The following is a 57,046-nucleotide window of genomic DNA, read 5'->3' as shown; positions in this document are numbered from 1 at the left end:
TCTCGGTCGTCGGTAAACCGGCGAGGTCGACGTAATGGGCGATGGCCTTGGCGTGATCGCTGTTCATGTGTTCGATCATGCTGCGCTCGGCCTTGCCCGCGAACGGATTGGCCAGGGTCAGTTGATCGACCCAGTGGATCGCGCCAAACCCACCGATATAACGGTGGCGCACCGGTTTGAGCACCCAGAAATCGAAATCGTGGGCCTGGTGGTAATTGGCCGAGTCAGGGAAGTAGCGGTAGTAGCGCTCGGCAGCGGCTTCGATGCTGGCGGCGTCTTCCAGCTTTTCGGCTTGCGCCAGGTAGGTCAGGCGCCCGACGGCCTGCACATCGTCGGCTTCGCGCTCACCGACCAGCAACGAACACTTGGGGTCGTTCTGTAAATTGTGCGTGTGCTGGGCGATGCGACTGATCAGGATCAGCGGCTGGCCGTGCGCGTCGAGGCAGTACGGCACGACCGAACCGAAGGGAAAACCGGGCATGGCTTTGGACAGTGTGGCCAAGGCCCCACGGTATTCCTTGAGCAACAGCTCTCGGGCGTTCCTGGCAACGTGCGCGCTCACTGTATGACTCCTGGGTTGTTCCGCCGCCCATGGCATATGGGAATGGATCTCAACACAAGGTAATCAATATCCATGCAGGTTGCCAGCGTGTCGCTTTACCAGGCCACACCAAAACCTGCGGTGTAGCGGGTCTTGCTCAAGCTGCTGTCGGAGTCGCCGCTGATGACATCGCGTTCAGCCTTGAGATTGAGCGACGCCCACTCGGTGACTTTGTAGCGCAGGCCCATCTCGGCATCCAGGGAATAGTCGGCCGGACCGTCCAGCGGCTTGCCCAGCTCGCCGTTGGTGAAGAACTCAACGGTCTTGCCCACCAGGTAGCGGTTGTAGTTCCACTTCATGGCCAGGGAGTAGAAGTTGTCCTTGCCGCCATCGGCGTATTCGTAATCGGTGCGGTTGACCAGCGAGCCGAGGGAGAACGCGCCGAGTTCATCGTCCCAGAACTGATAGCCAGGGCCCGTACCGACAGTGCGTTGACGTGCCAGGTCTTCGACCTTGTCTCGCTTGTAGGTCAGGCGACCCTGCCAGAACCAATGCTCGGTGATAAAGCGGTCCAGGTCGTATTCCAACGCCCAGTTGTCGGTGGTGGTGATGTCGTCCTGAAACTCGCGGTTGTATTCGCCCTTACCCGTGTGGCGCCACTGGCCGTGACGGGCCGAAGTCTTGAAGTCGATGTCGTAGTCGTTGGTGTCTTTGTCGGCGCGCTTGTAGTCCAGCGCCAGGTCGATGTTGCCCTTCCAGACCAGATCTTCGATCACAGGCTTGGGCTTGAGGATCTGCTGGATGCTGGCCAAGTCCACAGTCTTGGGCGCTTCGCCATTGGCCAGCACGACTTTGCCATCCTCTGCAGGCTTGAGGGACTTGGCCTTTTCGCCGTCGTAGGCGTCCTGCTTGACCAGCAACTCCTGATCGCTCTCCAGGGTTTTCACCTGCTTCCAGTCCACCGGGATCGCCCCGCCGTAGCTGGTCTGGATCAGCAGCTTGCCGCCGTCGAAGACTTTTATCTTGCCGGTCAGGCGGTCACCGTTTTTCAACCAGACGGTATCGGCGAGCAGGGGCGTGGAAGCACTGAGGACAGCGAGGCACAGCAGGGTTCTGGACAACATAAGCGGATACGGGGCTCGGGGTTGGCGAAAGGAAGAGGCTATCGTGTTAGATAGCCTGAACTGACTCAACTATTTATATTGAGTTCCATGCTCGACGCCAAGCTTACAGACGTTTCTCACAAAAACACCGATGTTCTCAACGGACAGCCTCGCAGTGAATGAACCCGCCGACACCCCGCAAAACCCCGCCGAAATGCGCCGCACCGCACTTTACCTGACGTTGGCGCAGGTGCCTGAAGGCTGCGTGGTCAGTTACGGCGAGTTGGCGCACCTGGCAGGCTTGGGGCGCGCCGCGCGCTGGGTCGGACGCACCTTGAGCCAGCTCCCCGCAGATACCCGATTGCCCTGGCACCGTGTGCTGGGTGCCGGTGGTCGGATAAGCCTGCCGCTGGGCAGTGCATCCGGTGACGAGCAACGTGCGCGTTTACGTAGCGAAGGCGTCACTATCCTGAACAATCGTGTTGATATTCAGCGCCATGGCTGGCGTCCGGTAGAGCACAGCGGTTAGAGTGCGCGCTTTGTTTCCGCAAATCTGAGGCAGACTCCAGCCCATGCCCCGTAAAACCTGGCGCGCCGCGCTCGCCGCCTATGCCAGCCCCTCGACGTTAGTGCTGTTGTTGCTCGGTTTCGCTGCCGGCCTGCCTTATATGTTGGTGTTCTCGACGCTTTCCGTGTGGTTGCGCGAAGCAGGCGTTGCCCGCGAGACCATCGGTTATGCAAGCCTGATCGGGCTGGCCTACGCCTTCAAATGGGTCTGGTCGCCGCTGCTCGACCAATGGCGCCTGCCATTGCTCGGAAAACTCGGGCGCCGGCGTTCCTGGCTGGTGCTCTCCCAGTCGCTGGTGATCCTCGGATTGATCGGCATGGGCTTTTGTGACCCGCAAAAACACTTGTCCTGGTTGATCGCCATTGCCGTCGTCGTTGCATTCGCGTCGGCCACCCAGGACATCGCCGTCGATGCCTACCGCCTGGAAATCGCTGACGACAACCGCCAGGCCGCCCTGGCCGCCAGTTATATGTCCGGTTATCGCATCGCCGCCCTGCTGGCCACGGCCGGTGCGCTGTTCTTTGCCGAGGGCTTCGGTTCCACCGGTTTCAACTATAAACATTCGGCCTGGACCGGCACCTATGTGCTGTTCGGCGTGTTGATGGTCCCGGCGCTGCTCACCACCTTGTTCATGCGCGAACCCAACGTGCCGCTGCGCACCCAGTTGCAGGCCGGGCGCTACAGCTTCGCGCATCAGCTGGTGTCGGTGTTCGTGCTGATCGTGCTGCTGGTGTCCGTGCCGGCGATGTTTACCCAGCTGTACAACACTGACTTCGCCAGCGTGCTGTTCGAGGGCGTGAGCCTGTGGGAATTGTTGATGGAAGACCGCGCATTCCTGCGCGCCATCCTCTATATCCTGCTGACTGCGATGTGTCTCTCCGCCATGGGCCGGCGCGGCCTGGCGCCGGTGCTGACGCCGGTCAACGACTTTATCCTGCGCTACCGCTGGCAGGCGTTGCTGCTGCTCGGGTTGATCGCCTCCTATCGCATGTCCGACACCGTCATGGGCGTGATGGCCAACGTGTTCTATATCGACCAGGGTTTCACCAAGGACCAAATTGCCGGGGTCAGCAAGATCTTCGGCCTGATCATGACCCTGATCGGCGCCGGTATGGGTGGCCTGTTGATCGTGCGGTTCGGTATCCTGCCGATCCTGTTCATCGGCGGCGTGGCCTCGGCCGGCACCAATCTGTTGTTCGTGATGCTCGCCGACATGGGCCCCGACCTGCAGATGCTGATTGTCACCATTTCCCTGGATAACTTCAGCTCGGGCCTGGCCACATCGGCATTTGTCGCCTATCTGTCGAGCCTGACCAACCTCAAGTTCTCCGCCACCCAATACGCCCTGCTCAGCTCGATCATGCTGTTGCTGCCGCGCCTGATCGGCGGGTATTCGGGGGTGATGGTGGAGAAGTTCGGCTATCACAACTTCTTCATGATCACCTGCCTGCTGGGGGTGCCGACGCTGTTCCTGATTGCGCTGCACTGGTTCCAGGAAAACCGCCGCGCCCGGTTGAATCCACCTGCAGAAGACTGAAATGTGGGAGGGGGCTTGCCCCCGATTGCGGTGGGACAGCTGAGTATCTCGTCGCTCAAACACCGCTATCGGGGGCAAGCCCCCCTCCCACATTTGGATCTTCTACAGTCAGTCAGATCCCCCGCAATGTCACGCCTGTACTCCAGCAGCAACCGCCCGTACAATCCCAAGTCATTTCAAGTCCAAGCAACCGACAACGGCCTACCATGCGTACCAGTCAATATTTGCTCGCCACACAGAAAGAAACGCCTTCCGACGCGGTTGTGATCAGCCATCAGCTGATGCTGCGCGCCGGCATGATCCGCAAACTGGCCTCGGGGCTGTACACCTGGCTGCCCATGGGTTTGAAGGTGATGCGCAAGGTCGAAGCCATCGTTCGTGAAGAAATGAACGCCGCCGGCTCTCTGGAAGTGTTGATGCCGAGCACCCAACCGGCTGAACTGTGGCAGGAATCCGGACGCTGGGAAGAGTACGGCCCCGAGCTGCTGCGCTTCAAGGACCGTCATGGCCGCGATTTCTGCGCCGGCCCGACCCACGAAGAAGTCATTACCGACCTGATGCGCAATGAGTTGAGCAGCTATAAACAACTGCCGCTGAACCTGTATCAGATCCAGACCAAATTCCGTGATGAGATCCGCCCACGCTTCGGTTTGATGCGCGGCCGTGAATTCATCATGAAGGACGCCTATTCGTTCCATGCCGACCAGACGTCGTTGCAAGCGACCTACGACCGCATGCACCAGGCCTACTGCAACATCTTCACGCGCCTGGGCCTGAAATTCCGCCCGGTTGAAGCGGACAACGGCTCCATCGGCGGTGCCGGCTCCCACGAGTTCCACGTGCTGGCCGAATCCGGCGAAGACGACATTGCGTTCAGCAATGGTTCGGACTACGCGGCGAACGTCGAAAAAGCCGAAGCCGTACCGCGCGAAACCTCGCGCCCGGCGCCGGCTGAAGAGCTGCGCCTGGTCGATACCCCGGACACCAAGACCATCGCGGCCCTGGTGGAAAAATTCAATCTGCCGATTGAAAAGACCATCAAGACCCTGATCGTGCGTGCCGAAGAAGAAGGCAAGCTGATCGCCCTGGTGATCCGTGGCGACCACGAGCTCAACGAAATCAAGGCGGCCCAGCAGCCTGGCGTGGCAAGTCCGCTGGTCATGGCCACCGATGCCGAACTGCGCGACGCCATTGGCGCCGGCGCCGGTTCCCTCGGCCCGCTGAACCTGCCGCTGCCGATCATCATCGACCGTTCCGTCGAGCTGATGAGCGACTTCGGTATCGGCGCCAACATCGACGACAAGCACTACTTCGGCGTGAACTGGGAGCGCGACCTGCCGGTTCCGACGGTGGCTGACCTGCGTAACGTCGTGGCCGGCGACCCGAGCCCGGATGGCAAGGGCACCCTGGAGATCAAGCGCGGCATCGAAGTCGGGCACATCTTCCAGCTGGGCAACAAGTACAGCAAGGCGATGAAGTGCGAAGTACTGGGCGAGAACGGTAAGCCGATCACCCTGGACATGGGCTGCTACGGCATTGGCGTTTCCCGTGTGGTCGCCGCTGCCATCGAGCAGAACAACGACGAGAAAGGCATTATCTGGAGCGACGCGCTGGCGCCGTTCCAGGTTGCGCTGGTGCCGTTGCGCTATGAAACCGAGCAAGTACGCGAAGCCACCGACAAACTGTATGCCGAACTGACGGCCGCCGGTTTTGAAGTGCTGCTCGATGACCGGGACAAGAAAACCAGCCCGGGCATCAAGTTCGCCGACATGGAGCTGATTGGCATCCCGCACCGGATCGTGGTCAGTGACCGCGGCCTGGCCGATGGCAATCTGGAATACAAGAGCCGGACCGAAGCCGAGGCCCAACCGTTGCCGGTGGCTGACGTGCTGTCTTTCCTTCAGGCGCGTATTCGTCGCTGAAAACCAGATCAAGAGAAGTCATGTTCAAGCGAAACACCAGAGCCCTGGGGGGCGCCGCCTTGTGCGGCGCCCTGCTGGTCAGCGGCTGCGCCAACCAGATGTCGCAACGCAGTGAGCACGAGGAGCGGGTCGAGCGCAAGTTGCTCGACCACAGCCTGCAGATCGATGTGGGTGAGCCCAAAGTGCTGGAGCTGCCGCAACGTCGGGTTCGGATTCACGAGCAAAAGACTTTCGAGGTCACCGAATTCGAAGTCACAAGGCGTTACGACCGCTACACGCCCTACCAGCCCTGGCGCAAACTCTATGAGATGCCACTGGGTGCCGTTGCGTTGGTGGCCGGCGCGGGGGCCAATGTGGCGAATATCTTCGCCCTCGGCAACCTGCCTGCCAGCATGACGCACGATTGGCTGAGCTACGGCGTGGACGGCATCAACCCGTTCATGAACGTGCAATCCCACGGTCGTGCGCAGCAGAACCTCGCGGCTATCGATGAAGTGCAGCGTGACAAGCGCCTGGAATATTCGAGCCTGCCCTGGAGCGAACGCCCGGTACAGGTCACCGCCGGCAAACAGACCCATGAACTGACCACTGACCGCGACGGCGTCCTGCGCCTGAACCTGTTGGACAGTCCGTTTGCCGAGCAGGACCTGAACCGCGTCACCACCTTGAAGATCAGCGTGGAAGACGGCCAGGACGATGTGCACACGGATTCGACCCTGGCGATCAGCAACACCCTTCGCGGCAAATTGCTGGAAGCCCATGGCCTGATCTATGACGATTTGGAAGACGACGAAGTCAACCAGTGGGTGCACCGGGTCAAGCGCCTCTCGGAGCTGGGCCTGGAAGAAGAAGCCAGCGAGCTTGAGCAAAGCCTGATTGAACTGACGCGCAACGATCCGGAATTGCAGCAGGAGTTTTTGCAGGCACTGGCCAAGGATGCGGGGCGACTCGTCGCAGATCCTGGCCCACGCTGAGTTTTCAGACCGTTCAAAGATCCAAATGTGGGAGGGGGCTTGCCCCCGATAGCGGGGTGTCAGTGTCAGATGTACTGACTGACACACTGCAATCGGGGGCAAGCCCCCTCCCACATTTGGATCTCTCACATTTTTTAATCCCGGGTTCTACCAGGACAACTCGAGCTGTTCGTTGCCGCTGCTCAAATCCAGCAACCTCACCCCGATCCCCAACAATCGCACTGGTTTCCCACCACGGTTGAACGCCTGGGTCATCAGCTGTTCATAACTCTGCAGATCCCGCCCTGCCCCGGCCTGCTCCAGGGTGGTCTGGGTGAAGTCATGGAACTTGACCTTCACGAACGGCTTGCCTGCCCGGTAGCTGCTGTCGATACGCGCCATGCGCCCGGCCAGGGTTTCCATCAACTCAGGCAGCTTAGCCAGACAGCTGGAAAGATCCGGCAAGTCCACATCGTAGGTATTTTCGACACTGATAGATTGCCGCCGACTGTCGTTCTGCACCACGCGGTCATCGATCCCACGGGCAAGGCTCCAGAGACGCTCCCCGAAACTGCCGAATTCGCGCACCAGCGCCAGCTTGTTCCACTCACGCAATTGCAGGCAATCCTCAATGCCCAGGCGCGCCAGCTTGTCGGCGGTGACCTTGCCCACCCCATGCAATTTACTCACCCGCAACTGCGAGACAAAATCTTCGACCTGGTCCGGGGTAATCACAAACAGGCCGTTGGGTTTCTTCCAATCGCTGGCGATCTTGGCCAGAAACTTGTTGGGCGCCACGCCGGCAGACACGGTGATGTGCAACTGCTTGGACACACGCCGGCGAATGTCCTGGGCGATGCGCGTGGCACTGCCGCCAAAATGCGGACTGTCGGAGACGTCGAGGTAGGCTTCATCCAGCGACAACGGCTCGATCAGGTCGGTGTAGTCGCGAAAGATCGTCTGGATTTCCTTCGACGCTTCTTTATAGGCATCCATACGCGGCTTGACGATCGTCAGGTCCGGGCACAGCTTCAACGCGTGACGCGATGACATCGCCGAGCGCACCCCGTAAGCCCGCGCTTCGTAATTGCACGTAGCGATCACCCCCCGCCGATCTGCCGAGCCACCGACAGCCAAGGGTTTTTGCGCCAGGCTCGGGTCGTCGCGCATCTCGATGGCGGCGTAGAAGCAATCACAGTCGACGTGGATGATTTTGCGCTGCGTCATATAAACGGGGTGTGAATCAACGGGTGGCCAGTATCGCATTCACCCCTGTATATAGCACCAGTAGTTTGAATCTTCCGCCTGAGCGGTAGGAAATATCCAAGATGAATTGGTTTTCTCAATCGAATTCGACCTTCCAATAGAGCTGAAAGCCCTGGCCTGACTGGCCCCGCGCCCTCCGCAAGCCTGCCTTGGAGAGCTAACCAATTGAACCGCAAGCGCTTTTGTTCGATTTTAGGGTTGACACACTCGCGTTCCTCTGTAGAATGCCGACACACAGACGCGGGATGGAGCAGTCTGGTAGCTCGTCGGGCTCATAACCCGAAGGTCGTCGGTTCAAATCCGGCTCCCGCAACCAAACATCAAAAAAGGCTACTCGAAAGAGTGGCCTTTTTTGTGCGTGCCTGTTTTTACCCCCTCCCCTCAATGGGCGGTGCCAAGGCATTGATTTTGAATAAAACCCACTTATTTGAGCCATTGCAGCATTAACGGTTGACACCTCGGCGCTGGACTGTAGAATGCCGCCCACAGACGCGGGATGGAGCAGTCTGGTAGCTCGTCGGGCTCATAACCCGAAGGTCGTCGGTTCAAATCCGGCTCCCGCAACCAAACATCAAAAAAGGCTACTCGAAAGAGTGGCCTTTTTTGTATCCGGTGAAAAAGTTCTTCTGAAACAATGGCATGGCATCTTTCATGAAACCGTAGACGGTTTGCAGAGTCCATCTCATTGCACGCTATGCTCAATGCTCAAGCGCTACCCTCTACGACCAATGGCCGCAGTCGCCGCACTCGGTGATCCGCGTTAATATTTGTAATTATTTTGTCCATAGGGATTGGTAACTTGGCTGGATACCCCCATCCTGTCGCGCACAATCCACGAGGTGATTGATGCGCGCCAACTCGTCTGAACCACAAGACACTGTCACAGCGGAACAACCGATCCCTCCCACCCGATTGCGTTGGTTGGATCTGTTGAGCAAATACCGTCAGCCCATCGGCCTGGCCGTGACCTTGCTGCTGTTTGCCATTGCTCTGATCGCCTGCCGACATCTGTTGTTGGAACTCGATCTCTACGCCCTCCACGACTCGATCCTGGAAGTCCCCAAGCCTGCCTTGCTCGGCGCGTTTGCGGCGGCGGTGGCCGGTTTCATCATTCTGTTGGGCTATGAATTTTCCGGCGCACGTTATGCCGGCGTGAAACTGCCCGCCAAGACCCTGGCACTGGGGGGCTTCACCGCCTTTGCCATCGGCAACGCCATTGGCTTGTCGATGCTCTCGGGCGGCTCGGTGCGCTACCGTCTCTATGCACGCCACGGCATCGGTGCTTCGGAAGTCGCGCACATGACCGTGTTCGCCAGCCTGGCGCTGGGCTGCGCGCTTCCCCCCCTGGCCGCTTTGGCCACAATGAGCAACCTGCCGGCGGCATCGACCTACCTGCATTTATCGCAAAGCCTGCTGGGCGGTGTTGCCGGTGCTGTACTGCTGTTGTCGGCCATGCTGTGCATCGGCATCTATCGCCGTCGCCTGCCGGAACAACCCTACCCGGATAACCTGCTGGTCAAGGCCGGGCGCCGCACCCTGCGCCTGCCTGGCCGGCGCTTGACGTTCCTGCAGTTGATCATCACCGCACTGGATGTCGCCGCCGCCGCCACCGTCCTTTATCTGCTGCTGCCGGAAGCGCCACCCTTCGGCCCGTTCCTGCTGGTGTACCTGCTGGCCCTGGCCGCCGGCGTACTCAGCCACGTACCGGGTGGCGTGGGGGTGTTCGAAGCGATCCTGCTGGCGGCCTTCGCCGACAAACTCGGCGCCGCGCCACTGGCCGCCGCCCTGCTGCTGTACCGGATGATCTACGTGGTATTGCCGCTGCTGATCGCCTGTATCTTCCTGCTGGTCAACGAGGCCCAGCGCCTGTTCCAGACCCAGCAGAGCCTGCGCGTCGCCTCCGGCCTTGCGGCACCGGTGCTGGCCGTACTGGTTTTTTTGTCCGGCGTGGTCCTGCTGTTTTCCGGCGCCACGCCGGAGATCGATTCACGCCTGGAAAACATCGGCTTCCTGATTCCCCACCGCCTGATTGACGCGTCGCACTTCGGTGCCAGCCTGATCGGCGTGCTGTGCCTGCTGCTGGCCCAAGGCTTGCGTCGACGTCTGTCGGCGGCCTGGATGCTGACCATGGTGCTACTGCTGGTAGGCGCCCTGCTCTCGTTGCTCAAGGGCTTCGACTGGGAAGAAGCCAGCCTGATGACCATGACCGCCGTGCTGCTGGCGATCTTCCGACGCTCGTTCTACCGCGCCAGCCGCTTGACCGAACTGCCCTTCTCACCGCTGTACCTGGTGGCCAGCGTGTGCGTGCTGGGCGCGTCGATCTGGCTGCTGCTGTTCGCCTATCAGGACGTGCCCTACAGTCATCAACTGTGGTGGCAGTTCACCCTCGATGCCAACGCCCCACGCGGCCTGCGTTCGTTGCTGGGTGCCGCCGTCCTGCTGGTGATCGTGTCGCTGACCTGGCTGCTGCGTACCGCACGCCCGGTCATCCATCTGCCGACCCCGGACGAACTCGAGCGCGCCTCCAAAATCCTGATGGCCTCCTCGCAACCCGACGGCGGGCTGGCGCTGACCGGCGACAAGGCGTTGCTGTTCCACCCTAATGATGAAGCCTTCCTGATGTATGCCCGTCGAGGGCGCAGCCTGGTGGCCTTGTATGATCCGATCGGGCCGACCCAGCCGCGCGCCGAGATGATCTGGCAGTTCCGCGACCTGTGCGACATTCACCACGCACGGCCGGTGTTCTATCAAGTGCGCGCCGAGAACCTGCCGTACTACATGGATATCGGACTCACCGCGATCAAGCTGGGCGAAGAAGCCCGCGTCGACCTGAAACGCTTTGACCTGGAAGCCAAGGGCAAGGAAATGAAGGATTTGCGCTACACCTGGAACCGTGGCACCCGCGACGGTCTGTCCCTGGAGATCTGCGAGCCGGGCACGGCGCCGATGGATGAATTAAAAGTTATCTCGGACGCCTGGCTAACCGGTAAGAATGTGCGCGAAAAGGGCTTCTCCCTGGGCCGCTTCAGCGACGACTACCTCAAGCACTTCCGTATCGCGATCATTCGCTTCGAAGGGCGCCCGGTGGCCTTCGCCAACCTGCTCGAGACGTACAACCATGACCTGGCCAGTCTCGACCTGATGCGCGCCCACCCGGACGCACCGAAGCTGACCATGGAGTTCATGATGGTCGGTCTGATTCAACATTATAAGAGTCACGGCTACGCCCGCTTCAGCCTCGGCATGGTGCCGTTGTCGGGCCTGCAACCCCGGCGTGGCGCGCCACTGACCCAACGCTTGGGCTCGATGGTGTTCCGCCGTGGCGAGCAACTGTATAACTTCCAAGGTTTGCGCCGCTTCAAAGACAAGTTCCAGCCTGACTGGGAACCCCGTTACATGGCCGTGCCCGCAGGACTTGATCCGCTGGTGGCACTGGCCGATACCGCCGCCCTGATCGCGGGCGGCTTGACTGGATTGGTGAAACGCTGATGATTCGACGCTCCTGGCGGTATGTATTGGCTGTTGTGGTGCTGCTCGCGCTGATCCTGGGCGGCGGTTACTGGTACTGGAACCGCCCTGCTCCACAGCCGACCCTGGAGCAAATGCCCCAGGCCGATGGCTCGGTGATGACCCGCGTCAGCCCTGCCGGCGCGGTGAAGGCCCGCGTGGCAGTGGCCGTGATGGCCGACGAAACCCTCACCGACAGCCAACTGATCGCCCTCAGCCAGGGTGGCTCGGCGCAGCTCGTTCAGGTGATTCTGCCCAAGGATGACTGCAAGCTGCAGGTGCAAGCGCTGCAGAGCGCCCTGGCCCAGCTTAAAGGCCCGGCGACCCTGGTCAGCGGCATTGGCCCTGGCGCAGCGCTCGCCTGGCGCTGGCTGGCCACACAGAACGACGACAAGGCCAACGCCATTTCCGTCGGCTTTGCCCTGAAACAGGAAGGCTGCAACGACCCGCTGCCGAAAACCGCCGCCCATGGCAACTGGCTGGTGGCCTGGAATGACAACCCTGACGATGAAAGCGCCAGCTTCGTACGTGACACACCGCGTGCCACCACCAGCATCAGCGACTACGACATTCATTACCCGCAAGTGCTGAACAACGAGCTGCGCAAGCAGCTGGTAGGTTCGGACAACGGCGGCCTGGCGATTCCAGTGGTGGAAGTGCCGGCCGGTCAGGCCAAGGACACCGTGACCCTGTTCCTCTCCGGTGATGGCGGCTGGCGTGACCTGGACCGCGACGTGGCCGGCGAAATGGCGAAGATCGGCTACCCGGTGGTCGGCATCGACACCCTGCGCTACTACTGGCAGCACAAAACCCCGGAACAAAGCGCCAAGGACCTTACCGAACTGATGCAGCACTACCGGCAGAAATGGGGCACCAAGCGCTTCGTGCTGACCGGTTACTCGTTCGGCGCCGACGTCCTGCCGGCCATCTACAACCGTATGCCGGCAAACGAACAGCAACGCGTCGACGCGATCATTCTGCTGGCCTTCGCCCGCACCGGCAGTTTTGAGATTGAAGTGGAAGGCTGGCTGGGCAACGCCGGCAAAGAAGCCGCGACCGGCCCGGAAATGGCCAAGCTGCCCCCCGAAAAAGTGGTGTGCATCTATGGCGCGGAAGAAGTCGACGAGAGTGGCTGCACCGACAAGACTGCCGTGGGCGAAGCCATGAAGCTGCCGGGCGGGCATCACTTCGATGAGAACTATCCGGCGCTGGCCAAGCGGTTGGTGGATATCATCGTGAAACACCAGGCCAAAGCCGAGTAATCCCAGGCTATACACAAAACCAAATGTGGGAGGGGGCTTGCCCCCGATAGCATGGTGTCAGTCAATGATGTTGTGACTGATCCACCGCTATCGGGGGCAAGCCCCCTCCCACAGTTGTATTGCATTGTCAGCTGGATCTAGCGCGGCTCGATATGCGCAATCATCAACTGCACCGTCTCATTGCCACGAAACTCATTCACATCCAGCTTGTAGGCCAACTCCACCCAGCGCACGGTCGGGTTCGGCCAGACTTCACGGTCTACCCCAAACGCAATGCCATCAAGCTTCACCGACCCGCATTCGCTCTTGAGCACCACCTTCAAGTGCCGCTCGCCGACCACCCGCTGTTCCACCAACTGGAACACACCGTGAAACAACGGCTCGGGAAAGTGTTGCCCCCACGGGCCGGCATGGCGCAGCGCGCGCGCCAGTTCCAGGTGAAACTCTTCCACCGCCAGGGTGCCATCGGAGAGCAGCCGCCCGGTGAGGTCTTCTTCGCGCAGTTGCCGACGCACTTCGGCATCGAAAGCCTCGGCAAACAAGGGGAAGTTCGCTTCGGGCAGGGTCAGGCCCGCCGCCATCGCGTGACCGCCGTATTTGGCGATCAGGTTGGGGTGCTGGCTGGCCACCACCGCCAGCGCGTCACGGATATGAAAGCCCTGTACTGAACGCCCGGAGCCCTTGAGCAGGCCATCACCGGCATCGGCAAACGCGATGGTGGGACGGAAATAACGTTCTTTCATGCGCGAGGCCAGAATCCCGATCACACCCTGGTGCCACTCCGGGTCGAACAGGCACAAGCCGTACGGCATTGACTCCACCGGCAAATCCTTGAGTTGAGCCAGGGCTTCGCGCTGCATGCCTTGCTCGATGGATTTGCGGTCCTGGTTCATGCCGTCCAACTGCGCGGCCATTTCCCGCGCCGCGGCAACATCGGTGGTCAGCAGGCATTCGATGCCCAGGCTCATATCGTCCAGGCGCCCGGCCGCATTGAGCCGTGGGCCGAGAATAAAGCCCAGGTCGGTGGAGGTGATGCGGGCATGGTCACGCTTGGCCACTTCAAGGATCGCCTTGATCCCCGGCCGCGCGCGGCCAGCGCGGATACGCTCCAATCCTTGATGCACCAGGATGCGGTTGTTGGCGTCCAGCGGCACCACGTCGGCGACGCTGCCCAGGGCCACCAGGTCGAGCAGTTCACCAATGTTCGGCTGCGGGCTGCTGTCATACCAGCCCAGGCTGCGCAAACGCGCGCGCAGGGCCATCAGTACGTAGAAGATCACGCCCACACCGGCCAGTGCCTTGCTGGGGAACGCACAGCCTGGCTGGTTCGGATTGACGATCGCGTCCGCCGCCGGCAGTTCGTCGCCCGGCAAGTGGTGATCGGTCACCAGCACCTTCAGCCCCGCCGCCTTCGCCGCCGCCACGCCTTCGACGCTGGAGATACCGTTGTCCACCGTGATCAGCAACTGCGGCTCGCGCTGCAGCGCCACCGCAACGATCTCCGGCGTCAGGCCGTAGCCGTATTCAAAACGGTTGGGCACTAGGTAATCGACATGGGCCGCACCGAGCAAACGCAGGCCCAGTGTACCTACGGTGCTGGCGGTGGCGCCGTCGGCATCGAAGTCACCGACGATCAGGATGCGCTGGCGTTGTTCCAACGCCGTCACCAGCAGGTCGACGGCGGCATCGATGCCCTTGAGCTGCTGATAGGGAATCAACCGCGCCAGGCTCTTGTCCAGCTCGGCTTCCGATTGCACCCCGCGCGCGGCGTAGAGACGGGTCAGCAGCGGGGGCAATTCACCGAGGAATGGCAGGACGGCGGGCAAGGGACGGGGATCGATACGCATGGGACGCTGGGGGGTTCTCTGTAGGGGAATAATAGCTGGCTTCAAGCTTCAAGCTTCAAGCTTCAGGCTTCAGGCTTCAGGCTTCAAGCTTCAAGCTTCAAGCTTGCAGCTAAAAGCTTGCCGCTTGTAGCTGCAACTCTTCAATCGCGCTCTCCAACGAGCCATTGCAGTTGCACTTCATGCTGGCCACGGTCATCGGTGACGAAGATCGTGCCTTCGCTGATCATCACGTCCCACTTGATCACGCGCGGCATGTCCTTGGCCAGAACCTCCAGAATTTCCTGCGGCACGGCAGCGATATGCACGTTCTTCAGGTTATTCGCCACCGGCACCACCTTGCCTTCCCACACCCGCAGGCTGCCGTAGGCCAGCAGGCTGGTGCGTTCGGTGCGACGCGAGCACCAGGTCAGGCGGTCTGCATCCGGCTGGCCGACTTCGATCCAGTGCAACACCCGATCATCCAGGCTCTTTTCCCACAGGGCCGGCTCGTCGACATCCGACAAGCCACGGCCGAACGCCAACTGCTCGTTGTACCAGAGGGCGTAGGCCAGCAGGCGCACGGTCATGCGTTCTTCGGTTTCCGAAGGGTGGCGGGCGATGGTCTGTTTGACGCTCTCGTACACCGAACGGTCAAGGTCGGTGAGGTTGAGTTCGAATTTGTAGGTCGTGGACGGCTGGGCCATGAACGGGCTCTGGAGACAAGGAAAGGCGGCCAGTCTAACCGATGGCGAGGCCAATCAACGAATACTGCGCTGCATCCAGGCTGCCCGCCTATGTTAAAAAGCAGTACGTCACCGTCCCGCGCGCTCAAGGATCCCCATGTCGCTTAATGCCAAACCGCTTGCCGGCCTGAAAGTCATCGAACTCGGCACCCTGATTGCCGGCCCTTTTGCCTCACGTATCTGCGCCGAGTTCGGCGCCGAGGTGATCAAGGTCGAATCCCCGGACGGCGGCGACCCCCTGCGCAAATGGCGCAAATTGTATGAAGGCACCTCGCTGTGGTGGTTCGTGCAGGCGCGTAACAAGCAGTCGCTGACCCTCAACCTCAAGCACCCGGATGGCCTGGCGATCCTCAAGCAATTGTTGGCCGACGCCGACATCCTGATCGAAAACTTCCGCCCCGGCGTGCTGGAAAAACTCGGCCTGGGCTGGGAGACCCTGCACGCACTGAACCCCAGGCTGGTGATGGTGCGCCTTTCCGGCTTTGGCCAGACCGGGCCAATGAAAGACCAACCGGGGTTTGGCGCGGTGGGCGAGTCCATGGGCGGCCTGCGCTACATCACCGGCTTCGAAGACCGCCCGCCCGTGCGCACCGGGATTTCCATCGGTGACTCGATTGCCGCGCTGTGGGCGGTGATCGGTGCGCTGATGGCCCTGCGTCATCGTGAAGTCAACGGTGGCCTGGGCCAGGTGGTGGACGTGGCGCTGTACGAAGCCATCTTCGCCATGATGGAAAGCATGATCCCCGAGTTCGACGTGTTCGGCTTCATTCGCGAACGCACCGGCAATATCATGCCGGGTATTACGCCCTCCTCGATCCACACCAGCGCCGACGGCAAACATGTGCAGATTGGCGCCAATGGCGATGCGATCTTCAAGCGCTTCATGGTCGCCATCGGCCGCGACGACCTGGCGAACGACCCGGCGCTTGCCAGCAATGACGGGCGTGACAGCCGCCGCGATGAGCTGTACGGGGTGATCGATCGCTGGGTCAACGCCTTGCCGCTGGAGCAGGTCATGGCGCAGTTGAATCAGGCCCAGGCGCCCGCCAGCCGCATCTACAGTGCCGAAGACATGCTGGGTGACCCGCAGTTCCTGGCCCGGGAGATGTTCCTCAGCGCGCAACTGCCGGGTGGCAAGGCTTTCAAGATGCCCGGCATCGTGCCCAAGCTGTCGGATACGCCAGGCAGCTGCGAATGGGTAGGACCGCAATTGGGCGAGCACAACACTGTGGTGCTCAACGCGCTGGGCTATGACGCGGCGGCCATCGCCCGCCTGCGTGCCGATGGCGCGATCTGAGCGCGCGCCGTGCCAAATCCCAGGCAAAAAGAAACCCCGAGGAGTGGGGAGACAACTCGGGGTTAAACGTGATCTACAAAGACCAGTACAACAAGCCACAAACACCGGAGCACAATGTTTGCTCTTGCTGTTACAAACTCTGACCGGCCATGCCGTAGGAAGTTTCGAAGGATAAATAATTCTTCATGCGCACACCGGGGTTCGTGTCATGGCGGCGTTTCGCAGGGCTGCGATGACCGAGGGCTCAAGTCGACCTTCGGCAATTTTCAAATCGCGCAGCAGGCAATCCGCCACATCCACCAGCGCGCGCTTGTCGGTCAACTGTGCGCGGTTGAATTCGCGCTCGACCATGATGGCGCCACCGGGGTTCTTCACGGTCACCAGGCATTCGCCCTGCACACCAGAGGTGGTCAGCGTAACCAGATAAGGGCTCAGTGCTTCTTCGAGCAACAGGCTGATACTTTCCATCTCGATCACCACTCAATAGTTCGGGAACAATCGTTTCAACGGGTGCTGCATCTCTCCTAGTGACTGGTTGTGACGTAGGAAAGTTCGCTTTTTCGTCTTTCAAGGGTTGTGCGGGGATGACGTCTCCAGCATGCGCTTGCAACATGACAGGCAAAAAACGGCGACACATAACTGCTTACGCAATGGGTTGCGGTTTTGGGCTACGCCGAGCGCGCAGGCCAGGCGTGAATCCTATACTCGGTGAGCGCTGATCACCCTGCCGTGCAGGCAGAGTGCATGTCATAGGCCCTTATTGCGAAGGATGAAAATGATGTTGGAACAAAATGAACAGCAAGCATCGATGGAGAGGATGCATGCCGATGTAAGGCGCATCTATGCCGAAATATCACGCATGCAGGCTGAGCAAGATAAGCTCAAATCGGAATCACTGAAGATAAATTGCGAAACTTTCTGGTACCCCATGGGCGTAGCGATGGCCGTGGTCGCAACGATTGCCTCAATCACTGGAGTGGCTATTAAACTGCTCCTGTAAACAGCACGTTGTCGGGCCTGCCAGAAACAAAAAACGCCGCTGACCCAGGGAAGGGAAAGCGGCGTTTTTGTCTACGCGGTGCGCCTTACAGCGGCTTGCCCCGATTGCCATGCTGGCTGACAAACGCCTGCACAGTCTTCAGGTCGTTAGCCAGCACCGTGCAACGCTCTTCGCGCTCGAACAGATCCGCCAGATGCTGCGGCAGCTCCAGGGCCTTGCCAACACCGGCCTTTTCCACCGCTTCGGGGAATTTGACCGGGTGCGCAGTGCCAAGGATCACCATGGGGATATCCAGGCTGCGACGGCACTCGCGGGCGGCCTTCACACCGATGGCCGTGTGCGGGTCAAGCAACTCGCCGGTCTGGGCGTAGACCTCGGCGATGGTTTCGCATGTCTGCGCGTCGTCCACCGCCAGGGAGTCGAACAGCTTGCGGGTTTCGGTCCAGCGCTCTTGCTCGACGCTGAAACCGCCACCCTGCTTGAAGCTGTTCATCAGCTCGGCCAACGCCGCGCCATTGCGACCGTGCATGTCGAACAGCAGGCGTTCGAAGTTCGACGACACCATGATGTCCATCGACGGCGACAGCGTGGCGTGCAGGGTTTCCTTGACGTACCCGTTGCCGCTCATGAAGCGGTGCAGGATGTCGTTGCGGTTGGTCGCGACGATCAACTGATTGATCGGCAGGCCCATGTTGCGCGCCAGGTAGCCGGCGAAGATGTCGCCGAAGTTGCCGGTCGGCACCGAGAACGACACCGAACGCGCCGGGCCGCCCAACTGCAGGGAGGCGTGGAAGTAGTAGACGATCTGGGCCATGATCCGCGCCCAGTTGATCGAGTTCACCGCCACCAGGCGCGTGCCCTTGAGGAAACTCTGGTCGGCGAAGCTGTTCTTGACCATTTCCTGGCAGTCATCGAAGTTGCCTTCGATGGCAATGTTATGGATGTTCTCACCGAAAATGGTGGTCATCTGGCGACGCTGCACCTCCGAGACGCGCTTGTGCGGGTGCAGGATGAAGATGTCGACGTTTTCGCAGTGCTTGCACCCTTCGATGGCCGCCGAGCCGGTATCACCGGAAGTGGCGCCGATGATCACCACGCGCTCGCCGCGTTTTTCCAGTACGTAGTCGAGCAGGCGACCCAGCAATTGCAGGGCAAAGTCCTTGAACGCCAGGGTCGGGCCGTGGAACAGCTCAAGCACCCACTCGTTGCCGTTCAACTGGCGCAGGGGCGCAATGGCGCTGTGGGAAAACACGCCGTACGTTTCTTCCAGGATCTTCTTGAAATCCACATCCGGAATGCTGCCGGTGACGAACGGGCGCATCACTCGGAATGCCAGCTCGTGGTACGGCAGGCCGGCCCAGGAAGCGATTTCTTCCTGGGTGAAGCGTGGCAGGTTCTCCGGCACGTACAGGCCGCCGTCGGTGGCAAGGCCTGCCAGCAGAACATCTTCGAAATTCAGGGCCGGTGCCTGGCCGCGGGTGCTGATATAGCGCATAGGGGCAAACCTTCGGTTTGGGCTTCAAGCTTCAAGTTACAAGCGGCAAGTTAGAGCGAATCGGCTTTTACTTGCAGCTTGTAGCTAACCGCTTGCAGCTGAATTAATTCAAATGCTCGACGCGGATACGGACCACCGGTCCAACCACGCCCTGGAGCGCTTCGAGTGCTCGGATGGCATCGTTGATATGCTGCTCGAGCACGCGGTGGGTCAGCAGGATCATCGGCACCTGGCCGTTCTGCTCCTCGACTTCCTTCTGCATGATCGACTCGATGTTGATCCCGCGCTCCGACAGGATACTCGCCACCTGGGCCAGCACGCCCGGATGATCCTGGGCCTGGATGCGCAGGTAGTAGGCGCTTTCGCAGGCTTCGATCGGCAGGATCGGGTGGGCCGACAGCGAGTCCGGCTGGAAGGCGAGGTGCGGTACGCGGTTTTCCGGGTCGCTGGTCATGGCGCGAACCACATCCACCAGGTCGGCGATTACCGAGGAAGCGGTCGGCTCCATGCCGGCACCGGCGCCGTAGAACAGGGTGGAGCCGGCGGCATCACCGTTGACCATCACCGCGTTCATCACGCCATTGACGTTGGCGATCAGGCGGTCGGCCGGGATCAGTGTCGGGTGCACACGCAATTCGATACCGGCCGGGGTGCTGCGCGCCACACCGAGGTGCTTGATGCGGTAGCCCAGGGCTTCGGCGTAGTTCACGTCGGCGGTGGTCAGTTTGGTGATGCCTTCGGTGTAGGCCTTGTCGAACTGCAGCGGGACACCAAAGGCGATGGACGCCAGGATGGTCAGCTTGTGGGCCGCATCGATGCCTTCCACGTCAAAGGTCGGGTCGGCTTCGGCATAACCCAGGGCCTGGGCTTCAGCCAGCACGTCTTCGAACGTGCGACCCTTTTCGCGCATTTCGGTAAGGATGAAGTTACCGGTGCCGTTGATGATGCCGGCGACCCAATTGATGCGGTTGGCGGACAGGCCTTCACGAATCGCCTTGATCACCGGGATGCCGCCGGCCACGGCGGCTTCGAACGCCACGATCACGCCCTTCTCACGGGCCTTGGCGAAGATTTCGTTACCGTGCACGGCGATCAGCGCCTTGTTGGCGGTGACCACGTGCTTGCCGTTCTCGATGGCCTTGAGCACCAGCTCGCGGGCTACGGTATAGCCGCCTACCAGCTCGATGACTATATCGATGTCAGGGTTGGTGGCCACGGCGAACACATCGTTGGTAATCGCAATACCGGTCGTTTCGAACTGAGGCTTCGGCGAACGCGTGGCGATCTGCGCCACTTCAATCTCACGCCCTGCACGGCGGGAAATTTCTTCAGCGTTACGCTGAAGTACGTTGAAGGTGCCGCCACCGACGGTCCCTAACCCACAGATGCCTACTTTGACCGGTTTCACTGAAGAACTCCCCATGAAACGGCCGACGCGAGGTCGGCCGTGGAACACAGCCGCACAACTGCGGCTCTCAATTAATGACCCGCCGACGGTTCGGCGGATCATGCTCGTCGAAGGCTCGACGATTAATGCTTACTTGGCACCCAGTGCCAGTTTGGCAACTTGTGGTGCCGGCTGGTAGCCCGGAATCACCTGGCCGTCGGCCAAGACGATGGCCGGTGTGCCGTTCACGCCGATGGACTGGCCCAGGGCGAACTGCTTGGAAACCGGATTGGCGCATTTGGCCGCCTTGATTTCCTTGCCATCGACCATCTTGTCCATGGCCGCTTTCTTGTCGGCCGAGCACCAGACCGCCTGCAACTGCTCATCACCCGGCGAACCCAGGCCCTGGCGCGGGAATGCGACGTAGCGCACTTCCACACCCAGCTTGTTCAAGGCAGGCACTTCGGCGTGCAGCTTGTGGCAATACGGGCAGGTGGTGTCGGTGAACACGGTGATGTGGGTCTTGGTCTCACCGATGGCCGGGTACACCACGGTTTCAGCCACGGGAATACCGTTGATCAGCTTGGACACGCCGAGGCGTTCGGCTTTCTCGGTCAGGTTGACCGGCTTGCCGTCCTTGAGCTGGAACAGGTAGCCCTGAACGATGTACTGGCCATCGGCACTGGCGTACAGCACGCGGCTGCCCTTGAGCTTGACTTCGTACAGACCGGCCATGGGGCTGGCACTGATGCTTTCGATGGGGGTATCGAGTTGCAGGTTGACCAGGCTCTTGCGAATGGCCTGCTCAGCCGCATCGTCGGCGACGGCAAAGGTGGAAACCAACGCAATGGCTGCGGCGGCAATAATCTGGGTCAAGCGCATGGTAACTCCTGAAGGCAGATGCAGGGACGGGTGCAGCTACGCCGATTGGAAACCGGGGGTGTGGACCGTCGCCTTTGCGAACCGGCAAAGCCTACCACAGTTGGGCCGCAGGGCAGCCCGCAGCCGAACAAATTGGGATTTTTCAGCCGCGTGGATGGTGCTTGGCGTGCATCTCCTGCAAGCGCGCCCGTGCCACATGGGTGTAGATCTGGGTGGTGGACAAGTCGCTGTGGCCGAGCAGCATCTGTACCACACGCAGATCCGCGCCATGATTGAGCAAGTGGGTGGCGAACGCATGACGCAAGGTATGCGGCGACAGGGACTTGCCGATCCCGGCCACTTTGGCCTGGTGCTTGATCCGGTGCCAGAAGGTCTGGCGGGTCATCTGCTCGCCGCGCAGGCTGGGGAACAGCACATCACTGGGACGGCCACCGAGCAGCTCGTGACGCGCATCGCGCAGGTAACGCTCGACCCACACAATCGCCTCCTCCCCCATCGGTACCAGGCGCTCCTTGCTGCCCTTGCCCATCACCCGCAACACGCCCTGGCGCAGGTTGACCTGCTCCAGGGTCAGGCTGATCAGCTCGGTGACCCGCAGCCCGCAAGCGTAGAGCACTTCCAGCATGGCGCGATCACGCTGGCCGATGGCCTCACTGAGATCCGGCGCGGCCAACAGAGCCTCCACGTCAGTTTCCGACAAAGATTTAGGAAGAGGCCTACCTAATTGCGGCATATCGACTTGTAGAGTTGGATCGATTGCGATGAGTTTTTCACGCAACAGATAGCGATAAAAGCCACGCACACCGGAGAGAAATCTCGCGGTGGAACGCGGCTTGTAATGTTGCTCGAGGCGCCAGGCCAAGTGATCGAGGATCAGCTCGCGCCCGGCATTGATCAGCTCCAGGTTTTTCTCCTGCAACCAACCGTTGAACAGGGCCAGGTCGCTGCGGTAAGCCTGGCGAGTGTTGTCCGAGAGGCCTTTTTCCAACCAAAGGGCGTCAAGGAAGCGGTCGATCAGCGGGTGGTCAATGGCGGGCATGGTTACTCAAGCGACGCGGCAAGGGGCTTGGCGCCATTTTATTTAGTGAACTGTGGCAAGGGCCACTAGTCTTTCATAGCCCGCTACTTCTAGGAACAGGAAGCTTTAATGAACGAACAACAGATCTTGTTGGCTTTCGGCGGTATCGGTGTGGCCGCGCTCGGCTGCCAATGGCTGGCCTGGCGCCTGAAATTGCCGGCGATTCTGTTTCTGTTATTGAGCGGAATTCTGGCGGGGCCGGTACTTGGCTGGCTCGACCCGCAGGAAATGTTCGGCCCGTTGCTGATGCCATTGGTGTCGCTGGCCGTCGCATTGATCCTGTTTGAGGGCAGCCTGACGCTGCATCTGTCGGAATGGAAGGAAATCGGCAGCGTGGTGCACCGACTGGTGACCCTTGGTGCGCTGACGACCTGGGCGGTGATCACCCTGGCAACCCACTGGCTGCTGGGTTTCGACTGGATGCTGGCGCTGCTGTTCGGCACCTTGACGCTGGTGACAGGCCCGACCGTCATCGTGCCCATGTTGCGCGTGGTACGCCCCAAGGCGTCCATCGCCAACATCCTGCGCTGGGAAGGCATTGTTATCGACCCTATCGGCGCGCTGCTGGCCGTGGTGGTCTACAGCTTTATCATCGCCAGCGCCTCGGGCGATGGACTGAGTCACAGCCTGCTGACCTTTGGCGGCGTCATCCTGTGCGGCAGTCTGTTCGGGATTGCCGGGGGCTGGGTGCTGGGCCTGGTCATGCGCCGCCAGTGGTTGCCGGAATACCTGCATAACCTGGCCACCCTGGCGGCGGTGCTGGGGGTGTTCATCGCCTCCAATCAGGTGATGCATGAGTCGGGCCTGCTGGCGGTGACGCTGATGGGCATGTGGATGGCCAACATGAAGGGCGTGGACGTGCGTCACATCCTGCACTTCAAGGAGAACCTCAGTGTTCTGTTGATTTCCGGCTTGTTTATCCTGCTGGCAGCGCGCCTGGACCTGAACGCACTGATCGCCCTGGGGCCGTTCGTACTGATTCTGCTGCTGATCATTCAGTTCATTGCGCGCCCGCTGAACGTTGCGGTGTCGACCGTCGGCTCGAAACTGAACTGGCGCGAACGCGCACTGCTGGCCTGGATCGCCCCGCGCGGGATTGTGGCCGCGGCGGTGTCGGCCATTTTTGCGATTCGCCTGGATGAGGCCGGCCACGAAGGTGCGTTGTTGCTGGTGCCGCTGACGTTTGCGGTGATCATCGGCACGGTGGTGCTGCAAAGCGCGACTGCGCGTCCTCTGGCGCGCTTGCTGAAAGTAGCCGAGCCCGCGCCAAGCGGCTTTCTGATCGTCGGCGCGAACGGCCCGGCACGCATTCTCGGCAAAGCCCTGCAACAGCTGGGCAGCCGCGTGCTGCTGACCGATTCGAGCTGGGAGAACATTCGCGCCAGCCGTATGGAAGGGCTGCCGACCTACTTCGGCAACCCGGCCTCACAGCATGCCGAGTCCCATCTGGACCTGGTCGGTCTCGGGCATTTGCTCGCGCTGTCACCTTCCGGCGAATTGAACACCCTGGCCACCATGCGCTTTCGTCACGACTTCGGGCATCGCCTGTTCGCCTTGGCCAACAGCCAGGAAAGCCGTCGCACCGACAAGCACCGGGCCAGCGGCGAGCATCGTGGGCACTTGCTGGGCAGCCAGCCGCTGAGCTACACCAAGCTCGCCAGCCTGCTGGGGCAAGGCGCCGAGCTGTATACCACCCACCTGACCGAAGGGTTTGGCTGGAGCGACTATCAGGCACTGCATGGGGAGCGGGCGACACTGCTGTTTGCCCGCGATAACAGCGGCTGGGTGCATGTGGTCACGCCGCAGAGCGATATGAAACCGCTGGCGGGATGGACATTACTGGCAGTCATTCAGCCTGGTCAGGCCTAGGGGCGCACCGCTTAAATCGCAGGCACAAAAAAGCAGCCCGTAGGCTGCTTTTTTCTGCATCGGGAAGCTGGACTTAAGCCAGTTTTTCCTTGATGCGAGCTGCTTTACCGGACAGGTCACGCAGGTAGTACAGCTTGGCTTTGCGTACGTCACCGCGACGTTTCACAGCCATGCTGTCGATTTGCGGGCTGTAGGTCTGGAAAGTACGCTCTACGCCAACACCGTTGGAGATTTTACGAACAGTGAAAGCACTGTTCACACCACGGTTACGCTTGGCGATTACCACGCCTTCGAACGCTTGCAGACGCGAACGGTCGCCTTCCTTCACTTTCACCTGAACGACAATGGTGTCGCCCGGGGCAAAGGTAGGGATCTCTTTGGTCATCTGCTCTGCTTCGAGTGCAAGGATGATTTTGTTAGTCATGCTGTGCTCCTAAGGTAAGTCAATGGACCTACCATCGATACGTTGTTAACTATCGTCCCGCGCGAGGATGTATTCCTCGAGCAGCTTCTTCTCTTCTCCAGAAAGCGAGCGGCTTTCCAGAAGATCGGCGCGTCGTTCATAGGTCCGACCAAGGGACTGCTGTAAACGCCAACGCCGGATGTGTGCGTGATTGCCACTTAGCAATACGTCGGGAACACGCTGATCCGCATACACCTCCGGACGGGTGTAGTGCGGGCAATCCAGCAAACCATCCGTGAAGGAATCTTCCTCCGCAGAGTCCGCATGCCCTAAAGCTCCAGGCAGCAGTCGTGTAACCGCATCTATCAGGACCATCGCCGGCAGCTCGCCGCCAGACAGGACATAGTCCCCAATCGACCACTCTTCATCGACATGAGCGTCAATAAAACGCTCGTCAATGCCTTCATAGCGACCGGCAATCAGGATCAGTGCCTCCTCATTCGCCAGTTCGCTTACCGCAGCCTGTTTCAGCTGACGGCCTTGAGGGGACAGGTAAATTACCTTCGCCTTCTCCCCGGCCGCTGCCTTGGCCTGGGCCAACGCGTCTTCCAGGGGCTTGATCTTCATCACCATGCCCGGGCCACCGCCAAATGGGCGATCGTCCACAGTGTGATGTCGATCCGTCGTGTAGTCTCGCGGGTTCCAACAGGTAAGCTGCAACAGCCCCTGTTTCACCGCCCGACTGGTGATGCCGTACTCGCTGATGGCGGAGAACATCTCGGGAAACAAACTGATCACTTCAATGCGCAAATTAGCCACGCCTAGAAGTCCGCATCCCATTCCACCTTCATCTCGCCCGCTGCCAGGTCGACGGCCAACACGCACTGCCCGGTATAGGGCAACAGGCGTTCGCGATCATCCAGGCTGCCAGCGCAAGGCTTGACCACCATTACATCGTTGGCGCCGGTTTCCAGAAGATGATCGATTTTCCCGAGCAGTTGCCCGAGTTGATCAATAACCTTCAAACCTTCCAGCTGGTACCAGTAGTACTCGCCGTCGGTCAATTCAGGGAACAGGTTGCGCGGCACGCAGATCTCATAACCAGCCAGAAGCCGAGCTTCTTCACGATCATCAAGACCCTTGAGCTTTGCGACCAGGAACTTGTCGCTCCCGCGTCCACTGACCAGCTCGACCTGTTTCACGCTGCCTTCGCGCTTGAGCGTCCAGGTTTTGTACTGCAACAGGTTTTCAGTCGGATCAGTAAAGGAATACACCTTCACTTCGCCGCGAACGCCATGAACAGAGTAAATCTTGCCGATAACGATCAAATCATCAGCAACAACTGGCGTCGCGTTCATATTGCTCAGGCTGCGGCCTTAGCCGAGTCTTTCAACAGCTTGGCAACGCGCTCGGATGGCTGTGCACCCACGCTCAGCCAGTAGGCTACGCGCTCTTGGTTCACGGACAGACGAACTTCCTGACCGCGAGCGATCGGGTTGAAGAAACCAACTTGTTCCTTGTGAGAGCCGTCACGTGGGTTGCGGCTGTCAGTTACGGTCAAGTGGTAAAACGGGCGCTTTTTGGAGCCGCCAAGGGCAAGACGGATTGTTAGCATGTGAACATCGTTCCTGTAGTCGGTGCTGCAAATCTAAATGCACAGCGGGCATAGGTGCCCGAAAGGCCGCATATTCTAAGGAATATCCGGACTTTTGCAAATGTCTTTTTCCGGCGCCTACCAGCGTGCCATTCAGATCTGCTATAGAGCCGTCGGTTAAAACGGCAGGTCAGCGCCCGCCAATGGCGGGTTTGCTGGAGATCCCGCATCCCTGCGGGTCGGAGCGCAAGCAGGGCTTGCGCTCGAATTCTTTACATCTTGGGCATGCCGCCGCCGGGCAACATACCGCCCATGCCGCGCATCATTTTGGCCATACCGCCCTTGGCGGAGAACTTCTTCATCATCTTCTGCATCTGCTTGTGCTGCTTGATCAAGCGACCGATGTCCTGCACCTGGGTGCCGGAACCCATGGCGATCCGGCGTTTGCGCGAACCGCTGATCAGCTCAGGGTCGCGGCGCTCGGCCGGGGTCATGGAGTTGATGATGGCTTCCATCTGCTTGAACTGCTTCTCTGCCGCGCCCTGGGCGTTGCCCATTTGCGCCAGGTTCACGCCGCCGATGTTCGGCAACTTGTCCATCAGGCCGCCGAGGCCACCCATGTTCTTCATTTGTTGCAACTGATCGCGGAAGTCTTCGAGGTCGAAGCCCTTACCCTTCTTCAGCTTCTTGGCCAGTTTGTCGGCCTTGTCCTTGTCGAGCGTGGCTTCGGCCTGCTCGATCAGGCTGAGCACGTCGCCCATGCCGAGGATGCGCGAGGCGATACGCTCGGGGTGGAACGGCTCGAGCGCTTCGCTCTTCTCGCCCATGCCGATGAACTTGATCGGCTTGCCGGTGATTGCACGTACCGACAGCGCGGCACCGCCACGGGCGTCGCCGTCGACCTTGGTGAGGATCACGCCGGTCAGCGGTAGTGCGTCACCGAAGGCCTTGGCGGTGTTGGCCGCATCCTGGCCGGTCATGGCGTCAACTACGAACAGCGTTTCGACCGGGTTGATCGCGGCATGCAGCGCCTTGATCTCGCCCATCATCTCTTCATCGATGTGCAGGCGACCGGCGGTATCGACGATGACCACGTCGATGAATTTCAGCTTGGCTTCTTTAATGGCCGCGTTGGCAATGTCGACCGGCTTCTGGCTCAGGTCCGACGGGAAGAAGGTCACGCCCACTTCGCCCGCGAGCATTTCCAACTGTTTGATGGCCGCCGGACGATAAACGTCGGCCGACACCACCATCACGGACTTCTTCTTGCGCTCTTTAAGGAAGCGCGCCAGCTTGCCGGCGGTGGTGGTCTTGCCCGCACCTTGCAGGCCGGCCATCAGCACAACGGCCGGAGGCACGGCGCTGAGGTTCAGGTCTTCGTTGGCCGCGCCCATCAGGCTTTCGAGTTCGGCCTGGACGATTTTCACGAACGCCTGGCCCGGCGTCAGGCTGCGCGACACTTCGGTGCCGACCGCGCGTTCCTTGACCGAGTTGACGAAGTCCTTCACCACCGGCAAGGCCACGTCGGCTTCCAGCAACGCCATGCGCACTTCACGCAGGGTGTCTTTAATATTGTCCTCGGTCAGCTTGGCCTTGCCGGTTACATGGCGCAGCGTCTGCGAGAGACGGTCAGTCAGGTTTTCAAACATGCGCGATCCTTTCAGGCCCTATTCAACGAAATGCATTGGTAGACCGAGGTAATGGCGGCCCAGGCTGTGGTAAATCGCTATTAAACATAGCGCTCGGCAAGCCTGCGGCGTGGGCAGGTCGCGGATTATAGCGAAGACTGCGCCCATGCACACCCGCTGTCTGGCGGGGGAGTCTTTCGTGCGGCGCGGGTGTGTGCCAAACTCAGCGCCTTTCGGGCTTGTCTATCAGGATTTATGCTCCCCTTGTCACCCAGTTTGCTACCCAGCCTCGCCGCCGCCATCTTGTATGCCGCTGCGACCCTCTATCAGGGCACTCGTCTGGCCCAAGGCGCCAAAGCGGACAAACGTCTGCTGACAGGCCTTGGCGTCCTCGCCCTGCTGGCTCATGCCGCCAGTCTGTTTACGCACCTGATGACCCCGATCGGCCTGGGCCTGGATTTTTTCAGCGCCGCCAGCCTGATCGCCGCCGCCGTGATCGCACTGACACTGCTGGCGTGCTATCGGATTCCGGTCGAGAACCTGCTCGCGCTGCTGTTCCCGCTGGGCATGCTCACGGTGCTGCTGGCGCAATTCGCGCCCACCGGCACCGTACAGGTGATCGATGAAGAGCCGGGCATTCTCGCGCATATCCTGTTGTCGATCCTTGCCTACGGCATGTTCACCATTGCGGTGTTCCAATCGCTGCTGGTACTGCTGCAAGACCACCAGCTCAAGCACAAGCACCCGTCCGGGCTGATCAAGAACTTCCCGCCGCTGCAAACCATGGAAAGCCTGCTGTTCGGGTTCCTGTGGGCCGGCTGGACCTTGTTGTCGCTGTCGCTGATTTCCGGCTGGCTGTTCGTCGAGAACCTGTTCGCCCAGCATCTGGTGCACAAGACCTTGCTGGCCTGCCTGGCCTGGATCGTGTTCAGCGTGTTGCTGTGGGGCCGCAACCGCCTCGGCTGGCGCGGGCACAAGGCCATCCGCTGGACCCTGGCCGGGTTCTGCCTGCTGATGCTGGCCTATTTCGGCAGCAAGCTGGTTCGCGAATACATCCTGCATATCTGACGAGCGGCGATCATGGACAACTTGCCCCTTGGGCCGATGCTCGCCGTAATTGCCCTGCTGGTTTTATGGGCGGCGCTGTTTACCGCCATCGAGGCCGCACAACAACACCTGCTGGCCCTGCGCCCGGGCACACGCCAGGGTGACAAGGCTGCCGCACGCCTGAGCTTTCCGCGCCACAGCCTGATCCTGTGCAACAGCCTGTGCCGCGCAGCGGTGGTCATTCTCTGCACACTGCTGGCGATCCATGCCTGGGCACAGAACGGGCCATGGCTCGGCGGGCTGATCGCCTGCGCAGTGCTGCTGATCCTCGCCGATTACCTGCCCCGCGCCCTGGCTACCCGCTATCCGCACGCCATACTGGGTTTCGGCAATGCGCTGCTGGGGGTGCCGCTGAAAATCCTTTATCCCGTTGCCTGGCTGCTCAATGCCATCAGCCTGATGTTGCTGCGCCCGTTCTCGCGCAAGACCGGCGTGGTGAGAAACAGCGACGAGCCTTCGTCCGACCCTAACGACGAACCGCAACATGATGCCGATGAAGAGCCTATGCCCGGCATGCCTGGCATCCATGCTCTGGACAACATCACCGTCAATGACATCCTGGTGCCACGCAGCGAAGTGGACGGCATCAACCTGGATGACGCGATCGAGGACATCATCGAGCAACTGCGCACTTCCCAGCGCACGCGGTTGCCGGTGTTCCACAGCGACATCAACCAGGTTGAAGCGGTGCTCAACACACGGCAGATCCGGCACCTGCTGGCCGACGCCAGCCTGACCAAGGAAGCGCTGCTGGCCGCCTGCCACGAACCCTACTTCGTGCCGGAAAGCACGCCGTTGCAGCTGCAACTGCTCAATTTCCACAAGCAGCAGCGCCGCCTGGGCATGGTGGTGGACGAGTACGGCGAAGTGCTGGGCATCGTTACCCTGGAAGACATCCTGGAAGAAATCGTCGGCGAATTCGAAAGCGACCAGACTGTGGATAACCCGCACATCGAAGCCCAGCCGGACGGCCGCTATATCATCGACGGCGCGGCTTCGATCCGTGAACTGAACAAAAGCCTGGGGTGGCACCTGCCCAGCGACGGCCCCAAGACCCTCAACGGCCTGGTGACCGAAGCGCTGGAGACTATCCCGGACTGCGCGGTATGCCTGAAAATTGGCCGTTATCGCCTGGAAATCCTCGAGACCGAGGACAACCGGGTAAGCAAGGTACTGATCTGGCATACCAGCCATGTGCCCGTCGCCGCCTGACGTTCTGATAAACCACAATCCAATGTGGGAGGGGGCTTGCCCCCGATAACAGAATGCCAGTCACTGCATCAGGTGGCTGATACACCGCTATCGGGGGCAAGCCCCCCTCCCACACTGGATCGGTGTTACTCCAACCACTTGTTGTAATTCCACACCCCTTCCTATAATCCCTGCGGCTTACCCAAGCCCCGCCCGACCGCGTGCTACCCGCACTCAGCGCGTCCAGGCAGCGCTTTACCCTGTCTGACCGGTGTTTGCTCCCATCCCGAGCCGCTCCGAGCACACCCCTGATCCATGGGTGTACGACCAATAATAATCCGCGTCCAAACGCGCAATGACCGTCAGGGATTACCGCCATGAGCACCACCTATAACGAGGCGGCAACCGCTGCCCCGACCAACTCGACGGCTCGCGTGGCGACCGCGAGCATCGTCGGCACCGCCATCGAGTTCTACGACTTTTATATCTACGCCACGGCTGCCGCGCTGGTGATCGGCCCGGTGTTCTTCCCGCAGACGTCCGGCACCGCGCAGATGCTGGCGTCGTTCCTGACCTTCGGCATCGCGTTTATTGCCCGCCCGCTGGGCTCGGCGCTGTTCGGCCACTTTGGCGACCGTATCGGACGCAAGTCGACGCTGGTGGCCTCGCTGCTGCTGATGGGCGTGTGTACCACCCTGATCGGTTTGCTGCCCGGCTACGACAGCATTGGCGCCTGGGCACCGATCCTGCTGTGTGTATTGCGCTTCGGCCAGGGCTTGGGCCTGGGCGGGGAATGGGGCGGCGCGGCCTTGCTGGCGACCGAGAACGCGCCCAAAGGCAAACGCGCCTGGTTCGGCATGTTCCCGCAACTGGGCCCGTCGATTGGCTTTTTGGCGGCCAATGGTTTGTTCCTGATTTTGGCCATGAGCCTGAACGACGAGCAGTTCCGCAGCTGGGGCTGGCGCATTCCGTTCATCCTCAGCGCGGCGCTGGTGATGGTGGGCCTGTACGCACGGCTCAAGCTGCACGAGACGCCCGTTTTCGCCAATGCCGTGGCCCATGAAAAACCGGTGAAGGTGCCGTTGGTGGAGCTGTTCAGCCAGCATTGGCTGCCGGTATTGCTGGGCGCCGCGTCGATGGTGGTGTGCTATGCGCTGTTCTACATCACCACGGCGTTTTCCCTGAGTTACGGGGTGTCGACCCTCGGCTACAGTCGTGAAACCTTCCTCGGCCTGTTGTGTTTCGCGGTGCTGTTCATGGGCCTGGCGACGCCATTGGCGGCGCTGGCCAGCGACCGCTACGGGCGCAAGCCGGTGCTGATTGTCGGCGCGATCCTGGCGATTCTGTCGGGTTTTACCATGGAGCCGCTGCTGACCCACGGTTCGACCTGGGCCGTGGCGCTGTTCCTGGCGCTGGAGCTGTTCCTGATGGGCGTAACCTTCGCGCCGATGGGTGCGCTGCTGCCGGAACTGTTCCCGACCCGCGTGCGTTATACCGGCGCTTCGGCGGCATATAACCTGGGGGGAATCGTGGGCGCGTCGGCGGCACCGTTTTTCGCGACCAAGCTGGTGGCGATGGGCGGACTGAGTTACGTCGGGGGGTATGTGTCGGCGGCAGCGTTGCTGAGTTTGATTGCGGTGCTGTGTTTGAAAGAGACGCGGGATAATGATTTGAACAAGGTCGCCTGATAGACCGCTATCGGGGGCAAGCCCCCTCCCACACTTGAATGCGTTCACACATCAACATGTGGGAGGGGGCTTGCCCCCGATGCTTTTAAAGCTCGACCACAACGGCTTGGGAAGCCCGGGTCGCCTTGGCCCGAGCCGCTGCAATCGACTCATCCCGCGCCAGCGCTACGCCCATGCGACGCTGGCCATTGACTTCAGGCTTGCCAAACAGACGCAACGCCGTATCCGGCTCGCTCAACGCGGCGCCCAGGTTGGCGAATGCGGTCTGGGTCGACTGCCCTTCCACCAGAATCACCGCCGAAGCCGAAGGCCCGAACTGGCGGATCAACGGAATCGGCAAGCCGAGGATGGCGCGGGCGTGCAGGGCAAACTGCGACAGGTCCTGGGAAATCAGGGTCACCAGGCCGGTGTCATGGGGGCGCGGCGAGACTTCGCTGAACCACACCTGATCGCCCTTGATGAACAGTTCCACGCCAAACAGACCACGACCGCCCAAGGCTTCGGTCACCGCCTTGGCAACCCGCTCGGACTCGGCCAGGGCAACCGGGCTCATGGCCTGGGGCTGCCAGGATTCCTGGTAGTCGCCCTTCTCCTGACGATGGCCGACCGGCGCGCAGAACGTAGTGCCGCCGATATGGCGCACGGTCAGCAGGGTGATTTCGTAGTCGAAGTCGATAAAGCCTTCGATGATCACCCGGCCCTTGCCGGCCCGCCCGCCTTCCTGCGCGTAGTCCCAGGCTTTCTGCACATCGTCAGCGCTGCGCAACAGGCTCTGGCCCTTGCCCGACGAACTCATCACCGGCTTGACCACACACGGGAAACCCAGGTCCTGCACGGCCTTGCTGTAGTCTTCGAAGGTATCGGCGAAGTGGTACGGCGAGGTCGGCAGGTCCAGCTCTTCGGCGGCCAGGCGACGGATGCCTTCACGGTTCATGGTCAGCGAGGTGGCGCGCGCGGTCGGGATCACGGTGAATCCCTCGGCTTCCAGCTCGACCAGGGTCGCCGTGGCGATCGCTTCGATTTCCGGCACGATGAAGTGCGGCTTCTCCGCCTCGATGACGGCGCGCAGGGCGGCGCCGTCGAGCATGTTGATCACGTGGCTGCGGTGCGCCACCTGCATGGCGGGCGCGTTGGCGTAGCGATCCACGGCAATCACTTCAACGCCCAGGCGCTGCAGCTCGATTACCACTTCCTTGCCCAGCTCACCGCAGCCACACAGCAAAACGCGGGTCGCGGTTGGCGACAATGGAGTTCCGATTCGGGTCATCTCAGGTCCTCAGGGGAGCGGATCATGGGGGAGAAAGGCCGGCATTTTACATGAACTGTAAAAATTGGCCTCAGTTGGCGACGGCGCGCCGGCGGATGCGCCAGACCATTACCAGCCACACCACGGTGACCCCGGCGAATTTCGACACCAGCGCCGTGCCCGCCACCGCCGGCGTCAGCGCACCGATCAGGCCGAAGAAAATAAAGGTATCCAGGGGAATGCTCAGCGCCGAACTGATCCACAGGCGATCGTGCAGCGGGCGCCGGGTGATGCTGAACACCAGCCAGTCGATGCATTCGGACACCGCGAACGCCGTGGCGCTGGCCAGGGCGATGGACGGATCGGAAGTGATATACGACAGCACCAGCGCCGCCAGCATGGCGATGATCGCACCGTGGCCGAAGCGGGTTTGCACCATGTCGCGCAGGATGAAGACCAGGCCACCCCAGGCGGACCAGATCACGTCCAGGTGCGGGGCGGTGGAGAAGGCGAAGTTGATCAGCACGACGCTGCTGATATAGGCGATCAGGAAGAGCATGGGGATGGGCCTGTGGGTGATGCCGCACAGAGTACACAATTACAGGGAGGCCGTCTGGAAGGGCCTCATCGGGGGCAAGCCGCCTCCCACACTTGACTGTGTTCACAGATCAAAAAGGTGGGAGGGGGCTTGCCCCCGATGGCGGTCTATCAGGCGCCGGATTTGCCAGAAGCCATAAACACTAAACCACTGGCCACCGCCCGCTCATGACACAACCCCAACACCACCCGGCGTTCGGCGTTGTCCATGCGACTCCAACGCGTAATCTCGTCAACCGTACGCTGACAACCGGTGCAGATATCGTCCTCGTCCAACGCGCAAATGCTCACGCAAGGCGAGGCCACAGGCCGTTCAACTGCACTCATTGCTCCTGCTCAACCAGATCACGCGCATACCGCTGCGAATTATGCACATAGTGCGCGGCGCTGGCTTCGAGCATACGTTTCTGCGCCTCGGTCAGCTCACGTACCACCTTGCCCGGCGAACCCATCACCAGCGAGCCATCGGGAATTTCCTTGCCTTCGCCGATCAGCGAGTTTGCGCCGATGATGCAGTGCTTGCCAATTCTGGCGCCATTGAGAACCACCGCGTTGATGCCGATCAGGCTGTAGTCGTCGACAGTGCAGCCGTGCAGCATGGCGTTATGGCCGATGGTCACGCCGGTGCCGAGAGTCAGCGGGTAGCCCATGTCGGTGTGCATCACGCTGCCGTCCTGCACATTGCTGTTCCTGCCGATCAGGATCAGTTCGTTGTCGCCACGCAATACCGCGTTGAACCAGACGTTGGCGCCCTCCTCCAGCTTGACCTTGCCCACCAGCGTGGCATTGGGTGCTACCCAGCTTTGTGGATGAGTCTCGACGCGGGCATCGCCCAGGCGGTATTTCATGGTTGTCCCTCACGGCTTGCCATTCAAAGGCTGGCTTAGATATTGATGAAGCTCTTGGGTGGCTGGTGCAGGCTGATCTTGGCGTCGTCATAGAGCAGGTTGATCAGCTCGACGATCATGATTGCCGTCAGGCCCCAGATCTTGTATTCGCCGAACCTGTAGCTTGGCACATACCAACTGCGGCCCTGATAGTCGATGCGGTGGGTGTGCTCGCGGGGGTCCTGGCGAAAGAACTCCAGGGGGACGCTGAAGACAGCTGCAATTTCGGCGTCGTTGGCCAGGTACTCGACATAGTCGGGGATCACGCCCACGTAGGGCGTTACACGGATGCCGTGCAGGGAGATCAGCGGGCTCAAGGGGCCAATGACCTCGACCAGCCCCGGCGGCAGGCCGATTTCTTCTTCGGCTTCGCGCAGGGCTGTAAAGATCAGGTCCGGGTCTTCGGGGTCACGGCGCCCGCCGGGAAAGGCCACTTCGCCGCCATGGGTCGACAGGCCACTGGCGCGCAGGGTCAGGATCAGCTCGGGTTCGTCGCTGCGGGTAATCGGTACCAGCACCGCGGCCTCGGGGAAACGCCCGTCAGTCTCCAGGGTGTGGGGGGTGTGATTGCTTACCCGGCGAAGTAGCTCGTCCAGCATGAGTCATCTCGATCTGTTGGCTACCTTGCATCATGCACCAAAGCGCACGGGCGCCCAACCCCAAAACCGCCGGTGTGTCGCTAAACGACAACTTGCAGGGCCCTGCCTGCCAAGCCAAGATAGGCCCACTTTCCAGGAACCCCAGCATGAACTTCTGCAGCCAGTGCGGTAAAACGGTCACCCAACGCATTCCCGAAGGCGACGCACGCCTGCGCTATGTGTGCGACCACTGCTCGACCATTCACTATCAGAACCCCAATATCGTCGCCGGTACCGTGCCGGTCTGGGAAGACAAAGTGCTGCTGTGCCGCCGCGCCATCGAGCCACGCCTGGGGTACTGGACCCTGCCCGCCGGTTTTATGGAAAACGGCGAAACCGTGGAACAGGCCGCCATGCGCGAAACCCTGGAAGAAGCCTGCGCCCGCGTGCGCAACCTGCGCCTCTATACCCTGATCAATGTGCCGCACATCAACCAGGTGCATATTTTCTATCGCGCCGAGCTGGCCGACCTGGACTTCGCCGCAGGCCAGGAAAGCCTGGAAGTGAAGCTGTTCGCACACGCCGATATCCCTTGGTCCGAGCTGGCTTTCCGCACGGTCGGGCGTACCTTAGAATGCTTCTTCGCTGACCGTGCGCAACAGCTGTTCCCGGTGCGCAGCGAGTCCGTGCCTCCCCTGTCCAAGCCCGCCCAATAACAAGCCGGCCAATCGTCGCCAAAGGGAAATCGTTTCAATGCGTTGGTTGCTTGCTCTGATCTGTGTGTTGTTCGCTGCCCTGTCCTCGGCCTCCACGGTGGAAACCCTCGGCGGCAAACCTGTCGAAAAAGTTTTGGTGCTCAAATCCGCCCATCAGTTGCAACTGATCAACGACGGCAAGCCCCTCAAGACCTATCGCATATCCCTGGGTAAAAACCCGAAAGGCCACAAACTGATCGAGGGCGACCGTCGCACGCCTGAAGGCTTCTACTGGATCGACTGGCGCAAGACCAGCGAGCGCTTCAACCTGGCCATGCACATCTCCTACCCCAATATCAGCGACGCCGCCCGCGCGCGCCGCGAAGGGGTTAAACCGGGCAGCATGATCATGATCCACGGCACGCCCGACACCGAAGACTACCCGGAGCAGTGGTTCCACACCCTGGACTGGACCGACGGCTGCATCGGCATGCGCAATGTGGACATGCGCGAAGTCTGGAGCCTGGTCAAGGACGGCACCCTGATCGAGATTCGGCCCTGATCGGCGACCGCTCGTAAAATAATTCGAAAATATTTCCTGCCCTCAAGCAGCGCCTGCCGGTGAATACCAGTTCACCGCGCAGGCTGTGCGTTTGTGCGCGCAATAAAGACCTCTCTAATACCACTTGATACCAGGCACCGTTAAGGAGCCCTGAAACCGGGGCGCGCACCGTTTTGGTAGCATTGACATGGTATTTAAGTGGTATTAATTTCCGGCCATTACCGGGCGACAACATTCCAATAACGCATCGGAAACCTGACAGATGAACCCCATCCTGGCCTTGCGCCCCGACGACAAGCAATCCACGCCGCTGTACCTGCAACTGGCCCGCAACCTTGAAGCGGCGATCCATGCCGGCCAGTGGAAATCCGAGCAGGCCCTGCCCTCGGAACGCGCCCTCAGCGAGCAGTTGGGCATCTCGCGGGTGACCGCCCGCAAAGCGCTGGAGGTGTTGCTTGCCCAGGGCCTGATCCGCCGCAGCCAGGGCTCCGGCACCTTTATCACGCCGCGCCTGGAACAACCGTTGTCGCGCCTGTCGGGGTTCAGCGAAATGTTGCGGCTCAAAGGCTTTGTACCCACTTCCCAATGGCTGGAACGCGATATCACCCCGCCAACCCACGAAGAGCTGATCCGCCTGTGCCTGTCGCCTACCGACAAAGTGGCGCGCCTCAAGCGTCTGCGCAAAGCCGATGACACGGTGATGGCGATTGAAATGACCGCCATGCCCGCCTCGGTACTGCCACAGCCGCAAGCCATCGGCAATTCGCTGTACGAATACCTGGAAGGCATCGGCAAGCCCATCGTGCGCGCCCTGCAGCATATCCAGGCGATCAATGCCTCGGACGAGTTCGCCAAGCTGGTGGGCATCGCCCCCGGCACCGCCATGCTGCTGATGACCCGCGTGGGCTACACCGCCGACAACACGCCGATTGAAATCACCGACACCTACTGCCGCAACGACTACTACGACTTTGTCGCAGAGCTGCGCCGTCATGACTATTCCGCCGAATTGCGAATCTAGAGAACTGCCCATGTCAGAAGACAATATCCTCACGCCCAGCGGCTGGATGCGCGGCCGCCTGGTGCACGAGCACGGCAAGGTGGTCGCCATTGAAGGCACGCCGTGCGACCCGGCCGACAACGACCTGCCCTACCTGCTGCCGGGCTTTATCGACCTGCATGTGCACGGCGGCGGCGGTGCGGACATCATGGAAGGTGCGCACGCTTTCGAGACCATTACCCGTACCCACGTGCGGTTTGGGACCACCTCGCTACTGGCCACCACCATGACGGCGCCGGTGGAAGAAATCACCAGCGTCCTCGGTGAACTCGGCAGGTTTTGCGAACAACGTCCGACGGGCAGCGCCCGGGTATTGGGTGTGCACCTGGAAGGCCCTTACATCAATCCGGGCAAACTCGGCGCCCAACCCAACTTCGCCCACACCGCGTTGATGGCGGAAGTCGAAGCCTACCTGCGCCTGGCGCCGATCCGGGTGATTACCATCGCCCCGGAAATCGCCGGCCACGATGCATTGATCCGCGCCCTCAGCGAACGCGGCGTGCGCATGCAGATCGGCCATACCCTGGGCAGCTATGAAGAAGGCGTCGCCGCCCTCGCCGCCGGCGCTACCAGCTTCACGCATTTGTACAACGCCATGAGCCCGCTGCATCACCGCGAGCCGGGCATCGTCGGCGCCGCGCTGGCCCATGCCCAATACGCCGAGTTGATCCCGGACTTGCTTCATGTGCATCCCGGTGCCATGCGCGTGGCACTGCGCTCGATCCCGTGCCTGTATTGCGTCACCGACTCCACCGCCGCCGCCGGCATGCCCGATGGCGAATACAAGCTGGGCAGCCACACCGTGACCAAATGCCTGGGCGGTGTACGCCTGGCCGACGGCACCCTGGCCGGCAGCACCCTGACCATGGACCAGGCGCTGCGCAACCTGGTGAAAATCGGCCTGCCTGTCAGCGAAGCCTCACAACGCTTGTCGCAATTTCCCGCGGACTACCTGGGCCTGGAAGCGCGCGGCCGCCTGCAACCCGGCAGCTTCGCCGACTGCGTGCGCCTGGACCGCTCCCTGACACTCACCGACGTAATGGTCGAAGGAGAAACCATTGACTTCAAAAATGCTTGAAGAGGCCCTGGCCTCCTGCGACGCCGTCGCCGCACAACTGCAACGCCTGGACCCGCTGCTGACGGAAGTCGCCGGTCGCCTGCGCCGCCAGCCGCCGCAAGTGGCGATGACCATCGCCCGCGGCAGCTCGGACCATGCCGCCAGCTACTTCGCCTACCTGGCCATGCAGCATGTGGGCATTCCGGTGGCGTCATTGCCGATGTCGGTGGTGACCCTGTTGCAGGCGCCAATGAAAGTCAGCGGCCAGGTGGCGTTCGGGTTCTCCCAGTCGGGGCAGAGCCCGGACTTGGTCAACAGCCTGCGCCTGTTGCGCAAACGCGGGGCCTTGAGCATTTCGTTGGTGAATGCCGAAGACTCGCCGCTGGAAGCCGCGTGTGAATTCCATGTGCCGCTGTGCGCCGGGCCGGAACTCAGCGTGGCCGCGACCAAGAGTTTTATCGCCACCCTCAGCGCCAGCGCGCAGTTGATCGGCCACTGGAACCAGGAAACCGACCTGCTGCAAGCCTGCCAGGCCCTGCCCGATGGCCTGCGCGACGCCGCCAGACAGGATTGGCGCCTGGCCGTCGACGCCCTCAAAGGCAGCCAGCGCTTGATGGTGATCGGCCGTGGCGCCGGTTTCGCCGTCGCCCAGGAAGCCGCGCTCAAGCTCAAGGAAACTTCGGCGATCCAGGCCGAAGCTTTCAGCAGCGCCGAGGTGCGCCATGGGCCGATGGCGCTGATCGACGAGAACTACCCCCTGCTGGTGTTCGCCCCACGGGGCGCCGAGCAGGCCGGGCTGTTGAGCCTGGCCGCCGATATGCGTCAACGCGGTGCCCGGGTGCTGCTGGCCGCGCCGGACGATATCGCCGAACGCGACCTGACCCTGAGCCGCGCCGAACACCCGAGCCTGGACCCGATCCTGGCGATCCAGAGTTTCTACGTGATGGCCGCCGGCCTGGCTGAGGCCCGGGGCATGGACCCGGACCAGCCGCGCCACCTGAGCAAAGTCACCCGCACCCACTAAAGCGGCGTTTTCCTGATGAGTACCGTGCCCATGTCCAACAACAATAATCGACTGACCCTCAGCGCCCCCTTGAGTGGACCGGTGCTGGCCCTGAACAGCGTCCCCGACGAAGTGTTCGCCAGCGGCGCCATGGGCGACGGTATCGCTATCGACCCATTGAACGACTGTCTGCAGGCACCCTGTGACGGCGTGATCATCCATGTCGCCCGCACCGGGCACGCCCTGACCCTGCGCGCCGACAACGGTGCCGAGGTGCTGATGCATGTGGGCATCGACACCGTGGAACTCAATGGCGAAGGCTTTGCCTTGCTGGTCAAGGAAGGCGCACGGGTGAGCCAGGGCCAGGCGCTGGTGCAGTTTGACCTGGACCGCATTGCGCGTCAGTGCAAGAGCCTGGTGAGCCTGATCATCCTGACCAACAGTGATCGCTTTGAACTGACGCCTTTGGCGCTGAAAACGGTCAAGGTCGGAGAGCCATTGCTGCAGATTGCCGCGCGCGCGACCAGCACCGTTCAAGCAGCTGTGGATAACTACAACTCAAAAGCCGACTCCGAAGCCGACTCAGAAGCCAGCGCCAGCGTGCGCATCACCCACCGTGGCGGTTTGCATGCCCGCCCCGCCGCCTTGATTCGTAAGACGGCCCAGGGCTTCAGCAGCCAGTCGCACCTGCACTTCGCTGACAAGTCGGCATCGTGCGACAGCCTGATTGGCTTGATGGGCCTGGGCATTGGCGAAGGCGACGAAGTGCGCGTGAGTTGCCGTGGCAAGGACGCCGAGGCCGCGTTGCAAGGGTTGATCGCGGCATTGTCCGTGGCAGTCAGCGAAGTCCATCACGCGCCGGTGGCCGCTGCTGCGCCCCGTCGTGCCAGTGTGGAAGCCGATGTGTTGCAAGGCGTTTGTGCAGCGCCCGGCCTGGTGTGCGGGCCGCTGTTTCGCCTGACCGGCATCGAGCTGCCGGAAGACACCGGCAACCATTCGGCCGACGACCAACAACAGCGCCTCGACACGGCTCTGCAGCAGGTGCGCGATGAAATCCGCAGCACCCTCGACCATGCCCGCCAACGCAAGAACGTCGAGGAGGAAGACATCTTCGCCGCCCACCTCGCGCTGCTCGAAGACCCGGCGCTGCTGGAAGCGGCCACCGCCGCCATCACACACGGCAGCGCTGCCACCCACGCCTGGCGCGATGCGATCCAGGCCCAGTGCGCGGTGCTGCTGGCACTGGGCAAGCCGTTGTTTGCCGAGCGCGCCAACGATCTGCGCGACCTGCAACAACGCGTACTGCGCGCCTTGCTGGGCGAGGCCTGGCACTTTGAACTGCCTGCCGGGTCGATCGTCAGTGCCCATGAACTGACGCCGTCAGATCTGCTGCAGTTGAGTGAGCAGCGGGCTGTGGGTATCTGCATGGCCGAAGGCGGCGCCACGTCACACGTCGCCATTCTTGCGCGGGGTAAAGGTTTGCCCTGCGTGGTCGCGCTGGGTGCCGAGGTGCTGGATGTGCCTCAGGGCCAGCGTGTGGTGCTGGACGCCGTCAATGGCCGGCTGGAACTGGCCCCCAGTGACGCGCGTCATGCTGAAGTCCACCAGATTCGCGACGCGCAGAAGCTCCGTCGCCAGCAGCAACACGCCCAGGCGCAACAACCGGCACGCACCACCGATGGCGTGAGCATTGAAGTCGCCGCCAACGTCGCCTCCAGCAACGAGGCCCGGCACGCATTTGAAAATGGCGCCGATGGCGTCGGTTTGCTGCGCACCGAATTTCTGTTCGTCGACCGCCGCACCGCACCGGATGAACAGGAACAGCGCCAGGCTTATCAGGCCGTGCTGGATGCGATGGGCGACAAGTCCGTGATCATTCGCACCATTGATGTGGGCGGTGACAAGCAGCTCGACTACCTGCCGCTGCCTGTCGAAGCCAACCCGGTGTTGGGCCTGCGCGGCATTCGCATGGCCCAGGTGCGCCCGGAACTGCTCGACCAGCAACTGCGCGCCCTGTTGCAAGTCTCGCCGCTGGCGCGTTGCCGCATCCTGTTGCCGATGGTCAGCGAGGTGGACGAACTGCTGCAGATCCGCCAACGCCTGGATCAACTGTGCGTGGAACTGAACCTGACGCAGCGCCCCGAACTGGGTGTGATGATCGAAGTGCCGGCCGCCGCGCTGATGGCTGAGCAGTTGGCCGAACACGCGGACTTTTTGTCCATCGGCACCAATGACCTGTCCCAGTACACCCTGGCCATGGATCGCGACCACGCAGGCTTGGCTGCCCGCGTCGACGCGCTGCATCCAGCCTTGCTGCGGCTGATCGCCCAGACCTGCGCCGGTGCGGCAAAACACGGGCGTTGGGTCGGCGTGTGCGGCGCCCTGGCCTCCGACCCGCTGGCCACGCCGGTACTGGTCGGCCTGGGTGTCAGCGAACTGTCGGTAAGCCCGCCGCAGATCGGCGAAATCAAGGACCGCGTCCGTCACCTGGACGCGGCGCAATGCCGGCAACTGAGCCAGACGCTGCTTGACCTGAGCAGCGCCAAGGCCGTTCGCCACGCCTGTCAACACCACTGGCCGCTGAGCTGACAACAACAAGAATAGGGAGACACGCCATGTACCAACATTTCATCGAAGGCCTGCAACGCCTGGGCCGCGCCCTGATGCTGCCGATTGCGATCCTGCCGATCGCCGGCCTGTTGCTGCGCCTGGGCGACACCGATTTGCTCAACATCGCGGTGATGCACGATGCCGGGCAGGCGATCTTCGCCAACCTGGCGCTGATCTTCGCCATCGGCATCGCCGTGGGCTTTGCCCGCGACAACAACGGCACGGCCGGCCTGGCGGGGGCGATTGGCTACCTGGTGATGATCTCCACACTCAAGGTGATGGACACCTCGATCAACATGGGCATGCTCGCCGGTATCGCCAGTGGCCTGATGGCGGGCGCGCTGTATAACCGCTTCAAGGACATCAAGCTGCCGGAGTACCTGGCGTTCTTTGGCGGGCGACGCTTTGTGCCGATTGTCACCGGCTTTTCGGCGGTGGGCCTGGGCGTGATCTTTGGTTTGATCTGGCCGCCGATCCAGCACGGCATCAACAGCTTCGGCGTGTTGCTGATGGAAAGCGGCAGCCTGGGCGCCTTCGTGTTTGGCGTGTTCAACCGTTTACTGATCGTCACCGGCCTGCACCACATCCTCAACAATATGGCGTGGTTCGTGTTTGGCACCTTCACCGACCCGGCAACCGGCGCGGTGGTGACCGGCGACCTGACCCGCTACTTCGCCGGCGACCCGAAAGGCGGCCAATTCATGACCGGCATGTTCCCGGTGATGCTGTTCGGCCTGCCCGCCGCGTGCCTGGCGATGTACCGCAATGCGTTGCCGGAGCGCCGTAAAGTGATGGGCGGGATTTTCCTGTCGATGGCACTGACCTCATTCCTGACCGGCGTGACGGAACCGATTGAATTTGCGTTCATGTTCCTGGCGCCGTTCCTGTACCTGATCCACGCACTGCTGACTGGCCTGTCGATGGCGCTCACCAACCTGTTGAATATCCATCTCGGCTTTACCTTCTCCGGAGGGTTTATCGACATGGTGCTCGGTTGGGGCAAATCCACCAATGGCTGGCTGGTGTTCCCGGTTGGCTTGGCTTACGCGCTGATCTACTACTCGGTGTTCACCTACTGCATCCGCCGCTTCAACCTCAAGACGCCGGGTCGTGAAGATATCCAGGTGGTGCAGGCCGAGGCCATGAGCGACAACCAGCGTGCGACGGCCTACATCCAGGCGCTGGGCGGTGCTGAGAACTTGCTGAGTGTGGGTGCTTGCACCACGCGGCTGCGCTTGGACATGGTGGATCGCAACAAGGCGGTGGATGCTGAACTCAAAGCGCTGGGCGCCATGGCTGTCGTACGGCCAGGTAATGGCGGCAGCTTGCAGGTGGTCGTCGGGCCCATGGCCGATAGCATTGCTGATGAAATTCGCTTGGCCATGCCGGGGTTTGTTGCGGCAGCGCCTGCAGCGGTTGCGCCTGTGGATAAGCCAGTGACGGTGCATGTGCAGGAGGCCGAGAAATGGCTGAGCGCGCTGGGTGGTCGAGAGAATGTGCGCCAGCTGGAAGCAGTGGCGATGACCCGGTTGCGGGTGGAGTTGGGGGATGATTCGCGGTTGTCTGAGGCTCAGCTCACTGCGCTGGGCTGCCAAGGGGTAAGTCAGCTCGACAGCGGTGTTTGGCATCTGTTGATGGGCGACAGGGCATCCGGGTTGGGTGAGGCGTTGGAGCGGTTGGTCAGTGGCCGTGAGGTCGCCGCCAGGGTTTAGAGATGTCGTGGTTGTTCTGGCCTCATCGGGGGCAAGCCCCCTCCCACACTTGACCGCATTGCCAAGTCCGGCACCGATCAAAATGAGGGAGGGGGCTTGCCCCCGATGAGGCCAGAACCGCCAACAAAAAAACCGCTGGCCAAACTGGGCTAGCGGGTTTCGACAATCTCCGACCCATCAACAATTTCGGTAGCCTCAGTATTGCCCCCCAAGACTGACAGCCACCGCGTAGTGATAGGGCAGATTGGCCATGGCTTGGGTAATCGCTGAAAAACAAAGCAACTGGGCTTTACCGGTGGAGCGAACTGAGTGCTCTCTTTGAGCGACGGTATCCGGTGCAAAAGAGAAGGATTGGTATTTTTTCCTGACCTTGAGCCAGGTCGAGAACTCGAAGGATTGGTCACCACTTTTATAGGTAAAGCGGTGTGTGGCCTGGGTAGACACTCGTCCTCGGGCAAAGACAGGTATTTGTGCTCGCAGAACGAATGTCAGATAGCTCCAAGGATGGAGGAGGTATGCCTCTGGCGCAGCACCGATGTCCCAGCTGGCAGCAGTGAGTTCAAATGTGCGTGCAGTGCCGTTCAAAAGACAGAGTGCGACATGGCTGTGGGAACTGACTTGTTGGACTTTATTCCAGATGACGGTTTCGTCTTGTCTAGCGTCTTTGAGGGTTTCTTGAAAGTCGCTTTCGCGATTGAGGTGTTCGGTATCGTCCATGAGGTGTGGCTCAGCTTAAATGAGTCGATCAAACTAATGGGGCTGATTCCGAGCGGCAACCGCTGGGTATTGTCAGAAAGATCGGGGGCGCCTGTCACGACGCCGATGAGGCCCTGACAGCCAACAAAAAACCCGCTGACCAAACTGGCCCAGCGGGTTTCTTGTTTATGCAGCCCACAGATTAGAAATCCGCCAACTGCCACACGTCACGCCGGTATCTCACCGGGGTGGCTGAGCTTCCAGGCTTTAGTCACCGAATACCAGGCTTACCGACTGGGCCCCCGCATTCTTGACGGTGAAATCCTTTGCCTGCGCGGCGGTCCTCAAGGTGTAGGTGTAATTGGACGAGGCGGTCCACTGCGCTTTGGGCGACTTCTGATTCGTGATAGCAGGCACGCTGCCAATATCGGTAAACGTACCGTTGCCTTTATCATCCAACATGCCGTTGCTTGCGCTGCCTTCGCCAAAGTTGTTGTTCTCGGAAAGAATGTTGGCGTTTTGCGCCAGCGTAAAGCCGAGATGAAACTTGTTGATGTAGTTGTTATAGACATGGAAGTAGCCATAACGCATCAACCCCGGTGCGCGCACTTCCATATTCTCGAAGCGATTATGGCAAATAGTCAGCCGTGGGAAACCATTGAAGGCTGTGTTGTTGTCATCGCTCGGGTGGCCCAGGATCAGGCCATACTTGTGGTTGCCGAAAAAACAGTTGCTGATGGTCGCGTAGTCGGCCTTGTCGCCGATGTATAACAGCTTGTCGAGGCTGCCATCGTTGGCGGACCAGTCATGGCCGACAAAGGAGCAGTGATCGATCCAGTACTTGCTGCCGTAGTTGAGGTACAGCTGGATATCATCATTGGCCTTGATACCCGCCGAGTGCTGGAAAACGATGTTCTGAAAAATGATGTTTTGCGACTCAGGTGTCGCACGCAAGTGAATGTTGTTGAGCGTGCGGTTCTGGAACGAACCGACCAGGGTTTTATTTGAACCCATGGAGACCTTGGTCAAACTGGACGCCGAGATATTGCTATTGATCACCAGCACGCGGGGTGTGGAACCGGCAATATTGGTTTTGAGCTGATCCAGGTTAGTGATGCTGACAACCGGACCGGACCAGCCGCCAGTGACCTTAGCGGCTTTGGCGAAGCCGGTCATGCCGGTGAGTTTGCTTTCTGGATAAGACATAGGAGTTCCCTCTCTTTCAACATGGGACCCGATGATCGGGTCAAGAATGAAACATGACCGTCCTGGTCATGTGCACAGTGGGATGATTGGCGGCGCAACCGACTGAACGTCAGGTATTGCCGAACACCCCATATACTGTACATTTATACAGTGCCATGTGAAAGAAATGGCGTCAAGCGTGGATGGATATACACCATGTCCATGCGCTCAAACATGAGAGCCGGGCTTGCTCGCGACAGGGTCGTTACAGCCAACAAAAACCCCGCTGGCCAAACTGGCCCAGCGGGTTTCTTGTCAACGCAGTATTGATCGTCGCCATGCTCCGCGCGGGAATGATCAGTTGGCGGTGGCTGCTGACACTTCGCGAAGATCCAGCACCCGTTCCACCATCAACTGAATGCCCTCCACCATTCGATGAATACCCAGCACGGCATCACGCTGGGGACCGTCGACATCAAATGCCAGATTACTCGCCAGTGCCTGTACCGATGCCAGGTCTTGAGAGGCGTTGGCGAGCAGGGTTTCGCTGTTCAGGTGGGTCAGGACGGTGAAGATTTGGTCGGTGGGCGGGGAATCAGATGGGGGGTTTGGGCTCATGGTAAAACTCCTGAAAAATAGGAGCTGTCAGCATCACTTGCAGATGATGGGTGGCAGCTGTGCGCGGGTCTGCAAGACCGAGTCAGGAGCACCTCGGCAGACCCAAAGGTCTCCCGCGCACAGCCACCAGAAAACGATGACCATGAAAAGCGCCACGATTATAGCGGCGCTTCCGAGCTCCTAACATTATTTCGGCGGGCTTGCAGTCCCGGTCGCTGAATTGGCAGCGACTGGCGAAGGTTAGTTGTGCGAGTTCCGACGGACAACCTGAAAGGCTTGTCGGAAATCTCCGAGAGATGTAGATCCAGCACGCAACAAAAACCCGGTCTAAGCCGGGCTCTTTGACCTCATTTACTCAACCCGAGCAAACCGCTCAATAACAGGCTGTTCTCGATGTTCTGCCTGCCACAGGTCATAGCTGCTCTGCATTGAGAGCCACATCTGAGCTTTACTGATGCCAGCGCGCTCCAGCCGTACCGCCAGATCAGGACTGACCGGCGCGTGTCCGTGAAGAATTCTGGAAAAGGTCTCCCTGGCGAAACCCAGGCGCCTTGCCACTTCAGTGATGGTCATTCCGAGCCCCGGAATAACATCCTCAAGCAGTATTTCTCCTGGGTGAGGAGGATTGTGCATACCCATAAACAGACCCCTTCTCAGTGGTAATCGAGATAGTCGACCAGCTCGACCTGATCGTCGAACATACGAAATATGATTCGCCAGTTGCCAGTGATGCTCACCGACCAATAGTCTACAAGGTCTCCCTTCAAGCGATGGAAGCGCCAACCTGGCAGTTCCAGATCGCTCCAGTGACTCGCACTGTCTAAAATCAGCAAGACACGGCGCAAGCGATTTGCATGGTTCGCATTGATCCCTTTGGTTGAGCCAGTTTCATAAAAAACACGAAGGCCTTTATGTTTCCAACTAACGATCATGGTGCGATTGTGATGTGATACATCACACTCTGCAATAACCGCATATCGGTCTTGATCGTCAGACTCATATCACTGCACCGCCTAGAAAATTCAAACCGATAGGCTAGGAAGACAGGTTCCGAGGGACAACCTGAAAGGCTTGTCGGAAAGGTCTGAGGCGCCTGGGCGGACGCCATCGGGGGCAAGCCCCCTCCCACAGTTGACCGAGTTTCATCGTTGGAATGCAGTTGAATGTGGGAGGGGGCTTGCCCCCGATGAGGCCTTGAAAGGCAACAAAAAACCCGCTGGCCAAACTGGCCCAGCGGGTTGCTTGTTTATGCAGCCAGCCGATTAAAAATCCGCCAACTGCCACACCTCATACGCCGGTGTCTCATACGGATGGCTCAGCTTCAAAGCAGCCACTACAGCCACAATCAACTCATCCGCCACCACTAGCTCAACCTTCCATTCCTCAACCACTTCAACCTGGCCCACCTGCCCGATAAACGGCTGGCTGCCGTCCAGCGCGCGGAATTGGCCCTGGCCCAGCACTTGCCAGGCGCAGCTGTCGTAGTCGCCGATGCGCCCGCCGCCGGCGGCGAAGACGGCGGTTTTCACCGTCTCCACGTGGCTGTCGGGTACGAAGAAGGCGAGCTTGTACACGGCCTTAGTTCACCCACACACGGGCGTTGCGGAACATGCGCATCCAGGCGCCGTCTTCGTTCCACTCTTCCGGGCGCCACGAGTTCTGCACGGCGCGGAATACGCGCTCCGGGTGCGGCATCATGATGGTGACGCGACCGTCGCGGCTGGTCAGGCCGGTGATCCCGCGCGGCGAGCCGTTCGGGTTGGCCGGGTAGCTTTCGGTGACTTTGCCGTGGTTATCGACAAAGCGCAGGGCCACGGTGCCGGACAGGTCAGCTTCGAGCAGCGCTTCTTCGCTGGCGAACTCGGCATGGCCTTCGCCGTGGGCGATGGCGATTGGCATGCGCGAACCGGCCATGCCCTGCAGGAAGATCGAGTTGGATTCCTGCACCTGCACCATGGCGACACGGGCTTCGAACTGCTCGGAACGGTTACGCACAAAGTGCGGCCAGAACTCGCTGCCCGGGATCAGTTCGCTGAGGTTGGACATCATCTGGCAACCGTTGCACACGCCCAGGGTGAAGCTGTCGTTGCGCTCGAAGAAACCCTGGAACGCGTCGCGGGCGCGGCTGTTGAACAGGGCCGACTTGGCCCAGCCTTCGCCGGCACCCAGCACGTCGCCGTAGGAGAAACCACCGCAGGCCACCAGGCCTTTGAACTCGTTGAGGTCGACGCGACCGGCGAGGATGTCGCTCATGTGCACGTCGATCGCATTGAACCCGGCACGGTCGAACGCCGCCGCCATTTCCACCTGGCCGTTGACGCCCTGCTCACGCAGCACGGCAACCTGTGGGCGGATGCCTTTCTTGATGTAGGGCGCGGCGATGTCCTGGTTGACGTCGAAGCTGAGCATGGTGCTCAGGCCCGGATTGTCTTCTTCCAGGATCGCGTCGAATTCCTGCTCGGCGCAGTCGACGTTGTCGCGCAGGCGCTGGACCTGATAACTGGTCTCTGCCCACTGGCGTTGCAGCAGACGGCGCTGGCCGGCAAATACGGTGTCGCCATTGAAGGAGATATTGACTTCACCGTTGTTGATTGGCTGGCCAATCACCGCCACGCAGTCGTCCAGGCCGGCGGCGCTGAACTGTGCGAGCACATCCGGGGTAGCGTCCTGGCGCACCTGGATCACCGCCCCCAACTCTTCGTTGAACAGGATGCCGTTGATCTCGGCGGCATCCTCGGCAACGCTGTCGAGCACGATGTTCAGGCCGCAGTGACCGGCGAAGGCCATTTCCACGACGCTGGTCAGCAAACCACCGTCGGAACGGTCGTGGTATGCCAACACGTGACCGTCGGCATTCAAGCCCTGGATCACGGCAAAGAACGCTTTGAGGTCTTCGGCGTCGTCGACATCCGGCGCGTGTCTGCCGAGCTTGCCGTGAGTCTGCGCCAGTATCGAGGCGCCCATGCGGTTCTGGCCACGGCCCAGGTCGATCAGGATCAGATCGGTGGTGCCCTTGTCCATGCGCAATTGCGGGGTCAGGGTCTGGCGGATGTCAGTGACCGGCGCGAAACCGGTGACGATCAACGACAGCGGCGAGGTGACGCTCTTGTCGGTGCCGTCCTCGTTCCAACGGGTGGCCATGGACATGGAGTCCTTGCCCACCGGAATGGTGATACCCAGCTCAGGGCACAGCTCCATGCCGACGGCTTTGACCGTGTCGTAGAGGCGTGCATCTTCACCCGGGTGGCCGGCAGCGGACATCCAGTTGGCCGACAGTTTGATGTCGGACAGCTTGCCGATGCGCGAGGCCGCGATATTGGTCAGGGTTTCACCGATGGCCATGCGGCCCGACGCCGGAGCGTCCAGCAGGGCCAGCGGCGTACGCTCGCCCATGGCCATGGCTTCACCGGTGTAGACGTCGAAGCTGGTGGCGGTGACGGCAACGTCGGCTACCGGCACCTGCCACGGACCGACCATTTGGTCACGGGCAACCAGACCGGTGATGGTGCGGTCGCCGATGGTGATCAGGAAGCTTTTGCTCGCCACGGCCGGGTGGTGCAGCACGCGCTCGATGCTGTCGGACAAGTCCAGCGTGCTTGGGTCGAAATCATCGCCCAGCTCGCTTTCACGTACCGCCGAACGGTGCATGCGCGGGGCTTTGCCCAGCAGCACTTCGAGCGGCATGTCCACCGGGCTGTTGCCGAAGTGGCTATCTGTAACAGTAAGCTGCGGCTCGGCAGTGGCTTCGCCGACCACGGCAAACGGGCAGCGCTCGCGTTCGCAGATGGCCTGGAAGCGCGCAAAGTCTTCAGGGCCAACGGCCAGTACGTAGCGCTCCTGGGATTCGTTGCTCCAGATTTCGTGCGGGGCCATGCCCGGCTCGTCGTTTGGAATGTTGCGCAGCTCGAAACGGCCACCACGGTCGCCATCGTTGACCAGTTCCGGGAAGGCGTTGGACAAACCACCGGCGCCGACGTCGTGGATGAAGCTGATCGGGTTCTTGTCACCCAACTGCCAGCAACGGTCGATGACTTCCTGGCAGCGACGTTCCATCTCGGGGTTTTCGCGCTGTACGGAAGCGAAGTCGAGGTCGGCCGAACTGGTGCCGGTGGCCATGGAAGAGGCAGCGCCGCCACCCAGGCCGATCAACATCGCCGGGCCGCCGAGCACGATCAGCTTGGAACCGACCAGGATCTCGCCTTTCTTGACGTGTTCTTCACGGATGTTGCCCATGCCGCCGGCCAACATGATCGGCTTGTGGTAGCCGCGCACTTCATCGCCACGGGGGGTGGTGATGGATTGTTCGAAGGTACGGAAGTAACCGGTCAGCGCCGGGCGCCCGAATTCGTTGTTGAACGCGGCGCCGCCCAGCGGGCCTTCGATCATGATGTCCAGCGCGGTGACGATGCGCTCGGGCTTGCCGTACGGCACTTCCCATGGCTGTTCGAAGCCTGGGATCTGCAGGTTGGACACGGTGAACCCGGTAAGGCCCGCCTTGGGCTTGGCGCCCCGGCCGGTGGCACCTTCGTCACGGATTTCGCCGCCCGAACCGGTAGCTGCGCCAGGGAATGGGGCAATCGCAGTCGGGTGGTTGTGGGTTTCAACCTTCATCAGGATGTGCACCGGCTCCTGCACCGCGCCGTACTGGCGGGTTTCCGGGTCCGGGAAGAAGCGGCCGGCGACGGAGCCGACGATCACCGAGGCGTTGTCCTTATAAGCCGACAGAACGCCTTCGCTGTGCATCACGTAGGTGTTCTTGATCATGCCGAACAGGCTTTTTTCCTGGCTCTGGCCGTCGATGTCCCAACTGGCGTTGAAGATCTTGTGACGGCAATGCTCGGAGTTGGCCTGGGCGAACATCATCAGTTCGATGTCGTGGGGGTTGCGCTTCAAGCCGGTAAAGGCGTTGACCAGGTAGTCGATCTCGTCTTCGGCCAGGGCCAGGCCCAGTTCGGTATTGGCCTTCTCGAGGGCGGCGCGGCCACCGCCGAGCAGGTCGATCGCCGTCAGTGGCCTGGCTTCGGCGTGGCTGAACAGCCCGGCAGCCTGTTCCAGCTGGCTGACGATGATCTGGGTCATGCGATCGTGCAGGCTGCTGACGATCAGCTCGGCGTCGGCATCGCTGAACTGGCCGGCCACGTAGAACGCGATACCACGCTCCAGGCGCTGGATTTTGTCCAGGCCGCAGTTGCGGGCGATGTCACTGGCCTTGCTCGACCACGGCGAGATGGTGCCGAACCGCGGCAGCACCAGGAACAAGCGGCCGGTCGGCTCTTGAACGGGAACGCTTGGGCCGTACTTCAGAAGGCGTGCGAGCACTTGCTGTTCGTCGGCGGTCAAGACGCCGGTTACGTCGGCGAAGTGAGCAAATTCAGCATACAGGCCTGTAACAGCTGGAACCTTCTGGCTCAGTTGCTCAAGGAGTTTGCTGTGGCGAAAGGCAGAAAGGGCAGGAGCGCCGCGCAGGATCAACATCTTCGGGACAGCCTCGGGAAGGGGGTGTGCTTTGAGGCCGTGCATTCTAGCGTAAACCTTCGCCCACGGCACCCGAAACGCTACCGGTGGCCGCTGCCGAACGTCAGTTGGCACGGTTTGCGCGGTGTCGAGGGGCATTCCATGGCATCGGGCGCAGATATTTTAACCGTCACAATCACGCGCCAGGCCGCGTTTCTGCGGGATGCAGCACAGTTTCGCAGCGACTAGCAGACAAGTGTGCCGCTGTCGAGATATGGCGCCGTGGGCCGTTTGCGTATACTGCGCAGATGTTCTCCCCAACTGCTTTGCGCCCGCGATGCGCCAAATGGCTCATCGTCACCGGACTCTTCCTGATGCTCAGCGCCTGTGTTGATAAACCCAGCACGCTCGAGCGAATCAAGGAGGATGGCGTATTGCGGGTGGTTACCCGGAACAGCCCGGCTACCTATTTCCAGGACCGCAACGGTGAAACCGGTTTCGAATACGAACTGGTCAAGCGCTTTGCCGATGACCTGGGCGTCAAGCTGGAAATCGAAACCGCCGACAACCTCGATGACCTGTTCGGCCAGTTGGGCAAGCCCAACGGTCCGGTGCTCGCCGCCGCCGGCCTGGTCAGCAGCGAGCAGCGCCAGCAGCAGGTGCGCTTTTCCCACCCGTACCTCGAAGTGACGCCGCAGATCATCTACCGCAACGGCCAGTCACGGCCGACCAATGCGGCGGACCTGGTCGGCAAGAAGATCATGGTGCTCAAGGGCAGCACCCACGCCGAGCAGTTGGCGACGCTTAAAAAACAGAACCCTGCCATCGAATACGAAGAATCCGATGCCGTTGAGGTGGTCGATCTGCTGCGCATGGTCGACGAAGGGCAAATCGACCTGACCCTGGTGGACTCCAACGAAGTCGCCATGAACCAGGTGTACTTCCCCAACGTGCGGGTCGCGTTCGATCTGGGCAATGCCAGCAACCAGAGCTGGGCCGTGGCCGCAGGCGTTGACAACAGCCTGCTCAACGAGATCAACAGTTACCTGGACAAGGTCGAGAAGAACGGCACCCTCCAGCGTCTGAAAGATCGCTATTACGGGCACGTCGATGTACTGGGGTATGTCGGCGCCTATACCTTCGCCCAGCATTTGCAACAGCGCCTGCCCAAATACGAGAAGCACTTTCGCGCCTACGCCAAGGAAGAAAAGGTCGACTGGCGACTGTTGGCGGCCATCGGCTACCAGGAATCGCTGTGGCAGCCGGCGGTTACATCCAAGACCGGCGTGCGCGGCTTGATGATGCTGACCCAGAACACCGCCCAGGCAATGGGTGTGTCCAATCGTCTGGATGCCAGGCAAAGCATCATGGGCGGCGCCAAGTACCTGGCCAAGATCAAGGACGAGCTGGACGACAAGATCGCCGAGCCCGACCGTACCTGGTTTGCCCTCGCGGCCTACAACGTCGGTACCGGGCACCTGGACGACGCGCGCCTTCTGGCCAAGAAGGAAGGCCTTAACCCGAACAAATGGCTGGATGTGAAGAAAATGCTGCCGCGCCTGTCGCAGAAGCAGTGGTACAGCAAGACGCGCTACGGTTATGCCCGGGGCGGCGAGCCGGTGCATTTTGTGGCGAACATCCGGCGCTACTACGACATTCTGACCTGGGTGACCCAACCGCAGCTGGAAGGTAACCAGGTGGTGGAAGGCAACCTGCATGTGCCGGGTGTGGACAAGACCAAGCCGCCGGAAGAAACCCCGCAGCTGTAAACCCAATGCGCCATAGAGCAATGTGGGAGGGGGCTTGCCCCCGATGAGGGAGTGTCAGTCACTGGATGGATTGACTGACAGACCGCCATCGGGGGCAAGCCCCCTCCCACATTTTGACCTCTACTTGGCTTGGAGACCGGTGAGCAGATGGACCACGCCCACCGCCAACACCATGACGCCCGGCACGCCCGCCGCTTTCAGCGCTGACTCATCCAACCGCCCCGCCTCTTTCAACTGCACCCGCACCCGCGTCAGCGCCACGCGTTGTTGCGACCTGAGGTTGGCCTCGCCGCCCAATGCGCTCAGCACATCGACCGGTAACAGGCTCTCCCCCGCCGGCGCCGCGACCGTTTCCGCAATCAGATCCGGCGTCAGGGCTTTCCAGAACGCCCGCTGCAATTTCTCGAACATGCTCAGTGCTCCACGACAGATGAGGTTTCAACGGTGGCGGCGTGGTACAGGCGCAAAGCCTCACGCACCTGGCCGGCTTCTTCCAGGCCCAGCACCTGCCGGGCGATGATCTGGCAGTCGACCAGGTCCAGTTCACGCACCGTGGCCTTGATGCTCGGGATCAACTGCACGCTGACCGACAGTTCATCCACGCCCAGTCCGATCAACACCGGTACCGCCAGGGTTTCGGAGGCCAGCGCACCGCATACGCCCACCCACTTGCCATGGGCATGGGCAGCCTTGACCGTAGTAGCGATCAGGCGCAGCACCGCCGGGTGAAAACTGTCGGCCTGGCTGGCCAGGCGTGGGTGGTCGCGATCCATGGCCAGGGTGTACTGGGTCAGGTCATTGGTACCGATGGAAAAGAAATCCACATGGGGCGCGAACACATCGGCCATCAACGCGGCGGATGGCACTTCAATCATGATGCCCAACTTTGGCAACTCGCTGAGCCCGAGTGCCCGCGCTTCCTCCTCGAGCACCTTGCGCGCCAGATGCAGCTCCGAAAGCAGGCTGACCATCGGCAACATGATGTGCAGCCGCGCCAGCCCGGCACAGGCGAGGATTGCGCGAAACTGTTCGCGCAACAGCTCCGGCCGCTCCAGGCACAGGCGAATACCGCGCAAGCCCAGGAACGGGTTGGTTTCGGCTTCCATCGGTACATAGGCCAGCGGTTTGTCGCCGCCGACATCCAGGGTGCGCACCACCAGATTGCGCTCGGTGCCCAGGGCACGGGCAATGGCGCGATAGGTGCCGGCCTGCTCGGCGGGGCTGGGCGCGCGGTTGCGGTCCAGGTAGAGAAATTCCGAACGCAGCAGACCGACGCCTTCGCCGCCCAGGGCCAGTGACTGCTCCACATCCTGCAACGAGGCGACGTTGGCCGTGACGTCGACGTGATGGCCGTCACGGGTGACGGCAGCCTGGGCGGCCTCGGCCACTTCGCGTTGACGTCGCACCCCCTGCCGCGCACGGGCCGCCTGGGAGTGGTCGATGTCGACCTGGTCCGGCTCCAGGTGCAGTTCGCCCTGATCGGCGTCAAGAAGCACGTGCGTACCCTCGGCCAACGCCAATACGTCAGCGGGCGCACCACAGAGGGCGGGAATGCCCAGCGCGCGGGCGAGGATTGCGACGTGACTGGTAGCGCCGCCGCCGACCGTGACAAACCCCAACACCTTGCGGGTATCGAGATTCGCGGTTTGCGAGGGGGTCAGTTGCTCGGCGATCAGGATCGCCCGCTCCGGCAGGGTCCAGGCGCGGTCCTCAACACCCAGAATCAGTTTGAGCACGCGCCGGCCGACGTCGGACAGGTCTGCCGCACGCTCGGCGAGCAACGCATTGCCCAGGCCCTGGAACAATTTAGCCGTGGCGGCGGTGGCGCTGTTCCAGGCAAATGCTGCGCTCTTGCCCTTGGCCAGCAACAGGTGGGCCTGCTCGAGCAGTGTCGGGTCTTCAAGCAGCTCCTGATGGGCGCGGAAGATGTCGGCCCGGGCACTGCCGGCGGCGCCGGCTTGCAAGCGTTGCAAGGCCTCGTTGGCCGCCAGCAGGCCGCGCACCAGTGCATCGCGCTCGGTGGCTTCGCCGGCGCCGGCTTCAGTAATAGTCAGCGCAGGCTCGGCCACCTGGACCACCTGGCCGAACGCCGAGCCCGGTGACGCACATACCCCGCGCAGCAGCGCAGCCGACGACACCGGCGCGGCAGGCTCAAGCCGTTCAGCCGCAGCCACCACCGTTTCGCCACAGCCCTCGGCCAACAATGCCGCCAGCGCCCGGATCGCGGCCTCGGCGTCTTCACCCGCCGCGCTCACCTGCAAGGTGTCGCCCTGCACGGTTTGCAGCGCCATGATCGCCACCAACGACTTGGCGTTGGCACTCTGGGTCTGCTTGTGCAGGTAGATGCTCGAACTGAAGCCTTTCGCCGCCTGGGCCAGCACCGCCGCAGGGCGAGCGTGCAAGCCGTGGGCATTGAGCAAGGTCAGCGGTTTGGAGAACAGCGCCGAGCCCTGCTGCTCATTCGCGTCTGCCGCTGCCGCGCCGGGCGAGAGTCGCAGCACCGGCCGGCCCTCTTCAATCAGGTCGCCCTGCGCCGCCAGCACCACGAACGGCTCGCCACTGACCACCAGCATCAAGGTCAACACACTGCGGGCATTGAGCGCGACATAGTCGGCGTCGAACTCGATCAACGGCTGGCCGGCCGTCACCCGCTGGCCCTCTTCGACCAGGCGGGTAAAGCCCTTGCCTGCCAGGCTCACGGTGTCCAGGCCGATATGCATCAGCACCTGTACGCCGTTGTCGTCGGTGACGCTGACCGCATGGCCGCTGTCCTGAATATTGCTGATCACTCCGGCCAGCGGTGCACAGAGGGTCTGCGAGGTGGGATCGATGCACACACCATCACCGATCATGCGGCTGGAAAATACCGGGTCCGGCACCTGATCCAGCGCCAGCAGCATTCCGGACAGGGGTGCCAGCAGTTCCAGGGGTTGAGAGGGGTTCATGGCTTCACCTGTTGTTGTTCTTTAAATTCATGGCAAACGAAGATCAAATGTGGGAGGAGGCTTGGCCCCTCCCCCATCAGTACGAGTCATTTCCACCAGTATTCAACCTGCACGCCCATGTTCGACCCATGCCGCGCCGTGCCGTAGGCACCGGTGTCGGACAACGCCGAACCTGCCGCCAGCTCATTCGCCGCGCGCTTGGCCGCCTGGTTCCAAGTGGCATAGGTGTAGTACAAGCGCACTTCCGGCCGTGCCCAGAACTCCGGGCCCTTGGGCGACCAGGTCGGCGCGAAGGTGAATTTGCTCAGCTTGCGCGTACCGCCCGTGGCCTCGACCTGATCGTGCCCCAGCTCGGTGACCAGTTTGAATTGTTCGCTGATGGCATACGCCGGGCGCACGCCGAGCGACAGCCAGTTCAGGTCCTGGCGCCCGGGACGCACATCCTTCTGGTACACCGCCTGCACCTGCCCACCAAAACGCGGGGTCAATTGCCAGTCGAAAAACTCCACGGCACGGTAGCTTTTG

50 protein-coding genes and 2 tRNA genes (2 of these 52 running past the window's edge) are annotated in these 57,046 nt (G+C 61.2%); 22 read left to right on the top strand and 30 right to left on the bottom strand.

Translation table 11 applies throughout. The annotated features are described in order from the left end of the window. A protein-coding gene (locus PspCFBP13528_RS21775; RefSeq protein ID WP_065951317.1) for a HugZ family protein crosses the window boundary here: on the bottom strand, positions 1-562 show its 5' portion. 170 nt of this gene lie to the left of the window's left edge; only the first 562 of its 732 coding nucleotides appear in the window; its start codon is at positions 560-562; its stop codon lies off the left edge, out of view. Between the two features lie 95 nt (positions 563-657). Beyond that, positions 658-1,665 (bottom strand): DUF481 domain-containing protein, encoded by a 1,008-nt coding sequence (locus PspCFBP13528_RS21770; protein WP_137201481.1) that lies wholly within the window; start codon positions 1,663-1,665, stop codon positions 658-660. Positions 1,666-1,795: 130 nt separating this feature from the next. Here PspCFBP13528_RS21770 and PspCFBP13528_RS21765 point away from each other — a divergent pair, with 130 nt between their 5' ends. From PspCFBP13528_RS21765 to PspCFBP13528_RS21750, 4 genes are all read left to right on the top strand, one after another. Next, complete coding sequence (locus PspCFBP13528_RS21765; RefSeq protein WP_162515435.1) at positions 1,796-2,173, top strand: MGMT family protein; 378 nt, start codon at positions 1,796-1,798, stop codon at positions 2,171-2,173. 43 nt (positions 2,174-2,216) lie between these two features. Further along, a complete protein-coding gene (locus tag PspCFBP13528_RS21760; protein ID WP_065951314.1) occupies positions 2,217-3,749 on the top strand; it encodes an AmpG family muropeptide MFS transporter in 1,533 nt (510 codons plus the stop codon). Between the two features lie 206 nt (positions 3,750-3,955). Beyond that, on the top strand, positions 3,956-5,671 hold the full coding sequence (locus PspCFBP13528_RS21755; RefSeq protein ID WP_137201479.1) for a proline--tRNA ligase: 1,716 nt from the start codon (positions 3,956-3,958) through the stop codon (positions 5,669-5,671). A 20-nt stretch (positions 5,672-5,691) separates the two neighbouring features. Beyond that, entirely contained in the window at positions 5,692-6,645 is a 954-nt protein-coding gene (locus PspCFBP13528_RS21750; protein WP_065951312.1) for a hypothetical protein, read from the top strand. Between the two features lie 147 nt (positions 6,646-6,792). On the opposite strand, the gene dinB is transcribed toward PspCFBP13528_RS21750, so the two are convergent. Then, positions 6,793-7,851 carry a DNA polymerase IV gene (dinB, locus tag PspCFBP13528_RS21745; protein ID WP_137201478.1) on the bottom strand — a complete coding sequence of 353 codons (1,059 nt, stop codon included), beginning with the start codon at positions 7,849-7,851 and terminating at the stop codon, positions 6,793-6,795. A 278-nt stretch (positions 7,852-8,129) separates the two neighbouring features. Here dinB and PspCFBP13528_RS21740 point away from each other — a divergent pair. The 4 genes from PspCFBP13528_RS21740 to PspCFBP13528_RS21725 all read left to right on the top strand — a co-directional run bounded on the left by PspCFBP13528_RS21740 (position 8,130) and on the right by PspCFBP13528_RS21725 (position 12,659). Next, positions 8,130-8,206, top strand: a tRNA-Met gene (locus PspCFBP13528_RS21740). A gap of 174 nt (positions 8,207-8,380) precedes the next feature. Beyond that, a tRNA-Met gene (locus PspCFBP13528_RS21735) sits at positions 8,381-8,457 on the top strand. A 279-nt stretch (positions 8,458-8,736) separates the two neighbouring features. Beyond that, the gene (mprF, locus tag PspCFBP13528_RS21730) at positions 8,737-11,379 is read left to right on the top strand and encodes a bifunctional lysylphosphatidylglycerol flippase/synthetase MprF (RefSeq protein WP_137201477.1); all 2,643 of its coding nucleotides are present in this window, start codon (positions 8,737-8,739) and stop codon (positions 11,377-11,379) included. Continuing rightward, positions 11,379-12,659: an AcvB/VirJ family lysyl-phosphatidylglycerol hydrolase gene (locus PspCFBP13528_RS21725; protein ID WP_137201476.1), complete on the top strand. Its 1,281-nt coding sequence runs from the start codon at positions 11,379-11,381 to the stop codon at positions 12,657-12,659. Before mprF ends, PspCFBP13528_RS21725 begins: the two co-directional genes overlap by 1 nt. A 137-nt stretch (positions 12,660-12,796) precedes the next feature. On the opposite strand, the gene recJ is transcribed toward PspCFBP13528_RS21725, so the two are convergent. Together recJ and PspCFBP13528_RS21715 are read right to left on the bottom strand one after the other, a co-directional pair. Next, positions 12,797-14,506 (bottom strand): single-stranded-DNA-specific exonuclease RecJ, encoded by a 1,710-nt coding sequence (gene recJ, locus PspCFBP13528_RS21720; protein WP_065951308.1) that lies wholly within the window; start codon positions 14,504-14,506, stop codon positions 12,797-12,799. A 140-nt stretch (positions 14,507-14,646) separates the two neighbouring features. Further along, positions 14,647-15,189 (bottom strand): YaeQ family protein, encoded by a 543-nt coding sequence (locus tag PspCFBP13528_RS21715; protein ID WP_065951307.1) that lies wholly within the window; start codon positions 15,187-15,189, stop codon positions 14,647-14,649. A 136-nt stretch (positions 15,190-15,325) separates the two neighbouring features. Here PspCFBP13528_RS21715 and PspCFBP13528_RS21710 point away from each other — a divergent pair, with 136 nt between their 5' ends. Beyond that, positions 15,326-16,525 carry a CaiB/BaiF CoA-transferase family protein gene (locus PspCFBP13528_RS21710; RefSeq protein ID WP_137201475.1) on the top strand — a complete coding sequence of 400 codons (1,200 nt, stop codon included), beginning with the start codon at positions 15,326-15,328 and terminating at the stop codon, positions 16,523-16,525. A 183-nt stretch (positions 16,526-16,708) separates the two neighbouring features. Here PspCFBP13528_RS21710 and PspCFBP13528_RS21705 read toward each other — a convergent pair whose 3' ends face one another. Continuing rightward, positions 16,709-16,993, bottom strand: a complete 285-nt coding sequence (locus tag PspCFBP13528_RS21705; RefSeq protein ID WP_137201474.1) for a DUF3509 domain-containing protein — start codon at positions 16,991-16,993, stop codon at positions 16,709-16,711. 310 nt (positions 16,994-17,303) lie between these two features. Here PspCFBP13528_RS21705 and PspCFBP13528_RS21700 point away from each other — a divergent pair, with 310 nt between their 5' ends. Next, positions 17,304-17,525, top strand: coding sequence for a hypothetical protein (locus PspCFBP13528_RS21700; protein ID WP_065895132.1), 222 nt, complete (start codon positions 17,304-17,306; stop codon positions 17,523-17,525). 85 nt (positions 17,526-17,610) lie between these two features. Here the strand turns inward: PspCFBP13528_RS21700 and thrC are convergent, their stop codons facing one another. From thrC to xerD, 4 genes are all read right to left on the bottom strand, one after another. Further along, the gene (gene thrC, locus PspCFBP13528_RS21695) at positions 17,611-19,020 is read right to left on the bottom strand and encodes a threonine synthase (RefSeq protein WP_137201473.1); all 1,410 of its coding nucleotides are present in this window, start codon (positions 19,018-19,020) and stop codon (positions 17,611-17,613) included. A gap of 103 nt (positions 19,021-19,123) precedes the next feature. After that, a complete protein-coding gene (locus PspCFBP13528_RS21690; protein ID WP_065951303.1) occupies positions 19,124-20,428 on the bottom strand; it encodes a homoserine dehydrogenase in 1,305 nt (434 codons plus the stop codon). A gap of 129 nt (positions 20,429-20,557) precedes the next feature. Further along, positions 20,558-21,289 (bottom strand): thioredoxin fold domain-containing protein, encoded by a 732-nt coding sequence (locus PspCFBP13528_RS21685; RefSeq protein WP_057723916.1) that lies wholly within the window; start codon positions 21,287-21,289, stop codon positions 20,558-20,560. A 142-nt stretch (positions 21,290-21,431) separates the two neighbouring features. Beyond that, positions 21,432-22,328, bottom strand: a complete 897-nt coding sequence (gene xerD / locus PspCFBP13528_RS21680; RefSeq protein ID WP_065951302.1) for a site-specific tyrosine recombinase XerD — start codon at positions 22,326-22,328, stop codon at positions 21,432-21,434. A 108-nt stretch (positions 22,329-22,436) separates the two neighbouring features. On the opposite strand from xerD, the gene PspCFBP13528_RS21675 reads away from it, so the two are divergent. Then, positions 22,437-24,236, top strand: a complete 1,800-nt coding sequence (locus PspCFBP13528_RS21675) for a sodium:proton antiporter (RefSeq protein WP_065951301.1) — start codon at positions 22,437-22,439, stop codon at positions 24,234-24,236. Between the two features lie 73 nt (positions 24,237-24,309). Here PspCFBP13528_RS21675 and rplS read toward each other — a convergent pair whose 3' ends face one another. The 5 genes from rplS to ffh all read right to left on the bottom strand — a co-directional run bounded on the left by rplS (position 24,310) and on the right by ffh (position 27,882). Continuing rightward, positions 24,310-24,660, bottom strand: coding sequence for a 50S ribosomal protein L19 (rplS, locus tag PspCFBP13528_RS21670; RefSeq protein WP_003175895.1), 351 nt, complete (start codon positions 24,658-24,660; stop codon positions 24,310-24,312). 45 nt (positions 24,661-24,705) lie between these two features. Beyond that, positions 24,706-25,479, bottom strand: a complete 774-nt coding sequence (trmD, locus tag PspCFBP13528_RS21665; protein ID WP_178084452.1) for a tRNA (guanosine(37)-N1)-methyltransferase TrmD — start codon at positions 25,477-25,479, stop codon at positions 24,706-24,708. Next, entirely contained in the window at positions 25,461-25,997 is a 537-nt protein-coding gene (gene rimM / locus PspCFBP13528_RS21660; protein ID WP_137201471.1) for a ribosome maturation factor RimM, read from the bottom strand. Before rimM ends, trmD begins: the two co-directional genes overlap by 19 nt. A gap of 5 nt (positions 25,998-26,002) precedes the next feature. Then, the gene (gene rpsP, locus PspCFBP13528_RS21655) at positions 26,003-26,254 is read right to left on the bottom strand and encodes a 30S ribosomal protein S16 (RefSeq protein WP_003238923.1); all 252 of its coding nucleotides are present in this window, start codon (positions 26,252-26,254) and stop codon (positions 26,003-26,005) included. Positions 26,255-26,505: 251 nt separating this feature from the next. Next, positions 26,506-27,882, bottom strand: coding sequence for a signal recognition particle protein (ffh, locus tag PspCFBP13528_RS21650; protein WP_003193965.1), 1,377 nt, complete (start codon positions 27,880-27,882; stop codon positions 26,506-26,508). Between the two features lie 243 nt (positions 27,883-28,125). On the opposite strand from ffh, the gene ccsA reads away from it, so the two are divergent. The 3 genes from ccsA (at position 28,126) to PspCFBP13528_RS21635 (ending at position 31,847) form a co-directional block, all read left to right on the top strand. Beyond that, positions 28,126-28,929, top strand: coding sequence for a cytochrome c biogenesis protein CcsA (ccsA, locus tag PspCFBP13528_RS21645; protein WP_178084451.1), 804 nt, complete (start codon positions 28,126-28,128; stop codon positions 28,927-28,929). A gap of 12 nt (positions 28,930-28,941) precedes the next feature. Continuing rightward, positions 28,942-30,180 carry a transporter associated domain-containing protein gene (locus PspCFBP13528_RS21640; protein ID WP_137201469.1) on the top strand — a complete coding sequence of 413 codons (1,239 nt, stop codon included), beginning with the start codon at positions 28,942-28,944 and terminating at the stop codon, positions 30,178-30,180. A gap of 356 nt (positions 30,181-30,536) precedes the next feature. After that, positions 30,537-31,847 (top strand): MFS transporter, encoded by a 1,311-nt coding sequence (locus tag PspCFBP13528_RS21635; RefSeq protein ID WP_065951297.1) that lies wholly within the window; start codon positions 30,537-30,539, stop codon positions 31,845-31,847. An 85-nt stretch (positions 31,848-31,932) separates the two neighbouring features. Here PspCFBP13528_RS21635 and purT read toward each other — a convergent pair whose 3' ends face one another. From purT to PspCFBP13528_RS21610, 5 genes are all read right to left on the bottom strand, one after another. After that, entirely contained in the window at positions 31,933-33,114 is a 1,182-nt protein-coding gene (purT, locus tag PspCFBP13528_RS21630) for a formate-dependent phosphoribosylglycinamide formyltransferase (protein WP_065951296.1), read from the bottom strand. Positions 33,115-33,184: 70 nt separating this feature from the next. After that, positions 33,185-33,652: a VUT family protein gene (locus tag PspCFBP13528_RS21625; RefSeq protein WP_101219724.1), complete on the bottom strand. Its 468-nt coding sequence runs from the start codon at positions 33,650-33,652 to the stop codon at positions 33,185-33,187. A 149-nt stretch (positions 33,653-33,801) separates the two neighbouring features. Then, positions 33,802-34,017 (bottom strand): DUF1289 domain-containing protein, encoded by a 216-nt coding sequence (locus tag PspCFBP13528_RS21620; protein WP_137201468.1) that lies wholly within the window; start codon positions 34,015-34,017, stop codon positions 33,802-33,804. Then, on the bottom strand, positions 34,014-34,538 hold the full coding sequence (locus tag PspCFBP13528_RS21615) for a gamma carbonic anhydrase family protein (RefSeq protein WP_065951294.1): 525 nt from the start codon (positions 34,536-34,538) through the stop codon (positions 34,014-34,016). Before PspCFBP13528_RS21615 ends, PspCFBP13528_RS21620 begins: the two co-directional genes overlap by 4 nt. A 35-nt stretch (positions 34,539-34,573) precedes the next feature. Further along, the gene (locus PspCFBP13528_RS21610; protein WP_017736785.1) at positions 34,574-35,176 is read right to left on the bottom strand and encodes a CoA pyrophosphatase; all 603 of its coding nucleotides are present in this window, start codon (positions 35,174-35,176) and stop codon (positions 34,574-34,576) included. Between the two features lie 146 nt (positions 35,177-35,322). Here PspCFBP13528_RS21610 and PspCFBP13528_RS21605 point away from each other — a divergent pair, with 146 nt between their 5' ends. From PspCFBP13528_RS21605 to nagE, 7 genes are all read left to right on the top strand, one after another. Continuing rightward, entirely contained in the window at positions 35,323-35,871 is a 549-nt protein-coding gene (locus PspCFBP13528_RS21605) for an NUDIX hydrolase (protein ID WP_137201467.1), read from the top strand. Between the two features lie 37 nt (positions 35,872-35,908). Beyond that, positions 35,909-36,412: a L,D-transpeptidase family protein gene (locus tag PspCFBP13528_RS21600; protein WP_101219722.1), complete on the top strand. Its 504-nt coding sequence runs from the start codon at positions 35,909-35,911 to the stop codon at positions 36,410-36,412. Positions 36,413-36,674: 262 nt separating this feature from the next. Next, complete coding sequence (locus tag PspCFBP13528_RS21595) at positions 36,675-37,433, top strand: GntR family transcriptional regulator (RefSeq protein WP_137201466.1); 759 nt, start codon at positions 36,675-36,677, stop codon at positions 37,431-37,433. Between the two features lie 10 nt (positions 37,434-37,443). After that, positions 37,444-38,550, top strand: a complete 1,107-nt coding sequence (nagA, locus tag PspCFBP13528_RS21590) for an N-acetylglucosamine-6-phosphate deacetylase (RefSeq protein WP_137201465.1) — start codon at positions 37,444-37,446, stop codon at positions 38,548-38,550. Beyond that, complete coding sequence (locus tag PspCFBP13528_RS21585; RefSeq protein WP_137201464.1) at positions 38,531-39,553, top strand: SIS domain-containing protein; 1,023 nt, start codon at positions 38,531-38,533, stop codon at positions 39,551-39,553. The genes nagA and PspCFBP13528_RS21585 overlap by 20 nt, the downstream gene beginning before the upstream one ends. 30 nt (positions 39,554-39,583) lie before the next feature. Further along, entirely contained in the window at positions 39,584-42,121 is a 2,538-nt protein-coding gene (ptsP, locus tag PspCFBP13528_RS21580) for a phosphoenolpyruvate--protein phosphotransferase (protein ID WP_137201463.1), read from the top strand. A gap of 26 nt (positions 42,122-42,147) precedes the next feature. Continuing rightward, positions 42,148-43,854, top strand: a complete 1,707-nt coding sequence (gene nagE, locus PspCFBP13528_RS21575; protein WP_137201462.1) for an N-acetylglucosamine-specific PTS transporter subunit IIBC — start codon at positions 42,148-42,150, stop codon at positions 43,852-43,854. Between the two features lie 195 nt (positions 43,855-44,049). Here nagE and PspCFBP13528_RS21570 read toward each other — a convergent pair whose 3' ends face one another. The 7 genes from PspCFBP13528_RS21570 to purL form a co-directional block, all read right to left on the bottom strand. Further along, a complete protein-coding gene (locus PspCFBP13528_RS21570) occupies positions 44,050-44,571 on the bottom strand; it encodes a hypothetical protein (RefSeq protein ID WP_137201461.1) in 522 nt (173 codons plus the stop codon). Between the two features lie 246 nt (positions 44,572-44,817). Then, a complete protein-coding gene (locus tag PspCFBP13528_RS21565; RefSeq protein WP_137201460.1) occupies positions 44,818-45,756 on the bottom strand; it encodes a pectate lyase in 939 nt (312 codons plus the stop codon). Positions 45,757-46,092: 336 nt separating this feature from the next. Beyond that, a complete protein-coding gene (locus tag PspCFBP13528_RS21560; protein ID WP_137201459.1) occupies positions 46,093-46,353 on the bottom strand; it encodes a DUF6124 family protein in 261 nt (86 codons plus the stop codon). Between the two features lie 351 nt (positions 46,354-46,704). Next, the gene (locus tag PspCFBP13528_RS21555) at positions 46,705-46,992 is read right to left on the bottom strand and encodes a HigA family addiction module antitoxin (RefSeq protein WP_057013199.1); all 288 of its coding nucleotides are present in this window, start codon (positions 46,990-46,992) and stop codon (positions 46,705-46,707) included. A gap of 14 nt (positions 46,993-47,006) precedes the next feature. Continuing rightward, a complete protein-coding gene (locus tag PspCFBP13528_RS21550) occupies positions 47,007-47,285 on the bottom strand; it encodes a type II toxin-antitoxin system RelE/ParE family toxin (protein WP_065951283.1) in 279 nt (92 codons plus the stop codon). A 330-nt stretch (positions 47,286-47,615) separates the two neighbouring features. Continuing rightward, complete coding sequence (locus tag PspCFBP13528_RS21545; protein ID WP_003193986.1) at positions 47,616-47,927, bottom strand: NIF3 1; 312 nt, start codon at positions 47,925-47,927, stop codon at positions 47,616-47,618. Positions 47,928-47,931: 4 nt separating this feature from the next. Beyond that, positions 47,932-51,828: a phosphoribosylformylglycinamidine synthase gene (gene purL / locus PspCFBP13528_RS21540; protein WP_137201490.1), complete on the bottom strand. Its 3,897-nt coding sequence runs from the start codon at positions 51,826-51,828 to the stop codon at positions 47,932-47,934. Between the two features lie 287 nt (positions 51,829-52,115). Here purL and mltF point away from each other — a divergent pair, with 287 nt between their 5' ends. After that, positions 52,116-53,576, top strand: coding sequence for a membrane-bound lytic murein transglycosylase MltF (gene mltF, locus PspCFBP13528_RS21535; protein WP_101219713.1), 1,461 nt, complete (start codon positions 52,116-52,118; stop codon positions 53,574-53,576). 120 nt (positions 53,577-53,696) lie between these two features. Here mltF and PspCFBP13528_RS21530 read toward each other — a convergent pair whose 3' ends face one another. The 3 genes from PspCFBP13528_RS21530 to PspCFBP13528_RS21520 form a co-directional block, all read right to left on the bottom strand. Beyond that, complete coding sequence (locus tag PspCFBP13528_RS21530; protein ID WP_137201458.1) at positions 53,697-53,987, bottom strand: PTS transporter subunit EIIB; 291 nt, start codon at positions 53,985-53,987, stop codon at positions 53,697-53,699. 2 nt (positions 53,988-53,989) lie between these two features. Then, positions 53,990-56,521: a phosphoenolpyruvate--protein phosphotransferase gene (ptsP, locus tag PspCFBP13528_RS21525; protein WP_137201457.1), complete on the bottom strand. Its 2,532-nt coding sequence runs from the start codon at positions 56,519-56,521 to the stop codon at positions 53,990-53,992. 86 nt (positions 56,522-56,607) lie between these two features. After that, positions 56,608-57,046 carry the final stretch of a carbohydrate porin gene (locus tag PspCFBP13528_RS21520; protein ID WP_065951278.1) on the bottom strand. It continues 782 nt past the right edge of the window, so only the last 439 of its 1,221 coding nucleotides appear in the window; its start codon lies beyond the right edge, outside the window; it ends in the stop codon at positions 56,608-56,610.

The organism is Pseudomonas sp. CFBP13528 (assembly GCF_005233615.1).
Lineage (GTDB): Bacteria > Pseudomonadota > Gammaproteobacteria > Pseudomonadales > Pseudomonadaceae > Aquipseudomonas > Aquipseudomonas fluorescens_AM.
This window is presented reverse-complemented; position numbering and strand designations above follow the sequence as displayed.

Coding starts and splice junctions, on each gene's coding strand:
- PspCFBP13528_RS21770 (WP_137201481.1), bottom strand. CDS start 1,665: ATGTTGTCCAGAACCCTGCTGTGCCTCGCTGTCCTCAGTGCTTCCACG.
- PspCFBP13528_RS21615 (WP_065951294.1), bottom strand. CDS start 34,538: ATGAAATACCGCCTGGGCGATGCCCGCGTCGAGACTCATCCACAAAGC.
- recJ (WP_065951308.1), bottom strand. CDS start 14,506: ATGCGTATCGATCCCCGTCCCTTGCCCGCCGTCCTGCCATTCCTCGGT.
- PspCFBP13528_RS21750 (WP_065951312.1), top strand. CDS start 5,692: ATGTTCAAGCGAAACACCAGAGCCCTGGGGGGCGCCGCCTTGTGCGGC.
- PspCFBP13528_RS21610 (WP_017736785.1), bottom strand. CDS start 35,176: ATGCTGGACGAGCTACTTCGCCGGGTAAGCAATCACACCCCCCACACC.
- PspCFBP13528_RS21755 (WP_137201479.1), top strand. CDS start 3,956: ATGCGTACCAGTCAATATTTGCTCGCCACACAGAAAGAAACGCCTTCC.
- PspCFBP13528_RS21675 (WP_065951301.1), top strand. CDS start 22,437: ATGAACGAACAACAGATCTTGTTGGCTTTCGGCGGTATCGGTGTGGCC.
- thrC (WP_137201473.1), bottom strand. CDS start 19,020: ATGCGCTATATCAGCACCCGCGGCCAGGCACCGGCCCTGAATTTCGAA.
- PspCFBP13528_RS21565 (WP_137201460.1), bottom strand. CDS start 45,756: ATGTCTTATCCAGAAAGCAAACTCACCGGCATGACCGGCTTCGCCAAA.
- PspCFBP13528_RS21595 (WP_137201466.1), top strand. CDS start 36,675: ATGAACCCCATCCTGGCCTTGCGCCCCGACGACAAGCAATCCACGCCG.
- PspCFBP13528_RS21570 (WP_137201461.1), bottom strand. CDS start 44,571: ATGGACGATACCGAACACCTCAATCGCGAAAGCGACTTTCAAGAAACC.
- PspCFBP13528_RS21685 (WP_057723916.1), bottom strand. CDS start 21,289: ATGCGCTTGACCCAGATTATTGCCGCCGCAGCCATTGCGTTGGTTTCC.
- PspCFBP13528_RS21710 (WP_137201475.1), top strand. CDS start 15,326: ATGTCGCTTAATGCCAAACCGCTTGCCGGCCTGAAAGTCATCGAACTC.
- dinB (WP_137201478.1), bottom strand. CDS start 7,851: ATGACGCAGCGCAAAATCATCCACGTCGACTGTGATTGCTTCTACGCC.
- purL (WP_137201490.1), bottom strand. CDS start 51,828: ATGTTGATCCTGCGCGGCGCTCCTGCCCTTTCTGCCTTTCGCCACAGC.
- PspCFBP13528_RS21760 (WP_065951314.1), top strand. CDS start 2,217: ATGCCCCGTAAAACCTGGCGCGCCGCGCTCGCCGCCTATGCCAGCCCC.
- PspCFBP13528_RS21725 (WP_137201476.1), top strand. CDS start 11,379: ATGATTCGACGCTCCTGGCGGTATGTATTGGCTGTTGTGGTGCTGCTC.
- purT (WP_065951296.1), bottom strand. CDS start 33,114: ATGACCCGAATCGGAACTCCATTGTCGCCAACCGCGACCCGCGTTTTG.
- rimM (WP_137201471.1), bottom strand. CDS start 25,997: ATGAACGCGACGCCAGTTGTTGCTGATGATTTGATCGTTATCGGCAAG.
- PspCFBP13528_RS21640 (WP_137201469.1), top strand. CDS start 28,942: ATGGACAACTTGCCCCTTGGGCCGATGCTCGCCGTAATTGCCCTGCTG.
- xerD (WP_065951302.1), bottom strand. CDS start 22,328: ATGCCCGCCATTGACCACCCGCTGATCGACCGCTTCCTTGACGCCCTT.
- mltF (WP_101219713.1), top strand. CDS start 52,116: ATGTTCTCCCCAACTGCTTTGCGCCCGCGATGCGCCAAATGGCTCATC.
- PspCFBP13528_RS21705 (WP_137201474.1), bottom strand. CDS start 16,993: ATGGAAAGTATCAGCCTGTTGCTCGAAGAAGCACTGAGCCCTTATCTG.
- PspCFBP13528_RS21555 (WP_057013199.1), bottom strand. CDS start 46,992: ATGGGTATGCACAATCCTCCTCACCCAGGAGAAATACTGCTTGAGGAT.
- trmD (WP_178084452.1), bottom strand. CDS start 25,479: ATGGGATGCGGACTTCTAGGCGTGGCTAATTTGCGCATTGAAGTGATC.
- PspCFBP13528_RS21700 (WP_065895132.1), top strand. CDS start 17,304: ATGTTGGAACAAAATGAACAGCAAGCATCGATGGAGAGGATGCATGCC.
- PspCFBP13528_RS21635 (WP_065951297.1), top strand. CDS start 30,537: ATGAGCACCACCTATAACGAGGCGGCAACCGCTGCCCCGACCAACTCG.
- PspCFBP13528_RS21560 (WP_137201459.1), bottom strand. CDS start 46,353: ATGAGCCCAAACCCCCCATCTGATTCCCCGCCCACCGACCAAATCTTC.
- PspCFBP13528_RS21605 (WP_137201467.1), top strand. CDS start 35,323: ATGAACTTCTGCAGCCAGTGCGGTAAAACGGTCACCCAACGCATTCCC.
- PspCFBP13528_RS21530 (WP_137201458.1), bottom strand. CDS start 53,987: ATGTTCGAGAAATTGCAGCGGGCGTTCTGGAAAGCCCTGACGCCGGAT.
- ffh (WP_003193965.1), bottom strand. CDS start 27,882: ATGTTTGAAAACCTGACTGACCGTCTCTCGCAGACGCTGCGCCATGTA.
- PspCFBP13528_RS21550 (WP_065951283.1), bottom strand. CDS start 47,285: ATGATCGTTAGTTGGAAACATAAAGGCCTTCGTGTTTTTTATGAAACT.
- nagA (WP_137201465.1), top strand. CDS start 37,444: ATGTCAGAAGACAATATCCTCACGCCCAGCGGCTGGATGCGCGGCCGC.
- rplS (WP_003175895.1), bottom strand. CDS start 24,660: ATGACTAACAAAATCATCCTTGCACTCGAAGCAGAGCAGATGACCAAA.
- mprF (WP_137201477.1), top strand. CDS start 8,737: ATGCGCGCCAACTCGTCTGAACCACAAGACACTGTCACAGCGGAACAA.
- PspCFBP13528_RS21600 (WP_101219722.1), top strand. CDS start 35,909: ATGCGTTGGTTGCTTGCTCTGATCTGTGTGTTGTTCGCTGCCCTGTCC.
- PspCFBP13528_RS21620 (WP_137201468.1), bottom strand. CDS start 34,017: ATGAGTGCAGTTGAACGGCCTGTGGCCTCGCCTTGCGTGAGCATTTGC.
- PspCFBP13528_RS21765 (WP_162515435.1), top strand. CDS start 1,796: ATGTTCTCAACGGACAGCCTCGCAGTGAATGAACCCGCCGACACCCCG.
- PspCFBP13528_RS21625 (WP_101219724.1), bottom strand. CDS start 33,652: ATGCTCTTCCTGATCGCCTATATCAGCAGCGTCGTGCTGATCAACTTC.
- ptsP (WP_137201463.1), top strand. CDS start 39,584: ATGTCCAACAACAATAATCGACTGACCCTCAGCGCCCCCTTGAGTGGA.
- rpsP (WP_003238923.1), bottom strand. CDS start 26,254: ATGCTAACAATCCGTCTTGCCCTTGGCGGCTCCAAAAAGCGCCCGTTT.
- PspCFBP13528_RS21715 (WP_065951307.1), bottom strand. CDS start 15,189: ATGGCCCAGCCGTCCACGACCTACAAATTCGAACTCAACCTCACCGAC.
- ptsP (WP_137201457.1), bottom strand. CDS start 56,521: ATGAACCCCTCTCAACCCCTGGAACTGCTGGCACCCCTGTCCGGAATG.
- nagE (WP_137201462.1), top strand. CDS start 42,148: ATGTACCAACATTTCATCGAAGGCCTGCAACGCCTGGGCCGCGCCCTG.